Source organism: Sphingopyxis lindanitolerans (assembly GCF_002993885.1).
In the GTDB taxonomy this organism is placed as follows: domain Bacteria; phylum Pseudomonadota; class Alphaproteobacteria; order Sphingomonadales; family Sphingomonadaceae; genus Sphingopyxis; species Sphingopyxis lindanitolerans.
This window is the reverse complement of the sequence record NZ_CM009578.1, coordinates 427,559-485,229: the sequence shown is the minus strand read 5'-3', so window position 1 is coordinate 485,229 and position 57,671 is coordinate 427,559. Positions and strand designations below refer to the sequence as shown.

47 protein-coding genes and 1 riboswitch (2 of these 48 running past the window's edge) are annotated in these 57,671 nt (G+C 63.5%); of the genes, 27 read left to right on the top strand and 20 right to left on the bottom strand.

What is annotated here, in order from left to right; all coding sequences use genetic code 11:
• A protein-coding gene (locus tag CVO77_RS02320) for an MFS transporter (protein ID WP_106000581.1) crosses the window boundary here: on the bottom strand, positions 1-305 show its start. 1,015 nt of this gene lie to the left of the window's left edge; the window shows 305 of its 1,320 coding nt (coding positions 1-305); it begins with the start codon at positions 303-305; the stop codon falls past the left edge of the window.
• Between the two features lie 129 nt (positions 306-434).
• Here CVO77_RS02320 and CVO77_RS02315 point away from each other — a divergent pair, with 129 nt between their 5' ends.
• Positions 435-1,070, top strand: coding sequence for a class I SAM-dependent methyltransferase (locus tag CVO77_RS02315; protein ID WP_106000580.1), 636 nt, complete (start codon positions 435-437; stop codon positions 1,068-1,070).
• A gap of 140 nt (positions 1,071-1,210) precedes the next feature.
• Here CVO77_RS02315 and CVO77_RS02310 read toward each other — a convergent pair whose 3' ends face one another.
• Positions 1,211-2,407 carry a phospholipase D-like domain-containing protein gene (locus CVO77_RS02310; protein ID WP_105997712.1) on the bottom strand — a complete coding sequence of 399 codons (1,197 nt, stop codon included), beginning with the start codon at positions 2,405-2,407 and terminating at the stop codon, positions 1,211-1,213.
• Between the two features lie 478 nt (positions 2,408-2,885).
• Between CVO77_RS02310 and rpoZ the strand changes: the two genes are divergently transcribed.
• Positions 2,886-3,230 carry a DNA-directed RNA polymerase subunit omega gene (gene rpoZ / locus CVO77_RS02305; RefSeq protein ID WP_105997711.1) on the top strand — a complete coding sequence of 115 codons (345 nt, stop codon included), beginning with the start codon at positions 2,886-2,888 and terminating at the stop codon, positions 3,228-3,230.
• A 57-nt stretch (positions 3,231-3,287) separates the two neighbouring features.
• Here the strand turns inward: rpoZ and CVO77_RS02300 are convergent, their stop codons facing one another.
• The 12 genes from CVO77_RS02300 to wecB (CVO77_RS02245) form a co-directional block, all read right to left on the bottom strand.
• A complete protein-coding gene (locus CVO77_RS02300) occupies positions 3,288-3,893 on the bottom strand; it encodes a DUF3800 domain-containing protein (protein ID WP_105997710.1) in 606 nt (201 codons plus the stop codon).
• Positions 3,894-3,923: 30 nt separating this feature from the next.
• Positions 3,924-4,316: a hypothetical protein gene (locus tag CVO77_RS02295; protein ID WP_105997709.1), complete on the bottom strand. Its 393-nt coding sequence runs from the start codon at positions 4,314-4,316 to the stop codon at positions 3,924-3,926.
• Between the two features lie 41 nt (positions 4,317-4,357).
• Positions 4,358-6,301, bottom strand: coding sequence for an ATP-dependent zinc metalloprotease FtsH (gene ftsH, locus CVO77_RS02290; RefSeq protein ID WP_105997708.1), 1,944 nt, complete (start codon positions 6,299-6,301; stop codon positions 4,358-4,360).
• An 86-nt stretch (positions 6,302-6,387) separates the two neighbouring features.
• A complete protein-coding gene (tilS, locus tag CVO77_RS02285; RefSeq protein WP_105997707.1) occupies positions 6,388-7,389 on the bottom strand; it encodes a tRNA lysidine(34) synthetase TilS in 1,002 nt (333 codons plus the stop codon).
• The gene (locus CVO77_RS02280) at positions 7,343-8,278 is read right to left on the bottom strand and encodes a tetratricopeptide repeat protein (protein WP_420822525.1); all 936 of its coding nucleotides are present in this window, start codon (positions 8,276-8,278) and stop codon (positions 7,343-7,345) included. Before CVO77_RS02280 ends, tilS begins: the two co-directional genes overlap by 47 nt.
• Before the next feature lie 118 nt (positions 8,279-8,396).
• Entirely contained in the window at positions 8,397-9,257 is an 861-nt protein-coding gene (locus CVO77_RS02275) for a helix-turn-helix domain-containing protein (protein ID WP_105997706.1), read from the bottom strand.
• Between the two features lie 339 nt (positions 9,258-9,596).
• Positions 9,597-10,898: an ATP-dependent protease ATPase subunit HslU gene (gene hslU / locus CVO77_RS02270; RefSeq protein WP_105997705.1), complete on the bottom strand. Its 1,302-nt coding sequence runs from the start codon at positions 10,896-10,898 to the stop codon at positions 9,597-9,599.
• Positions 10,899-10,900: 2 nt separating this feature from the next.
• The gene (gene hslV, locus CVO77_RS02265; RefSeq protein ID WP_105997704.1) at positions 10,901-11,467 is read right to left on the bottom strand and encodes an ATP-dependent protease subunit HslV; all 567 of its coding nucleotides are present in this window, start codon (positions 11,465-11,467) and stop codon (positions 10,901-10,903) included.
• A 51-nt stretch (positions 11,468-11,518) separates the two neighbouring features.
• Positions 11,519-12,592, bottom strand: a complete 1,074-nt coding sequence (locus tag CVO77_RS02260; protein ID WP_105997703.1) for a mannose-1-phosphate guanylyltransferase/mannose-6-phosphate isomerase — start codon at positions 12,590-12,592, stop codon at positions 11,519-11,521.
• Between the two features lie 22 nt (positions 12,593-12,614).
• Positions 12,615-13,427: a class I mannose-6-phosphate isomerase gene (locus CVO77_RS02255; protein WP_105997702.1), complete on the bottom strand. Its 813-nt coding sequence runs from the start codon at positions 13,425-13,427 to the stop codon at positions 12,615-12,617.
• Positions 13,428-13,526: 99 nt separating this feature from the next.
• Complete coding sequence (gene wecC / locus CVO77_RS02250; protein WP_106000578.1) at positions 13,527-14,822, bottom strand: UDP-N-acetyl-D-mannosamine dehydrogenase; 1,296 nt, start codon at positions 14,820-14,822, stop codon at positions 13,527-13,529.
• Positions 14,809-15,927 (bottom strand): non-hydrolyzing UDP-N-acetylglucosamine 2-epimerase, encoded by a 1,119-nt coding sequence (wecB, locus tag CVO77_RS02245; protein WP_105997701.1) that lies wholly within the window; start codon positions 15,925-15,927, stop codon positions 14,809-14,811. The genes wecC and wecB (CVO77_RS02245) overlap by 14 nt, the downstream gene beginning before the upstream one ends.
• Positions 15,928-16,188: 261 nt before the next feature.
• On the opposite strand from wecB (CVO77_RS02245), the gene CVO77_RS02240 reads away from it, so the two are divergent.
• From CVO77_RS02240 to CVO77_RS02190, 11 genes are all read left to right on the top strand, one after another.
• Positions 16,189-16,986 carry a metallophosphoesterase gene (locus CVO77_RS02240; protein ID WP_105997700.1) on the top strand — a complete coding sequence of 266 codons (798 nt, stop codon included), beginning with the start codon at positions 16,189-16,191 and terminating at the stop codon, positions 16,984-16,986.
• 300 nt (positions 16,987-17,286) lie between these two features.
• Positions 17,287-18,522 carry an O-antigen ligase family protein gene (locus CVO77_RS02235; protein WP_158257975.1) on the top strand — a complete coding sequence of 412 codons (1,236 nt, stop codon included), beginning with the start codon at positions 17,287-17,289 and terminating at the stop codon, positions 18,520-18,522.
• A gap of 146 nt (positions 18,523-18,668) precedes the next feature.
• Positions 18,669-19,331, top strand: coding sequence for a polysaccharide biosynthesis/export family protein (locus CVO77_RS02230; protein WP_105997698.1), 663 nt, complete (start codon positions 18,669-18,671; stop codon positions 19,329-19,331).
• Between the two features lie 17 nt (positions 19,332-19,348).
• Positions 19,349-21,532 (top strand): GumC family protein, encoded by a 2,184-nt coding sequence (locus tag CVO77_RS02225; RefSeq protein WP_158257974.1) that lies wholly within the window; start codon positions 19,349-19,351, stop codon positions 21,530-21,532.
• A 223-nt stretch (positions 21,533-21,755) separates the two neighbouring features.
• Positions 21,756-22,778: a hypothetical protein gene (locus CVO77_RS02220; protein WP_146130805.1), complete on the top strand. Its 1,023-nt coding sequence runs from the start codon at positions 21,756-21,758 to the stop codon at positions 22,776-22,778.
• Between the two features lie 37 nt (positions 22,779-22,815).
• Positions 22,816-23,856, top strand: coding sequence for an SDR family NAD(P)-dependent oxidoreductase (locus CVO77_RS02215; RefSeq protein WP_105997695.1), 1,041 nt, complete (start codon positions 22,816-22,818; stop codon positions 23,854-23,856).
• 56 nt (positions 23,857-23,912) lie between these two features.
• Entirely contained in the window at positions 23,913-24,956 is a 1,044-nt protein-coding gene (locus CVO77_RS02210) for an SDR family NAD(P)-dependent oxidoreductase (RefSeq protein ID WP_275541963.1), read from the top strand.
• Positions 24,953-26,068, top strand: a complete 1,116-nt coding sequence (locus CVO77_RS02205) for a polysaccharide biosynthesis C-terminal domain-containing protein (protein ID WP_105997694.1) — start codon at positions 24,953-24,955, stop codon at positions 26,066-26,068. The genes CVO77_RS02210 and CVO77_RS02205 overlap by 4 nt, the downstream gene beginning before the upstream one ends.
• A gap of 30 nt (positions 26,069-26,098) precedes the next feature.
• Complete coding sequence (wecB, locus tag CVO77_RS02200) at positions 26,099-27,253, top strand: non-hydrolyzing UDP-N-acetylglucosamine 2-epimerase (RefSeq protein WP_105997693.1); 1,155 nt, start codon at positions 26,099-26,101, stop codon at positions 27,251-27,253.
• A 253-nt stretch (positions 27,254-27,506) separates the two neighbouring features.
• Positions 27,507-28,448 carry a glycosyltransferase family protein gene (locus CVO77_RS02195; protein WP_146130804.1) on the top strand — a complete coding sequence of 314 codons (942 nt, stop codon included), beginning with the start codon at positions 27,507-27,509 and terminating at the stop codon, positions 28,446-28,448.
• 24 nt (positions 28,449-28,472) lie between these two features.
• Positions 28,473-29,747 (top strand): flippase, encoded by a 1,275-nt coding sequence (locus tag CVO77_RS02190; protein WP_275541968.1) that lies wholly within the window; start codon positions 28,473-28,475, stop codon positions 29,745-29,747.
• Between the two features lie 251 nt (positions 29,748-29,998).
• On the opposite strand, the gene CVO77_RS02185 is transcribed toward CVO77_RS02190, so the two are convergent.
• The gene (locus tag CVO77_RS02185) at positions 29,999-31,165 is read right to left on the bottom strand and encodes a hypothetical protein (RefSeq protein ID WP_158257972.1); all 1,167 of its coding nucleotides are present in this window, start codon (positions 31,163-31,165) and stop codon (positions 29,999-30,001) included.
• A 671-nt stretch (positions 31,166-31,836) separates the two neighbouring features.
• Here CVO77_RS02185 and CVO77_RS02180 point away from each other — a divergent pair.
• The 5 genes from CVO77_RS02180 to CVO77_RS02160 are packed head-to-tail and all read left to right on the top strand — an operon-like array spanning position 31,837 to position 36,580.
• The gene (locus CVO77_RS02180; protein ID WP_105997689.1) at positions 31,837-33,096 is read left to right on the top strand and encodes a glycosyltransferase family 4 protein; all 1,260 of its coding nucleotides are present in this window, start codon (positions 31,837-31,839) and stop codon (positions 33,094-33,096) included.
• Positions 33,093-33,689: a sugar transferase gene (locus tag CVO77_RS02175; protein WP_105997688.1), complete on the top strand. Its 597-nt coding sequence runs from the start codon at positions 33,093-33,095 to the stop codon at positions 33,687-33,689. The genes CVO77_RS02180 and CVO77_RS02175 overlap by 4 nt, the downstream gene beginning before the upstream one ends.
• Positions 33,686-34,669: an ATP-grasp domain-containing protein gene (locus CVO77_RS02170; RefSeq protein ID WP_242446070.1), complete on the top strand. Its 984-nt coding sequence runs from the start codon at positions 33,686-33,688 to the stop codon at positions 34,667-34,669. Before CVO77_RS02175 ends, CVO77_RS02170 begins: the two co-directional genes overlap by 4 nt.
• 17 nt (positions 34,670-34,686) lie before the next feature.
• Complete coding sequence (locus CVO77_RS02165) at positions 34,687-35,340, top strand: class I SAM-dependent methyltransferase (RefSeq protein WP_105997687.1); 654 nt, start codon at positions 34,687-34,689, stop codon at positions 35,338-35,340.
• Positions 35,341-35,368: 28 nt separating this feature from the next.
• Positions 35,369-36,580 (top strand): DegT/DnrJ/EryC1/StrS family aminotransferase, encoded by a 1,212-nt coding sequence (locus tag CVO77_RS02160; protein WP_105997686.1) that lies wholly within the window; start codon positions 35,369-35,371, stop codon positions 36,578-36,580.
• 27 nt (positions 36,581-36,607) lie between these two features.
• Here CVO77_RS02160 and CVO77_RS02155 read toward each other — a convergent pair whose 3' ends face one another.
• Positions 36,608-38,548 (bottom strand): polysaccharide biosynthesis protein, encoded by a 1,941-nt coding sequence (locus CVO77_RS02155; RefSeq protein WP_242446068.1) that lies wholly within the window; start codon positions 38,546-38,548, stop codon positions 36,608-36,610.
• Between the two features lie 466 nt (positions 38,549-39,014).
• Positions 39,015-40,022 carry a UDP-glucose 4-epimerase GalE gene (gene galE / locus CVO77_RS02150; RefSeq protein ID WP_106000575.1) on the bottom strand — a complete coding sequence of 336 codons (1,008 nt, stop codon included), beginning with the start codon at positions 40,020-40,022 and terminating at the stop codon, positions 39,015-39,017.
• A 172-nt stretch (positions 40,023-40,194) separates the two neighbouring features.
• Between galE and CVO77_RS02145 the strand changes: the two genes are divergently transcribed.
• The 6 genes from CVO77_RS02145 to CVO77_RS02120 all read left to right on the top strand — a co-directional run bounded on the left by CVO77_RS02145 (position 40,195) and on the right by CVO77_RS02120 (position 50,638).
• The gene (locus CVO77_RS02145) at positions 40,195-41,658 is read left to right on the top strand and encodes a protein adenylyltransferase SelO (RefSeq protein WP_105997684.1); all 1,464 of its coding nucleotides are present in this window, start codon (positions 40,195-40,197) and stop codon (positions 41,656-41,658) included.
• A 72-nt stretch (positions 41,659-41,730) separates the two neighbouring features.
• Complete coding sequence (locus CVO77_RS02140) at positions 41,731-42,933, top strand: nucleotide sugar dehydrogenase (RefSeq protein WP_105997683.1); 1,203 nt, start codon at positions 41,731-41,733, stop codon at positions 42,931-42,933.
• Positions 42,934-43,060: 127 nt separating this feature from the next.
• Positions 43,061-45,427 (top strand): BamA/TamA family outer membrane protein, encoded by a 2,367-nt coding sequence (locus CVO77_RS02135; RefSeq protein ID WP_106000574.1) that lies wholly within the window; start codon positions 43,061-43,063, stop codon positions 45,425-45,427.
• Positions 45,427-49,659, top strand: a complete 4,233-nt coding sequence (locus CVO77_RS02130) for a translocation/assembly module TamB domain-containing protein (protein ID WP_105997682.1) — start codon at positions 45,427-45,429, stop codon at positions 49,657-49,659. The genes CVO77_RS02135 and CVO77_RS02130 overlap by 1 nt, the downstream gene beginning before the upstream one ends.
• Positions 49,659-49,889: a hypothetical protein gene (locus CVO77_RS02125; protein ID WP_105997681.1), complete on the top strand. Its 231-nt coding sequence runs from the start codon at positions 49,659-49,661 to the stop codon at positions 49,887-49,889. Before CVO77_RS02130 ends, CVO77_RS02125 begins: the two co-directional genes overlap by 1 nt.
• A riboswitch (yybP-ykoY riboswitch) is annotated at positions 49,868-50,047 on the top strand. It overlaps the preceding gene by 22 nt.
• Positions 50,048-50,065: 18 nt before the next feature.
• A complete protein-coding gene (locus CVO77_RS02120; protein WP_105997680.1) occupies positions 50,066-50,638 on the top strand; it encodes a TMEM165/GDT1 family protein in 573 nt (190 codons plus the stop codon).
• A 7-nt stretch (positions 50,639-50,645) separates the two neighbouring features.
• Here CVO77_RS02120 and CVO77_RS02115 read toward each other — a convergent pair whose 3' ends face one another.
• Entirely contained in the window at positions 50,646-52,109 is a 1,464-nt protein-coding gene (locus CVO77_RS02115; RefSeq protein WP_105997679.1) for a helicase HerA domain-containing protein, read from the bottom strand.
• An 82-nt stretch (positions 52,110-52,191) separates the two neighbouring features.
• Between CVO77_RS02115 and CVO77_RS02110 the strand changes: the two genes are divergently transcribed.
• Positions 52,192-53,133: an ROK family protein gene (locus CVO77_RS02110; protein WP_105997678.1), complete on the top strand. Its 942-nt coding sequence runs from the start codon at positions 52,192-52,194 to the stop codon at positions 53,131-53,133.
• Here the strand turns inward: CVO77_RS02110 and mobA are convergent.
• Complete coding sequence (mobA, locus tag CVO77_RS02105; protein WP_158257971.1) at positions 53,093-53,635, bottom strand: molybdenum cofactor guanylyltransferase; 543 nt, start codon at positions 53,633-53,635, stop codon at positions 53,093-53,095. The two genes, CVO77_RS02110 and mobA, sit on opposite strands and share 41 nt — an antisense overlap.
• The gene (locus CVO77_RS02100) at positions 53,632-54,960 is read right to left on the bottom strand and encodes an MFS transporter (protein ID WP_105997676.1); all 1,329 of its coding nucleotides are present in this window, start codon (positions 54,958-54,960) and stop codon (positions 53,632-53,634) included. Before CVO77_RS02100 ends, mobA begins: the two co-directional genes overlap by 4 nt.
• Positions 54,961-55,126: 166 nt before the next feature.
• Here CVO77_RS02100 and cyoA point away from each other — a divergent pair, with 166 nt between their 5' ends.
• Complete coding sequence (cyoA, locus tag CVO77_RS02095; RefSeq protein ID WP_105997675.1) at positions 55,127-56,308, top strand: ubiquinol oxidase subunit II; 1,182 nt, start codon at positions 55,127-55,129, stop codon at positions 56,306-56,308.
• Between the two features lie 15 nt (positions 56,309-56,323).
• On the top strand, positions 56,324-57,671 hold the 5' portion of the coding sequence (gene cyoB, locus CVO77_RS02090; protein WP_105997674.1) for a cytochrome o ubiquinol oxidase subunit I. Its footprint extends 659 nt past the window's final position; 1,348 of the gene's 2,007 nt are visible here — the first part of the coding sequence; its start codon is at positions 56,324-56,326; its stop codon lies off the right edge, out of view.

The following is a 57,671-nucleotide window of genomic DNA, read 5'->3' as shown; positions in this document are numbered from 1 at the left end:
ATGCCGCATAGCGCCATCGACAGGAAGAAACCGATGATTCCGCGCGCCATCAGCACCTTGCGTCCGCGCTTGTCCGACTGGCGCGCCCAATAAGGTGCGGTGAGCACCCAAAGCAGCGCCGACCAGCTGAACGCCAGGCTGACCCAGACGTCCGGAATGCGAAGCTTGGCGCCGATCGCCGGAAGAATCGACTGCATCGCGGTATTTCCCGCGGCGGCGACAAGCATGACGGCGAACAGCACCGCCATGCGGTCGGCGGGAATCGAACGCGAATTGGCCGACACCTCATTCCCCTTTTCGGTCATCCTGCGCCGCAGCACAGGTCTCCCTACACGCGAAAGGGGGGCTGTCCAGAGTCAAGACCGACTCTTTCCTTGCGCCATCGCGCCGATTTTGCCACGCACTTGTCCAGCCGCAACAATGCGAAAGCCATCATGACCAATCCTCGGGCGCAGGCCCAATCGAACGTCGCGCCGATCCGCAAGCTTCGCGAGAAGCTGAAACGCTTTTTCGGCCCGTGGGGCATGTTCGTGAAGGGCTTCGTCAAGCATCCGGTCATGGTGGGGTCGATCGTTCCGTCGTCGCCGACGCTGATCCGCCACATGCTGCGCCCGGTCGACTGGCAGAATACGAAATTGTTCGTCGAATATGGCCCCGGCGTCGGCACCTTCTGCCGCCCGGTGCTCGAACGCATGGCGGGCGACGCGACATTGATCGCGATCGACACCAACCCCGATTTCATCGACTATCTGCGAAAGGACATCCGCGACAGCCGCTTCATCGCGGTTCATGGCTCGGCCGCCGATGTCGAGCAGATCGTTCGCGCGCACGGCTTCGAGCAGGCCGACTATGTGCTGTCGGGCTTGCCCTTCTCAACCTTGCCCGCGGGCATTGGCCCAGCGATCGCCGCGGCGACGCACCGCGTGCTGCGCCCGGGCGGCGCTTTCCTCGTCTATCAATTCCGCGCCCGCGCCCGCGATTTCCTTGCCGAACATTTCCGGCGCATCGACAATGCGTTCGAGTGGGTGAACGTCCCGCCTTGCTTCCTGTTCTGGGGCTGGAAAGACTAGGGCCGATCGACATTCAGCTCTGGCGGCCTGCAAATGGCGGCTTTCCGCGCTTCCGGTGCTCACGTGCAGACAGCACGCTGCGCTCCGGGTCGCGAAAAACCACCATTTTCGACGCGCCATCTTCTGAATGTCGATCGGCCCTAGATTTCCGTCTCGGGATCGATCTCGCCGAGTCCGAAATTCAGTCGCCGCGTCACCGTATAATCGGCGACGCCGACGACGAACCAGGCGAGCGTCCAGCGCAGCCGCGTCAGCCAGCTTGCGCGTGCCTTGTGGCTTGCCGCGGTGACGATCTCGCAATCGCCCTCCAGTCCGTCCAGAAACGCGCGCATCTGCTGCGCGAAGTCCGCGTCGGCGATGCGCAGCATCCCCTCGACGTTCAGGAACAGGCTGCGCATGTCGAAATTGGCGGTGCCGACATGGACGACATCGTCGATAATGATCAGCTTCATATGCAACCGACACGGCTGATATTCCCAGATCGTCGCTTTCTGGCGGAGCAGATAGCCGTATAGCAGCCGCGATGCGCCGATCGTGGCGGGATTGTCCGACTTTGCCGCCATCATGAAGCGCGCCTGTCCCGTCCGCGCAACCCGGCCGAGCCGTCGCAACATGCCCTGGCCGGGCGAGAAATAGGCCATCGCCATGTCGAGCCGCCTCGCCCCCACCAGGTCGCCGCGCACCATCCGCGCCCAGGGCGACAGGCGCTGCGTCGGCCCGCCGACCAGCCAGGACAGCGGCTTGCCATTGACAGGCCATTCGCGGATCAGCCGGCGCAGCATCAGCAGTTTGCCGTCGTCATGAACCGTATATTGGTGAAGCGCCTCGAACCATCGGACCATGTCCGCGACCACGGGCCCGCGAACGACGACGCCAAGATCGAACCAGCAATGCGCTTGGTTGCGGCTGAGATAGGGGTCGGCGATGTTGAAGCCGCCGGTCACGCCAACTTCGCCGTCGATCAGCAGCAGCTTCTGGTGATTGCGGACGAGATAGCTCGACCGCCAGCGCCGCGAGAAGAAGATGACGCTGCCGCCGGCGGCGCGGAGCGGCGCGAAGAAATGGTCGGATATGTCGCCCGACCCGAAGCTGTCGATGATCGCGCGCACGCGCACGCCGCGCTGCGCCGCCGCGGTCATCGCGCCGAGAATTTGTTTCCCGGCGCTGTCGTCCTCGAAGATATATATGGTCAGGTCGATGCTGCGGATCGCGCCGCCGATCAGCGCGAGCAGTCGTTCGAGTCGCCGTTGGCCGTCGAAGATGACCTCCAGCCGATGGCCCGCGACGTCCGCCTTCAACATATCGAGGGTGCCGGCGGCTGCATCGGGCTCGGTCATGCTCTGCTCATAGGCGTGGGGGCGTGGAGCCCGCAAGGGCAGGGTGGGGGACGCCCGGGCGCATCTCATGGATTTGCGCGGAGATCGCGAAGATCGCAGAGAAGGACTTTCGTGAATGCACGGAAAACTGCGCAACTTCACTCTGGAATCGCGTTGCGGATCGTTCCTCGCTGGATTTACGGCCGCGCTTAAGGGCACAAAAGCCCCGCATGAACGGCATGAGATTGTGTCCTTTGTGGCTTTAAGCGGCAGTTCCCGCGCAAGCCCCGTGGCAGGCGCGGCTTTGGAGACGAAGGCAGCATGAAACATATGTCGAAGCTACCGCGGCCCGATTTTGTAGGACAGCGGTTTTATCACGGAATGGCTCCGGTTCGGGGCGGCGGCGCAGCGGTTTGATTGACATGGACGGCGTCCGCTGCTAGCGCGCAGCGCTTGCCGCCATACCTCTGGCTGGCCTCTCCTCTTCTAAGGAAATACAATGGCCCGCGTTACTGTCGAAGATTGCGTCGACAAGGTTCCCAACCGCTTTGATCTGGTGCTGCTCTCCGCGCATCGCGCCCGCGAAATCTCGGGCGGTTCCGAACTGACGATCGATCGCGACCGCGACAAGAATCCCGTCGTCGCGCTGCGCGAAATCGCCGAGCAGACGGTTCGTCCGGTCGATCTCGGCGACGCGCTCGTCGGCTCGCTTCAGAAGGTTGTCGTCGACGACGACGATACGCCCGATGAAATCAGCTCGATCGCGCGTTCGGCCGAAGCGCTGCGCCTGACCGCCGCGGCGCCGCCGCGCAGCCCGGCCGGCGGTGGCGGCGACTTCGAGTAAGCGTCGGCTTCGATCTACACCCAAGGGGGCCGCGGGAAACCGCGGCCCTTTTTGCATTTATAGAAGCGTCGTCAGTTCCGCGATGCGAAGCGCGCGCGATGTACGCAACGGTTCGAGGATGACGCTGATGCGGTGCGCGCGTGGCGACCCGATTTCGACGTTGAACAGGCTGTTCGCGATCACGTCGGCGATCTGCACGCCGTCCGAGCGCCGGCTGTCGGCAAGCGAGGCCTGGCCCCAACCGGCGAGACCGTCCTGGATCGTCGCGCGCACCCCGGCCAGGATCACCGGGTCGTAGCGGCCGTCGTCGATCACGACGTCGGTGCAGACGCCGCCCGTTTCGGGAAGCCAACTGCTTACCGCGAGATCGAGCAGAGCGGTATAGAGCGCAAGGTCGGTCGCGAGCCTGCCATCGGCAGGCGGCGCGAGGCGGTCGCGTTTCGCCACCGCGACCCACGCCCGCCCGCCCGCGCGGTCGAAGAGTTCGAGCAGATAGGCGCGCTCGGTCAGGCTGATCCGGCTGCCCTTGAGCTCGCCGCGCAGTCCGGTGACGGCGCGGAAGCGGGCATGGATCGCCGCGGCGGTGTCGGGCGTGAGCATCACGGCCGCGAAGGTCATGACTCCTGTGTTGAGCCCGCCCGATTCGTCACAATAGATCGTCATCGCGCATCCTTCTTCGACCCATGCTCCGTATCAGGCGGGGCAGGGATAGCGTTTCCGCATCAAGCCGTCGAATGCCGAATAGATCGAAATCGATTTGCGCGATTGCGGCGGATAGCTGCGCAGATGGGCGAGCCACTGGTCGGGGGTGAGTGAGCCGCTTTCGGGCGGGCAACTCGTGGTCTTGCGTCCAGCCTTGCGATCGGCGTCGATCCGCGCCTTGTAACGCTTGCCCGCGGCGATCACCTCGCCCTTCAGATAATGAGCTTCGGGTGTCGCTATCGCCAGCGGCCCCAGTCGTTCAAGCAAGCTGGCGCGCGACAGGAAGGTCGCGACGCTCATGTCGCCCGGCGCCATGGCGCACAGCATCGCGCCCGCGCCGAGCGCGGCGAGAGCCGCTCCGATCCGCATTCCCCCTTTGGTCATGCGGGCCGAAATCGTGCCGAATCCATGAACGAGGTCTGAATTCAGACGCCTTGCGGGTTGGCGCCGCCGAACGGGCGCGGCTTGCGCTTGATCTGCGGCAGGCCGCCGGCATGGCCCTGAACCGGGTTGCCGTGCTTGTCCTGATCATTTTCGCGGCCGATATCCTCGCCCTTGATCGCGCGCTTCGACTCCTCGCCCGACAGCGTCTCATATTCGAGGAGCGCGCCGGCGAGCAGGTGAAGCTGGTCGAGATTGTCGGTCAGCACCTTGCGCGCGACATTCTCGCCTTCCTCGACGAGGCGGCGAACCTCGGCGTCGATCAGCTTGGCGGTCTCTTCCGACATATTCTGAGCGCGCGACACGCTGTGGCCGAGGAACACCTCGTCCTGATTGTCGCGATAGCGCAGCCAGCCGAGCTTGTCGGACATGCCATATTCCATGACCATCGAGCGCGCCATGTCGGTCGCCTGCTGGATATCGTTCGAGGCGCCGGTGTTGAGCTCGTCCTTGCCGTAGATGAGCTGTTCGGCGATGCGGCCGCCGAAGCAGAGCGCGAGGCGCGCCTTCATCTGCTTCATATTGGTCGAATAACGGTCGCGTTCGGGCAGATTCCACGTCACTCCCAGCGCGCGGCCGCGCGGAATGATCGTGACCTTATGCAGCGGGTCGTTACCCTCGACGTGGAGCGAGACGAGCGCGTGGCCGGCCTCGTGATAGGCGGTCGCCTTCTTCTCGTCCTCGGTCATGACCATCGAACGGCGCTCGGCGCCCATCATGACCTTGTCCTTCGCTTCCTCGAACTCGTCCGACGCGATCAGGCGCTTGCCCTTGCGCGCCGCGAGCAGCGCGGCTTCGTTGCAAAGATTGGCGAGGTCGGCGCCCGAGAAGCCGGGGGTGCCGCGGGCGACACGGCGCAGGTCGACGTCGGGCGCGAGCGGCTTTTTGCGCGTGTGGACCTCGAGGATCTTCTGGCGACCCTCGATATCGGGGCGCGGCACGACGACCTGGCGATCGAAGCGGCCCGGACGCAGCAGCGCGGGGTCGAGGACGTCGGGGCGGTTGGTCGCGGCAACGATGATGATGCCTTCGTTCGCCTCGAAGCCGTCCATCTCGACGAGCAGCTGGTTCAGTGTCTGCTCGCGCTCGTCATTGCCATTGCCGAGCCCGGCGCCGCGATGGCGGCCGACCGCGTCGATCTCGTCGATGAAGACGATGCACGGCGCGTTGCGCTTGGCCTGTTCGAACATGTCGCGGACGCGGCTGGCGCCGACGCCGACGAACATCTCGACGAAGTCCGAGCCCGAAATGGTGAAGAAAGGCACGCCAGCCTCGCCCGCGATCGCGCGGGCGAGCAAGGTCTTGCCGGTGCCGGGGGATCCGACGAGCAAAGCGCCCTTCGGAATCTGGCCGCCGAGCTTCGAGAATTTGGTTGGGTCTTTCAGGAATTCGACGATTTCCTCAAGTTCCTCACGCGCCTCGTCGATGCCGGCGACATCGTCGAAGGTCACGCGGCCCTGCTTTTCGGTCAGCATCTTGGCGCGCGACTTGCCAAAGCCCATCGCGCCCGAGCCGTTGTTTTTCTGCACCTGGCGAAAAACGAAGAAAGCGATGCCCAGGATCAGCAGGAAGGGCAGCGACTGGATCAGGAGATAGACCCAGATATTGCCGGTCTCGGTCGGCTTGCCGTCATATTTGACATTATTGTCGTTGAGCATTTTGAGCAGTTCGGGATCGCGTACGATATTGGCGGTGAAGCGGTCGCCATTGGTCAATTCGCCAGTGACGCGATCCTCCGACAGCACGACCTGCTTGACCGCGCCTTCCTGCACCTTCTGCCGGAATTCGGAATAGGCGAGCGTATTGCCGGTCGGCTGTGCCGCGCCCCCGAAAATCGAGGCGACGAGGAGCATGGCAAGCAGAATGCCGCTCCAGATCATCACGCTCTTCATCCAGGGGTTGCCCTGCGGCTCCTTGTCGTCCTGCATCGGAATCTTTCCAAAATTTGCGCACGCCGCGCATCACTCCCGATAATGTAGGATAATCGGGTTAAATGACAATGAGCCAGATTGACCTATTTTCGGGCTTTCCGTCGTGGCGCCGCGGAAATGCGCCAGATGGTGCGCGCGAGACCGGGAACCGCGTCGATCAACAGCGCGCCGACCATCGCGCGCCGACCCTCTTTCATCGCGGCGATCACGCCGTCGAGCGAGGCGCCGCGCAGCGCGAGTCCGGGGTCGTTGGCGCGCAGCCGCTGGGTGACGACGCGGCGGAGCATCTCGGGCGGATAGCCTTCGTCGCGGATCACCGCGATATCGGAGGCATCGGGCCAGGAGGCGATCAGCCGTTCGACGGCCCAGTCGATCGCTTCGTCGGCTTCGGCAAGCCAGCGCGCCGAACGCGCCGCCGCCTCGACGTCGAGCGTGGTCTGGGCGCGCAGCGCATGGCGCAGCCGCGCGCGGTCGAACCGGTCGTCGGCGTTCGACGGATCATCGACAAAGGGAATGTCGTTATCGAACGCGATCCGCATCAGATCGTCGCGGCGCCAGTGCAGCAGCGGGCGCAGAATGGAGCCGTTGCGCGCGCGGATCGCCGCAAGTCCGCCGACCCCGCTGGCGCGATTGAGCCGCATGACGATCGTTTCGAGCTGGTCGTCGGCATGATGCGCGGTCAGGATATGCGCGATATCATGCGCCTGGCGCCATGTTTCGAGCAGGCGATAGCGCTCGGCGCGCGCCGCCGCCTGTTGCGATCCCCGGATCGGCGTCGGCGGACGCAGCGTGTCATGCGGAATATGCTCGCGCGCGCAGAAGCCCGCAACCATGCGGGCTTCCTCGTCCGACCCCTTGCGCAGCCCATGATCGACCGTCGCCGCCCGAACCTGACCGGGCAGCAGCGTCGCCATCAGCCAGAGCAGCGCCATGCTGTCGGGGCCGCCCGAGACCGCGACGCCATAATGCAGTCGCTGCCAGTCCGCCCCGGCGAGCGCGGCGAGGTCGCGCGCGAGCCGTTCGACGGCCTCGCTGCTGTCAGCAGCCTGCTTTTGCTTTTGCGGCGGCTGCATCGGTGCGGACATCCTGGGGCGCTTTGTCGCCGTAAACATCTTCAAGTTCGCGGAACGCCTTGCAGGCGTCGGCCTTGCGGCCGAGCTTTTCGAGCGCGACGCCCATATACATCAGGCTGTGCGGCGCGCGGGCCCCGCTCGGCCGATCCTTGTAATTATTGTAAAAGGCTACCGCGGCAAGGCTGGGCTTGCCCTCGTCGAGATAGGCGCGGCCGAGCAGATTCTGGGCGAAGCTTGCCTGGTTGCTCTTCGGCCATTTGGTCACGACGGTCTTGAGCTGGGTTTCCGCTTCGGGATAGAGTTTCGCGTCCCACAGGCGAAAGCCATAATTATAGGCATCCTGCGGCTCGTTGCCCGTCGAGGGGATTTCGACCTTCTTGACGAGGGCGAGGCGCGCGGCGTCGGGTGACGCGGGCTTGACGGCCGGCTTTTTTGCTGGGGCTGTGCTGGTGGTTGAGGCGAGCGTCGTCGCTGGCCGCGTTGTCGGCGTGATGGGAAGGCTCGCGGGCGTCGCATCTGCGGCGGGAGCGCCGGGCGCGAAGCGCTGCTCCATCTCGGCCTTATAGGCGGTGAATTGTTTTTCGAGTTCGCGCAGGTGATAGGCGTTCTGCTCGGTCTGGCCGGTCAGCGTCTGAAGCTGCGATTCCAGCGCATCGACCCGTGCGGTCAAGTCCGCGACCGGGGTCGCGGCCTTGGCGCGCTCGCCTGGCGTGTTATCGGGTGCGATCTCGCCCTCGAAGAAGGTCGGGGCGCCGCCGGGAAAGACCTGACGCTGGACCGCGCGCATTTCCTTTTCGAGCCGATCGACGCGCTTGGTGACATTGGTGTCTTGCGCCTGTGCCGGCGCGGCCGCCGCAATCGCGACCGCCGCCACGCCCATGAGAGTGACATGCTTCATCATTTGCCGATAGGCCCCCGCAGATTAACCAATTTTGTACCGGCCTTCATAACGCCCGAAACGGCGGCGGCGCAAACCCATTTCAGCGCGCCGCCGTTTCGCTTCGTCTAGATGGCGGCGATCAGCGCCCGGTTTTGGGCGCAGCCGTCGATGCCGGGGCGCTCGTTCCGGCGCTGCCGCCGCCGCGCGCGACGAGGTCGGCGGGTTTCAGCGAGATGCCCTTGACCAGCGTGTCGGCGGGGCCGATCGGGCCGACATCGCGGCCGCCCACGGTGACTTTCAGCGCCTGCGGGATGCTGGTGCGAAGCGTGAACTGTTCGATATAGGCGGCCGGCACCTCATAGGTTTCGCCCGGATCGAGCGTCCGCCAATTCTCGGTCTTGCCCTGCGCATCGTCGAAGCCGATCCACACTTCCGACACGCCGGTCAGCACGACCGGCGCGTTGGCCGCGATCGGGGTCCCGGCCTTCGCCGGTGCCGCCACCGGCGCGGCGGTGGTGGCCGGGGCTTCGGACTCCTCGGCCGCCTGGTTCTGCGCCGCGATCAGCGCTTCGTCGGGTTCGACCGACAGGAAACGCCAGACGCCATAGGCCGAGACGAGCAGCAGCGCGACGATGACGAGCGTCCAGGTCAGCCGCGCGGTGGGCAGACGCGCCGGATCGGTCGGCTCATAAGCTTCATAGGCCGGACGTGCGCCATATTGATCCTCTTCGAGCTCGCGGCGGATCGACGCCCCAACCTCCGCCTCGGGAAGGTCGATCGCGCGGGCATAAGCGCGCGCGAAGCCGGTCACATAGGTCCGGCCCGGAAGCTCCGAGAAATCGGACTTTTCAATGGCCTCAAGATGCCTTTGGGTAATTCGCGTGCGCGCCGCCACGTCGGCGAGCGACAGGCCAGCGGCCTCGCGCGCCAACCTCAGCTTGTCGCCGGTGCGCGTGATCGCCAACTCGCCCTGCTCGGGGGCGGTTTCGTCGTCTGCCATCGCTGTCTCCTTGCCGGTCGGTTGCAACCCGGTTCGACCGTGCGGGGCCGTTCATCGCATTGACGGCGCGCGAAAGTCAAATGAAGTTCGGTAAACGACCGGCTGAAAAGAAGCGGTTTCAGGGTTGGCGGAAAGGGAAATGGATTGGGGCGAGGCCGGGCGAAAGAATGACGGTTTTGGGGGGTGGGAAGCGGCCATTCCCCAATCTTCGTCATTCCCGCGAAAGCGGGAACCCAGAGCATGCGTCGGCTGACTCCGCACTGGGTTCCCGCTTTCGCGGGAATGACGAAGGTAGGAGATACCAAGCGCTGCGTTCTGGTCGGAAGCGGGTATCAACCGCTAGAGCACATATTTGCTGAGGTCGGTATCGCCGACGATATCGGCGAGTTGGGTATCGACATAGGCTGCGTCGATGTCGAGCGTGGTGCCGCCGACATCTTCGGCGGTGAAGCTGATTTCCTCGACCAGCCGCTCCATGATCGTCTGGAGGCGGCGCGCGCCGATATTCTCGACCTTCTCGTTGACCTCGGCCGCGAGCTTCGCGACGCGCGCGATGGCGTCGCCGGTGAAGGTCAGCGTCACCCCCTCGGTGCCGAGCAGCGCGACATATTGTTCGGGCAGCCCCGCCTTGGTTTCACTCAGGATACGGACAAAATCCTCTTCGGTCAGCGCGCCCAGCTCGACGCGGATCGGGAGGCGTCCCTGAAGCTCGGGAAGCAGGTCACTCGGCTTGGCGACATGGAAGGCGCCGCTGGCGATGAACAGGATGTGGTCGGTCTTCATTGGGCCATATTTGGTCGCGACGGTCGTGCCTTCGATCAGCGGCAACAGGTCGCGCTGCACGCCCTCGCGGCTCACCGAGCCGCCGCGCACGTCGCTGACCGCGATCTTGTCGATCTCGTCGAGGAAGACGATGCCGTTCGCCTCGGCATCGGCGAGCGCGACGCGCGCGACATCGTCCTGGTCGAGGCGCTTGTCCTGCTCCTCCTCGATCAGCCGCGTCGCGGCCTCGATCACTTTGAGCTTGCGGCGCTTTTTAGGGGCGCCGCCCATCGCCTTGCCGAGCATGTCGGAGAGGTTGATCATGCTCATCTGCCCCGGTTGGCCGGGCAGGTCGAACGCCATGCTCGGCGCATCGGCCACCTCGATCTCGACATCGCTATCGTCGAGATGCCCTTCGCGGATGCGCTGGCGAAAACTCTGGCGGGTCGCCTCGCTCGCTCCCTTGCCGGTGAGCGCGTCGAGCAACCGCTCCATCGCGGCCTCTTCGGCGGCGGCGCGCACCGCATTGCGGCGGCGGTCGCGTTCCAGCCGCACCGCTTCCTCGACGAGATCGCGCGCGATCTGCTCGACGTCGCGGCCGACATAGCCGACCTCGGTGAACTTGGTCGCCTCGACCTTGATGAAGGGCGCATCGACGAGTTTCGCCAAGCGGCGCGATATTTCGGTCTTGCCGCAACCCGTCGGGCCGATCATCAGGATATTCTTGGGGCTCACCTCGTCGCGCAGGTCGGGGGAAAGTTGCTGGCGGCGCCAGCGGTTGCGCAGCGCGACGGCGACCGCGCGCTTTGCGGCGCTCTGGCCGATGATATGCGCGTCCAATGCGGCGACGATCGCCTTTGGAGTCAGATCCTTGTTCATGTTTATTTCCGGATTTCGATGGTTTCGGAGGTGAACTGGTCGTTGGTGTAGACGCAGATCTCGGCTGCGACCTCCATCGCCTTCCTCGCCAGCACCTCGGGATCCTTTTCATAATCGGTGAGCGCCCGCGCCGCCGAGAGCGCGAAATTGCCGCCCGATCCGATCGCGGCGATGCCGCCCTTGGGCTCGAGCACGTCGCCGTTGCCGGTAATGACGAACGTCACTTCCTTGTCGGCGACGATCATCATCGCCTCCAGGTTGCGAAGATATTTGTCGGTGCGCCAGTCCTTCGCCAGCTCGACCGCGGCGCGGAGGAGCTGCCCATTATGGCGTTCGAGCTTGGCCTCGAGCCGTTCGAACAGAGTGAAGGCGTCGGCGGTCGCGCCCGCGAAGCCGCCAATGACGCTGCCGTCGTGGAGACGGCGCACCTTTTTCGCGTTCGGCTTCATCACCGTCTGGCCCATCGAGACCTGGCCGTCGCCGATGACGACGACCTTGTCGGGGCTGCGGGCGGAAAGGATGGTGGTTCCGTGCCAGGGCGCGGCACTATGCGCATGGGGATTGGTCATGGGCCGGGATATGGGCAATGGCCCCGCTGCCCGCAAGGGGAGGGGGGGCGGTCAGCGCGGCGGATTTGCCTTCAGATATTCGACGATCGCCTTGACCTCCTGCGCGCGTTCGCGCGGAATGACCAATATGTCGTCGCCGTGCGTAACCACGATCAGGTCGGAGACGCCGACGACGGCGACGCGCTTGCCGTCGCAAGCGCGAAGATAATTGCCCGTCGCGTCGATCGCGATGACATCGCCGATGCAGACATTGCCGGCCGCGTCCTTGTCGCCGAGTTCGTGCAGCGCCGCCCAGCCGCCGACGTCGGACCAGCCGGGATCGACGGGAGTGACGACGACCCGCTCGGCGCCCTCCATCACGGCATAGTCGATCGAGTCCGATGGGCTGGCAAGGAAAGCGTCGGGGTCGGGATGAATGCGCGTGCCGTCGCGCCGCGCCTTTGCGACCGCCGCCGCGCAGGTCAGGGCCATCGCGGACTGTTGCCGCTCAAGCTCGGCGAGGAAGCGGTCGGCGCGCATCAGGAAGATGCCGGCGTTCCAATAATGGCGGCCCTCCGCGAGCATCGCTTCCGCCCTGTCGCGCGCGGGCTTTTCGACGAAGCGCCGGACCGTGTGAACGCCCGGGACATCGGCGAGCGGATCGCCCGCGGCGATATAGCCATAGCCGGTTTCGGGATGCGAGGGCGCGATGCCGAAGGTAGCGAGCGCGCCGGCCTCGACCGCGGGACGTGCGGCCTCGATCGCGCCCAGGAACGCCGGGACATCGGTCATCACATGGTCGGCGGGCATGACGAGAATCGTCGCGGCGGGATGCTCGGCAGCGGCGGCGAACGCGGCGAGCGCGATCGCCGGCGCCGTGTTGCGCGCGGCGGGTTCGACGATGATCCGTGCGTCGGCGATGCCCGCCGCGGCGAGATCGGCCTCGACATGCGCGACATGCGCTGGGCCACAGACGATCAGCGGTGCGGCGAAGCGGGTGCGGTCGGCCGCGCGGCCGAGCGTTTGCAGGAACATGCTGTCGCCGCCGGTCAGTGGCTGGAACTGCTTGGGCGCAGCGCCGGTCGATACCGGCCACAGGCGTGTGCCCGAGCCGCCGGAGAGGATCACGGGGACGATTTTGTTCATCTTGACCCTTCAGGGGAGGAAATCAGGCAGGCCAACTCAGCAGCGCACGAGCTCCGGGCGCCAGCATGATCGTGTCGGCACGGTCGGTCGCAACACATTCGCCGAGCCTCACCGCTTCGCCGCCTATGCTGCATCCCTGTGATAGCGGAACGAAGGTGAAATCGCCAGCTTCGCGTGGCAGCATCGGCGCCGCGTCCGGGCCCGACAGATGGAGCAGCCGGAAATGCGGTCCATCGACGAGCAGACGATTGTCGGTTGCGGCAACGCGGCCATCGCGCGGATCGGGGCGCGGGGCGAGTTGGGCAACCGCGAGCCCGGCATCGAGATGCAACTCGCGCGGGCGGCCGTAGTCATAAAGGCGATAGGTGCAGTCGATATTCTGTTGCACCTCGACGACGGTCAGGCCGGCGCCGATCGCGTGGATTGTGCCAGCCTGGTTATAGACGAAGTCGTCGGCCTCGGCTGGGCGCCAGTCGATCATATCGACGATCGAGCCGTCGAGCGCGGCGTCATGCAGCGCCTCGTGTGTCGTCGCGGCGGTGAGGCCGACCCCGAGCCTGGCATCGGGCTCGGCGTTCAACACCAGCCAGCATTCCTCCTTGCCGCGCGGGTAGCCGGCGGCGCGAGCAGCCAGGTCGCCGGGGTGGACCTGAATCGACAGTCGCTCCGAGGTGAAGAGGAATTTGACCATGATCGGCGCATCGTCGCCGGCCGGATGCGCGAACCATATCTCGCCGATGCGGCGGCCACCGAAATCGCCGAACGCCGCGGGGATGTCGGTGCGTCCCCACGGCTTCTCGACGATGATGGTTTCGAGGCGGGTCAGCGCGGACATGCAGGTTAAGGACCTATCGCTCTTTTCGTCACGATGACGATTTGGGGAGATCAACCTATAACCCGATAGCATCCGGTTCGTTGCGTAAAATCAGGAGCGTCAGGCCGCGCGGTGCAGGCGGTTGCCGGTCGTGCCACCCGGTTGGTCGAGCCACAGGCCGCGCGTGTCATAGACAATCTTGTCGCCGCGCTCTTCGAGCGGGATCGACTTGAAGAGATCATGATCGACGAGGACGATCAGCAGGTCGCAGGTGGCGAGCGCGCTGTCGAGATCGATCAGGTCGGCGCCCGTTCCCGCGAATTCCCTCGGCAGGCTGCGGGCATGGGGCTCGACGATCTGGATCTGCTGGCCGAACCGGCGCGCGAGCGCGGCGGCGACCTCGACCGCGGGGCTTTCGCGGAAATCGTCGATATTGGGCTTGAAAGCCAGGCCGAGGCAGGCGACGCGCGCCTTGGGATGCTGCGAAACGAGCATTTCGGCGCCGCCGATGACATGCGCGGTCTTGGCGAGATTGACCTCGCGCGCAGTGCGGATCAGGCGGCTGTGGTCGGGAGCGCCGTGGACGAGGAACCAGGGGTCAACGGCAATGCAATGGCCGCCGACGCCGGGGCCGGGCTGGAGGATGTTGACGCGCGGGTGGCGGTTGGCGAGGCGGATCACCTCCCATATATCGACGCCCAGATGCTCGGCCATCATCGACAGCTCGTTGGCAAAGGCGATGTTGACGTCGCGGTAGCTGTTCTCGACCAGCTTCACCATTTCGGCGGCGCGCGCCGAGGTGGTGACGCAGGCGCCGCGCACGAACTGGCGGTAAAAGGTCATCGCGCGGCGTGCGCATCGCGGGGTGATGCCGCCGATGCAGCGGTCGTTATCGACAAGCTCTACGAGGATGCGGCCGGGCAATACGCGCTCGGGGCAATGCGCGACGAAGACATCGGCGGCGCCGGTGCAGGCACCTGGAACCTTGAGGTCGGGGCGAAGCTCGGCGAGCAAGGCGGCGACTTTTTCGGTCGTGCCGATGGGCGAGGTCGATTCGAGGATGACGAGATTGCCGACTTTAAGCTTCGGCGCGATCGCGCGCGCGGCGACAAGGACGTGGGAGATGTCGGGGCGATGCTCCTCGTCGTGCGGGGTCGGCACCGCGATGACGAAGACGTCGGCGGGGGCGACGTCGGTCGAGGCAACGAGCGTGCCGCGCGATACGACGCCCTGGACGAGGCCGTCGAGATCGACTTCCTCGATGTGAACCTTGCCGTTGTTGACCGTGTCGACGACGTGCTGGCTGACGTCGACGCCGGTGACGCGGCTGCCCGAACGCGCGATCAGCGCGGCGGTCGGCAGGCCGATATAGCCCAAACCGAGGACGGTGACATTCTGATCGCTATCGATGGGCACGCGCAATAATCTCCGCTATTCTTTCCGCCGCGCGGCCGTCCCCGAAAGGATTATGCGCGCGCGCCATGGCATCATAGGCGCCTTCATCGTCCAAAAGGCTGAAAATTTCAGAAACGATACGATTCTTGTCGGTGCCGACGAGCCGGGCGGTGCCCGCCTCGATTCCTTCGGGGCGTTCGGTCGTCTCGCGCATCACGAGGACGGGCTTGCCGAGCGCGGGCGCTTCCTCCTGCACGCCGCCGCTGTCGGTGAGGACAAGCGTCGAGGCGCCGAGCAGGCGGACGAAGTGCGGATAGTCGAGCGGATCGATCAGCGCGACGTTCGAGAGGTTGCCAAGGATCGGCTCCATGCAACTGCGCACATGCGGGTTGGGATGGACGGGAAAGATCACCGCGACATCGGGACGCGCGGCGATGGCGGCGATGGCATCTGCGATCGCCCGCATCCCGTCGCCGAAATTCTCGCGGCGGTGCGAGGTGACGGCGACGATGCGCTGCCCCGCGAAACGGGCGAGGAGCGGGTCGAGACCCGCCGCCAGCGCGGGCTCTTCATCGATGCGCGCCCTGGTCGCGAGCAAGGCGTCGATCACCGTGTTGCCGGTGACGTGAATCCGGTCGGCAGGCACATTCTCGGCGCGCAGCGCGGCGGCGGCGGTTTCGGTCGGCGCAAAATGCAGGTCGGCGACGGCGCCCGCGATCTTGCGGTTCACCTCTTCGGGCCAGGGGTGATAGATATTGCCGCTGCGCAAGCCCGCTTCGACATGCCCGACCGGAATCTTGCGGAAATAGGCGGCGAGTGTCGCCGCCATCGTCGTCAGCGTATCGCCATGGACGAGGACGCGATCGGGCTTCTCGGCATCGAAGCTGTCGCCGAGGCCCGTGACGAGCCGGGCGAGCAGCGCATCGAGCGTCTGGTTCGGCGTCATGACGTCGAGGTCGATGTCGGGCGTGATGCGGGCGATCTCGAGCACCTGGTCGAGCATTTCGCGGTGCTGGGCGGTGACGCAAACGCGGGCCTCGATGCTCGGCTGGCCGCGGAGGGCCTGGACGACGGGAAACATCTTGATCGCTTCCGGCCGGGTGCCGAAAACCGTCACTATCTTCATCTGCAAATTCTCCGAACCGCGCGATCCGATTTTCGCGCCCGGATATCATGAGTCTTCATCGGTTTAGCCTGTAAATGCTTTCGGCACTCTTAAGCACGACGATTGGCATGTTGGGAAATTATCGAGTGAGGGCGCAACCTTTCGCGAGCAACCGTGTATGTTGTCATCCACCGGGCAGGTGGCTAGGGGGACATGGATACGGCTATTGCGCCGCTTAAGCACAGTCATTCGATAATTTGAGGTTGGATCGGTTCAATAGTCATGTTCTGGAAGCGCAGGAAAAATCCGGCTCCGTCCGCGCCGCGGGGACATGAAATACCCGCCGGGAGGCGGGTCTACGCGATTGGCGATATCCACGGACGCGACGATCTGTTCGCGGAGATGATCGACCTGATCCGCGCCGACCATGCGGCGCGGGAGGCGGCCGACCTGACCCTGGTGCTGCTGGGGGACCTTGTCGATCGCGGCCCGGAATCGGCGCAGGTCGTAGAGCGCGCTATGCATCTCCGCGACGAATTTCCCGACACCCGCCTGCTGATCGGTAATCATGAGGAATGTTTTCTCGCGGCGTTGACGGGTGACGTGCGCCGCGTCCGCTATTTCATGCGGATCGGCGGCGACGCCACGATCCGCAGCTATTGGGGCGATGATGAGGATTTCGAAAAGGTGAGTTTCGAGGAAGTCGCCGAGCGGTTGCCCGCGCTGGTGCCGACGAGCCACGTCGATTTCCTCGGCGGCGGCGAGGATCTGGTCGAGATCGGCGACTATGCCTTCGTCCATGCCGGCGTGCGTCCCGGCGTCCCACTCGAAAAGCAGGCGCTTTCCGACCTGCGCTGGATCCGCGACGAATTTCTCGACGATCTGGGCGACCATGGCAAGATCATCGTCCATGGGCACAGCATCACCAACGAACCCGACGAGCAGGCCAATCGTATCGGCATCGACGTCGGCGCGTTCCGTAGCGGCATTCTGGCAGGAATGGGACTGGAAGCGAACCATCGCTGGTTCCTTTTTGCGCGCGAGAACGACGAGAATGAGGCGAGGGCGGATGCGGCCTGACGCGGCGGCGGTCAGCCGAACCTTGCCAGTTCCCCACGGGCCGGTCTATTCGCCCGCGCGGATAGCGGGCTGTGGCCCCGTTCCCCGTACATCCGATGCCAGAATAGTGGAAAAATGAGCAGAAGAACGACGAGGGCCACACGCCCGAAGGGCTTTGGCCCGCCCGATATGCGGAGCTGGGCGCCCCTCCTGTTTCTGCTGTTCGTGTTCCTGACCGGCGGCGGATCGCGGAGCGACATAGCTTCGCTGCCGGTCCTGCGCGGGGTATCGGTGTTGTTCGCCTGTTGGGCGATCACCGGCATGGCGCGGGAGGACTGGCGTCGTATCCGCGCGCCGCTGGCGATCCTGCTCGCCCTGACTCTATGGATCGCCGTCCAACTTATTCCCCTGGCACCCTCGATCTGGCACGCCCTGCCTGGCCGCGAGTTGATCGTCGCGATCGATCGGCTCCTTGGGCAGCCGGACCTTTGGCGGCCGATTTCGTTGACGCCCTCCGATACGTGGAACAGTCTCCTCGCGATGACCGTGCCTTTGGCGGCGCTCCTGGTCGCCGGCCGCCTCGGCGCCGAAGACATGGCGCGGGTGATGCAGGCATTGGTGATCATCGCCGTCGTGAGCGGCCTGCTCGGGCTGCTCCAGATCGTTTCGGGCGGTGGAAGCCCCGCCTATCTTTACCGGATCACCAACAATGGTGCGATGGTCGGCCTGTTCGCCAACCGCAACCATCACGCTGTTTTTCAGGCCTGTGCCGTCGTTTTTGCCGCGACGCTCCTGCGCGACGAACTGATGCGGCGGCAGCAAAACCCGATGATTCAGCTTGGCTATGCGGCTGCGGCCATTCTGTGCACCACGATGACGATGCTGATCGGCTCGCGGGCGGGGCTGGTTGCAGGGGGGGTAGCGTTCGCAATCGGTTATGCCATGATCCTGCCGGCATGGCGCGGTCGGCCCGCGGTCACGCGGCATCGTGCGGCGGCGGCCGGGAAGGGCGCGCAGTGGCTCGTCTACACACCGCCGGTGCTGATCGCTGCGCTTCTGGCGACCATCCTTTTCCTGGCTGGCCGCGCGACGTCGCTGAGCCGGGTCGCGGACAACCGGGTCGCGGAGGATCTTCGGGTTCTTGCCTGGCCCAGCGTCCAGCAGATGGCCGAAACCTATTGGGTTGCCGGCGCGGGATTCGGCTCTTTCCCGAGCGTGTACAGGATATTCGAGGCCGATGCCTTGCTGCAGCCCACCTATTTCAACCACGCGCATAATGATTGGGTGGAAGCCCTTATTACCGGAGGCTTACCGTTCGCGCTGATCGTCGCGGCCGCGTTGATATGGTTCGGCCGCGCCGCCGCCCGCGCCGGTTTCACGCGGCTCATCAAGGGGCATCGCGGTGACTATCGATTGCCGGTGCTGGCGGTGGTGGGCTTGCTCGCGGCAGCCAGCGCGGTCGATTATCCGCTGCGCACGCCCTCGCTACAGGTGATGGCGATCATGCTTCTGGTGCTTTTCGTATGTCCCACGCCCGCCACGGCCCGGCGGGAATAGGCTTGCGAGCAAAAGCCGATCCATTATAGCCTTCTCCGCCGTCGATTACGGGGTTTGACAGTTTTCCTATGAAAAATATTCTCTTGTGTGCCGCTACGGCCGCGCTCCTTGCGGGATGCGCGAAAAGTGCGCCTCCGGTCGCCAGCATGCCTGGGACGCCGGTCACCGCCCTGTCGATCCTGCCGCCGCCCGAAGCGTCGGATGTGATCCGCTCGACCCGATTGGCGTTTGTCGGTCCGTTCACGGAATTGCGCATCGAGGTGTTTGGCGTGCCGGACCTGCAGCGCGACATCATGACGGATGGGGAAGGGAATTTCTCGTTTCCGCTCATCGGGACCGTGGCGGCGGCCGGCAAGACTCCCTTGGCGCTGGCCGATCAGATTCGGTCGCAGCTTGCCGGAAAATATATCCGTGATCCCCAGGTCACGGTGAATTTCAAGGCGCCCACCAGCGCGAGCGCGCTGGCTTTCCAGTCCATGGCGGTGTCGGTCGATGGCGAGGTCAAGCGGTCGGGCGCCTATCCGGTTGCGGGCCGCATGACGCTGATGCGCGCGGTCGCGCTTGCGGGTGGCCTCACCGAATTTGCAAAGCTCGACGATGTGGTGGTGTTCCGGAATGTCGGAACGAAGCAATATGTCGGTATTTATAATCTGGGGGCCATCCGCCGCGGTAATTATGCTGATCCGGAGATATTCCCCAACGACGTGGTCGTCGTCGGCGATTCGCCGCAGCGCCGCATGTTCAAGGATATTCTTGCGGCAACACCGGCACTGCTGTCGCCGCTGATCCTCCTCTCCAGAGAATTTTGATAGGGATGGCCCGCAAAATGAACGAGATTGTCCGCGGACCTATCGTGCCTGCCGACCCTATGCTGTCGCCCTACGGAGAAGATGGCGAAGGGGGATATTCCACATCGCTTCCCGAAATCGAGCGCATATTGTCGGCGATCTTGAACCATCGCAATTGGGTGATGTCGGCGATCGTCGGCGCGCTGCTGCTCGGCCTGCTCGCGACGTTCCTCGCGACCCCCGAATATACCTCGACCGCGCGGATTGAAGTCTTGCCCGATTCGCCGATCGATACGTCGGTTGACCAACAGCGCGACCGTGGGGTGGTCAACGAGATTGCCTTCTACAACACGCAATATTCGTTGCTTAAATCGGAATCGCTCGCTGAACGGGTCGTTCGGGCGGGAAGCCTGACCACGGACAAGGATTTCATCGCAGCGTTCGATCTCGAGGTTTCGGATGCGGGAATGACGAGTGCCGAGCGGCGTAGTTTGACGGACAAAGCCGTCGATATCCTGCTCGATCAACTCGAAGTTTCGCCGGTGCGGACCTCAAGCCTTATCGATATCAGCTTTTCGACGCCTTCCCCGAAATTATCTGCAAGACTGGCCGATTTATGGGTGACCCAATTCGTCCAGGCCACGATCGACCGTCGGTTTGCGGCAACGTCCGACGCGCGCAAATATCTTGAGGCGCGACTTGAAACGCTGCGGCAAAATCTGGAAACGTCCGAGCGTTCGCTGATCAACTATTCCGTTTCCAAGGGCATCGTCACCGTCGCATCCGAAACGGACAGCAATGGCAGGACGAGGACGCAGACGCTGGTGGGAGCGGATATCCTCCAGATCAGTGAGGCGCTGGCGAAGGCGCGTGAAGCCCGTATCTCCGCCGAAGCGGAGCTGCCCAATACGATGACGGGGGTCGCGCAGGTCAACGCCCCGACAATCAGCGCGCTGCGTCAGAAGCGCGCAGTGGCCGAGGCTGAGCTCGCGCAGATGCGCACGACCTTTGCCGACGATTATCCGACCGTTGTGGCGCTGCGATCGGAAATCGCGAATCTCGACAAGAGCCTCCGCGACGAAGTGGGTCGCTCGTCGCAAGGGAATCGCGAAGCCTATAACGCCGCATTGAAGCGCGAGCGCGATCTGGAGGCCGAGCTTAATGGGCTGACCAATCGCTATAACAATCAGCAGCGCGAATCGATCGAGATGGCGATCCTGCAACGCGAGGTGGATTCCAATCGCCAGCTTTATGAAGGGCTGCTTCAGCGCTACAAGGAAATCGGCGTTGCGGGCGTGGGAACGAACAATGTATCGCTTGTCGATCGCGCAAAGCCCGCGGAACGCCCGTCGAGCCCGAGCCTGCTGATCAATCTGGCCGTCGCGCTTCTCGCGGGCATGGCCTTGGCCGCCGGCCTGGTGTTCCTGCTCGAAAAGATGGACAGTTCGGTGCGCGATCCGCAGGATGTCCTGCCGCGCTTCGGATTGCCGTTGCTCGGTGCGATTCCCGAAGTGCTCAACAGGCCGGTCGCGGACGCCATCACCGACAAGAAATCGGCGATTTACGAAGCCTATTTTTCGATGATGACGAACCTGACCTTCCTCACCGAACATGGCGCGCCGCGCGCGATCATGCTCACCTCCTCGCGGCCGAAGGAAGGCAAGAGCAATTCGTCGCTTTGTCTTGCGACGGTGCTCGCCGCGACCGGAAAGTCGGTTATCCTCGTCGATGCCGACGTGCGGAACCCGTCGCTCAATCGCTATCTCGACATCCCAAACCAGCGCGGCCTCAGCCATTATCTTTCGGGTGACGAAGATCTGAACGGGATGATCTCCGAACTGCCCAAATTCGGTTTCTCGATCATCACCGCGGGCAAGATGCCGCCCAACGCCGCGGAACTGCTGGGTAGCGAAAGGCTCGGCACACTGATTGCCAAGTTGCTTGAGCGCTATGACCATGTTCTCATCGACTCGCCGCCGCTGCTGGGCCTTGCCGATGCGCCGCTGATCGCGCGCCGGGTCGAAGGCGTGCTGTTCACGATCGAGGCCAATGCGACCAAGAACCGCGCGATCGCGACGGCATTGAACCGGCTGCGGATGTCGGGAGCAAAGCTGTTCGGCGCGATCGTCACCAAGGTGGGTGCCCGGAATCAGGTCTATGGCTACGGCTACGGCTATGGCTATGGCTTCAGCTATGGTGCCGAAAAAAGCGACGACGAATGACCTGGTCTGGTCGACATGAGAATTTGGTGAAGCGGTGATTGTCGCGCGAATATTGCTTTGGCTGACGGCGGGCGTTCTGACTGTGCTGGTCGGTGCATCGAGCGCGGTGATCGCCAGCCAGGTCAAATATCCGAGCAGGTCGGTCATCATCGGCGTCGGCCCAATGGGGCAGGCGAAGGCCAATCTGGCCTTTGCTTCCTATGCCGCGCGGCAAAAGCAGGATGTGAAGGCCGTCATTTCCCCGCGCGAGCGCAAACTGGCTTCGGTCGCTTACCGGAGCGAGCCCTTGTCCTCCGCGGCGCTGGGGATATTGATCGCGTCGATGGACCGAGCCGAAGGCGCCAGGAGGCAGGCTCTGCTCGATCTCGGCGGCAAGCTTACGCGCCGGAGTTCGCTGATCACTTCGGCTTCGATAGAGGCCGCGGCGCTGCGCGGTGACGAACCCTCGTTCTTTTTGTGGATGTCGCGCGCCATTCTGACCAACGAAAGTTTGCGGTCACTCTATCTCAAGGCGATGGCCCAGGCGACCGCAAGGCCTGGAGCCGCCACGACGCTCGCGCCGTTCATCGGGCCGAAGCCGAGTTGGTCGGATCGCTACTGGAACGCCGTGGTGTCCGTGCCCGCAAGCTTGGAAAATGCGGCCAAGCTGCGCGTTCTCGTCGCCGGGGCGCCTTGGCGGCAGACCGAAATCAGTGACGCCGACCGCATCCTTGCCCGACGCCTGGCCGACTATGGGCATTTCGATGCCTTGCAGCAGATGGTTGCCGCCCTGGATCGGACGCCTTCGTCGCGGCTAGCCGAGGGGGCCGTCTTCAACGGGGATTTCTCAAGGCCGTCCGCGCTGCCGCCGATCGACTGGGCCTTGGCGTCATCGGGCAATCTGGGCGCGACGATCGACCCGGAGCACAAGCTGTTGGCGATTTCCGCGATTGCCGGTGCGCGCGGCTATGCCGCCCGTCGGCTGGTCGAGCTTGCACCCGGCGCCTATGAGATGGAATGGGATATTGTCGGGGACGCGGCTCTCGAAAAAAATGTGCTGACGGCGCGCGTCGCTTGCGCGGAGACGGGCAGCAACCCCGATACCGCGCAGGTCATCAATCTTGGCGTCGGGCATCAGCGCGCCAGCCTGACCATCGCGAGCGATACCTGTCGTTGGTACTGGCTTTCGGTCAACGTGAATGTCCCGGACATGTCGGCGGGGATCGATGCGCAATTCCGCCGCCTGAACCTCAGGCGCATCGATTAGGTCTTCCCGGCGGTTTCGGACGGACTTTGAAAGAATAATGGCTGTGACCCCTATATCTTCTTCGCCTGCGCGCCGGGTTCTGATCACGGGCACCGCCGGCTTTATCGGCTTTCATCTTGCGAAGCTGCTGCTTGCCGAGGGGTTCCGCGTTTGCGGCTATGACGGGATGACCGATTATTATGACGTGCGGCTCAAGCAGCGCCGGCACGCCATGCTGCTCCAGGCGGCGGACTTCACCGCCATCGAGGGAATGCTGGAGGATCAGGCGCTGTTCGACCGCGTGGCCGACGATTTCCGGCCGGACGTCATCGTCCACCTCGCCGCCCAGGCGGGCGTGCGCTACAGCCTCGAAAATCCGCGCGCCTATATCGACAGCAATATCGTGGGCAGTTTCAACGTGATGGAAGCGGCGCGACGGTTGGAGGTGGCGCACCTGCTGATGGCCTCCACTTCCTCGGTCTACGGCGCCAATGAGGAGATGCCGTTCATCGAGACGGAAAAGGCGGACGCGCAGCTCACCATCTACGCGGCGACCAAGAAGGCCAATGAGAGCATGGCGCACAGCTATGCGCACCTCTGGAGCCTGCCGACCACCATGTTCCGCTTTTTCACCGTCTATGGCCCGTGGGGACGCCCCGATATGGCGCTCTACAAGTTCGTTGACGCGATTTTCGGCGGCCGCCCGATCGACATTTACAATCAGGGCGAGATGTACCGCGACTTTACCTATGTGGACGATTTGGTCCGCGGCATTCGCCTGCTGATCGACGCGGTGCCCGAGCGTCCGTCGCATAGGCCCGCGGCGGGGGACAGCCTCTCGCGCGTCGCACCGTTCCGGATCGTCAATATCGGCAACGGGCAGAAGGTCAAATTGCTCGATTTTGTCGAAGCGATCGAAAAGGCGGTCGGGATTCCGGCGAAGCGGCATATGATGGAGATGCAAAAAGGCGATGTGCCCGCAACTTGGGCGGACAGCGCTTTGCTCCAGTCGCTGACCGGATATCGGCCCGAAACCGATATAGAAGAGGGCGTTGCCAAATTCGTTGAATGGTATCGCGACTATTATCGAAATGACTGACGTGTGTGGTTGGGCGCGTGCCGCCGCCATGCCGTGAGTTGAGAATCCAGAGGTGAATGGAAAAAATGGCTTCGATTAAATCAGTTCTCATCACGGGCGGAACCGGAAGCTTCGGCAAGACCATGCTGCGCGAATTGCTGCACGGGGATATCGAAGAGGTTCGTGTTTTCAGCCGGGATGAGGAGAAGCAGGACGCGCTTCGTAATCAGCTCCACGATGGCCGCGTGCGCTATTATATTGGCGACGTTCGCGACCGCAGCAGCGTCGACCGGGCCGTGGCGGGAGTCGACGCCATCTTTCACGCCGCAGCCTTGAAGCAAGTCCCGAGCTGCGAGTTCTTCCCGCTCGAAGCCGTGCGCACGAATATTCTCGGTTCCGAAAATATCATCCGGGCCGCGCTCGCGAGCAAGGTCCAGAGCGTCGTGTGCCTGTCGACGGACAAGGCGGTGATGCCGATCAACGCGATGGGCATATCGAAAGCCCTGATGGAAAAGCTGGCGCAATCGGCGGCGCGCGAAATCGGCAGCAAGGCCGATACGACGATCAGTTGCGTGCGATACGGCAACGTCATGTATTCGCGTGGCTCGGTCATTCCGCTGTTCATCAAGCAGATCAAGGCCGGCCAGCCCATCACGGTGACCGAGCCTGAAATGACGCGCTTCCTGATGCCGCTGCGTGACAGCGTCGCGCTTGTGCGCTTCGCTTTCGATCATGCGCGGCAGGGCGATCTGTTCATCAAGAAGGCGCCGGCATCGACGATTGGCGATCTGGTCACGGCCCTGAAGGAGATTTTCGGCGTTCCCGATCATGAGGTCAATGTCATCGGCTGGCGGCATGCCGAAAAATTGTTCGAGACGCTCGCCAGCGCCCAGGAACTATCAAGCTCGGAGGATATGGGCGAATATTACAGGCTCCGCCTCGACGAGCGCGACCTGAACTACAGCGCCTACGTCAGCGAGGGCGAAGCGGAAACGCACAGCTATCAGGATTTTCATTCGCACAATGCCCAGCGCCTCGAGGTCGCGGAAGTGAAAGATTTGCTGATGTCGCTCCCCGAAGTGCAGGCCGAAGTGGCGTCCTGGCAGGCGAAGCGACCGTGAAGATAGCCGTTACGGGGGCGGGGGGCTTGATCGGCTGGCACGCGGCCGGCCGCATCCATGCCGCGATATGCGCCGCGCGCTTTCGCGGCGCGCCGCCGCCGTATGACTTGATCCAGATCGATCACGCGACCTTCGCCGACGCCGCGCGCCTTTCCGCCGCGCTGGAGGGGGTCGATGCGGTGCTTCATTTCGCCGGCGTCAACCGCGGAGAAGAGGCCGTCGTCGAACGCGCCAACCCCGACATCGCCCGCGCGCTTGTGCGCGGCCTCGAGACCGCGGGTGTGACGCCGCATATCGTCTATGCCAATTCGACCCATGCCGCGAGCGACACGCCCTATGGGCGCTCGAAGCGCATCGCCGGGGAGATATTGGCGGCCTTTGCGCCCAGCTATACCGATCTGGTGCTGCCGCATATTTTTGGCGAATGCGCGCGGCCCAATTATAATAATGTGACCGCGACGCTGATCGACACGCTCTGGCGCGGCGAAACGCCAAGCATCAACGCCGATGGCCGCGTGCAATTGCTGCATGCCGGCGCCGCGGCGCAGATGGCGATCGACGCGGTTCTGGACGGACGGACCGGGCGGCTTGCGCCAAAGGGGCGGGACATGACGGTGGCCGATCTTGATGCGAAGCTGCGGCACTTTCACGCGCTCTACACCGCGAACATCTTTCCCGACCTTTCGGATCCCTTCGATCTCGCGCTGTTCAACACCTATCGCACCGGCGGCTATCCGACGCATTATCCGCGCCCGCTCAAGGTCAACGCCGACCCACGCGGCATATTGTTCGAGAGCGCAAAGGGGGGCAATGCGGCGCAGAGCTTTCTGTCGACGACGCTGCCGGGCCAGAAGCGCGGCGACCATTTCCACCTCGATCTGGTCGAACGCTTTCTGGTGGTGAAAGGCGAGGCGCTGATCCGCATTCGCCGCGTTCTGACCGATGACGTGCAGGAGTTCGCCGTTTCGGGCGACCGGCCCGTTGCCATCGACATGCCGCCGCTCCACACGCACAATATCGAGAATCGCGGCGAGGGGGAGGTCATCACCTTCTTCTGGTCGCACCATCTGTTCGACCCGGCCAATCCCGACACCTATGCCGATCCGGTCTAGGGTCGCGCGCGAAAAGAGAATCTTCTTCGAATGTCCAAGTTAAAAGTCACCACGGTCCTGGGAACCCGCCCTGAAATCATCCGCCTTTCGCGGGTGATGGCGGTGCTCGACGATTATTGCGATCACCGCATCGTCCACACCGGACAGAATTGGGATTATGAGCTGAATGAGGTGTTTTTTTCCGATCTTGGCGTGCGCAAGCCCGACAATTTCCTGGGAGTGGATACCAGCAGCCTTGGCGCCGTGCTCGGCGGCATCCTGATCGAAACCGAAAAGGAACTGCGGGCGAACCGGCCCGACGCCCTGCTCGTCCTGGGGGATACGAACAGCGCCATCGCCGCCATCATGGCGCGGCGGATGAAAATCCCGGTCTATCACATGGAGGCGGGCAACCGCAGCTTCGACCGCAACGTGCCCGAAGAAACCAATCGCCGGCTCGTCGATCACATCAGCGATTTCAACCTCGTCTACACCGAACATGCGCGGCGCCATCTGTTGAGCGAAGGCATGGCGCACCGCCGCATCTATCTGACGGGATCGCCGATGCGCGAGGTGCTCGATCATTATCGCGGCGCGATCGAGGGTTCGGACGTTTTGGGGCGGCTCGGGCTCGAGGCCGGGAAATATTTCATCGTCTCGCTCCACCGCGAGGAGAATGTCGACAGCAAGGAGCGGCTGGGGCAACTCGTCGCCGCGCTCAACCTGCTGGCGGAGACATATGATGTCCCCGTGATCGTCTCCACCCACCCGCGCACGCGCAAGCGGCTCGACGCATTGGACGGCGTCACGCTCGACCCCCGCGTCCGCGACCTGAAGCCGTTCGGCTTCCACGATTATAACCATCTCCAGATGAACGCCTTCTGCGCCATCAGCGACAGCGGCACGATCGCCGAGGAATCGAGCCTTCTCGACTTTGCGGCGATTACGCCGCGCGACGCGATCGAACGCCCCGAAGCGCTCGATACGGGAAATATCGTCGTCACGGGCCTGCACAGCGATACGATATTGGAAGCGGTCGAACTGGTGACGCGGATTCACGCCGACCGCCGCGCGCGCGGCGAACGCTGCCCGATCCCCGACGACTATGCGATCCGCAACACGTCCGAGCGCGTGGTCAAGTTGATCGTCGGTACCGCTCGTTTGTCGAACGGCTGGGACGGTATCCGCATGCATGATTATATATGATCTACGACGGTGATTTCGCCAATCGGCGCGGCAAACGAGGCCGGGCAAGCTTTCGGCATTGCTGTCGTCCTTTTGCCTCACCAGGCAGGGTGCGCAACTTACGCCAGAATGGAATTGAGGGACCGACTTAAAGAGCAAGGCGGGCGGTTTTCCGGCGATATGTCAAGAAGGTGGAAGTGTGACGTCAACATCTGTCCCGAGACCCCGCGTCGCAATGTTCATAGCCTCTCCCGGTGGTGCCGAGGCCCGGATCATGGACAATATTGCTAGCGGATTGAGCTTCGCCGGACTCGATCTCGAAGTCCGGCGTTCCAACAGAATTCGGGGGTTTAGGTTTGAACATCTGGGTCTGATCAAGCGGAGCGATATAGTTCTGCTTCATACGCCGCTGCTTATGTCCTGGCACTATGCGTTCTTGGCGCGATTGTTCGGAAAAACCATCGTCTCCATTGTGTGGGACAGCTACCCTGTTACGCTGGGCGGCGTGCGCTTTGATCGACGAATGCGTCGGCGGCTATTCGATCGGATCGAAAATACGGCCCTGTCAGCCAGCAACCGCCTGCTGGTGCCATCGCAGGATTTTCTGGAACAGCCGATCCTGCATCGGGCAAAGGCGGTGCGGTTGTGGTATGCAATCCATGCTCCGAACATGGATTCCGGCCCGGCATCCTATCGTCACGGCGATGATGAACCGTTGAAAGTCCTTTTTGCCGGCCAGATCAATCGGACCCGCGGCCTCGCGGCTGCCACCGAGCAACTGCATAGAGTGACGCAGGGCCGATTTCAGCTGCTGATAGCCTCCGGCGACCCACTGCCGCCCGAGTTAAGCGGCCGGCCGGATGTTCGCCATCTTGGAAAGCTTGACCGTGAAAATCTTCGGCGGGTTGCCGCTGGCTGCGATTGCGGGCTTGTGGCCCTGGCGTGCGATTTTGATGGCCCAGGATTGCCTTCTAAAACTTTCGAGTATCTTGAGGCAGGTATCCCCTGCCTTTATTATGGGAAGCGTCTTGAACATTATCTGGATGTTCTGGAATGGAGCGGCGCCGGTATCGAGATAGGGGCGCGCGCAAACCTTACGCGCGATGATGTTCTTGCCAAAAAGGCGGATATCGCCAATGCGACTATTCGTTTCAGCGACGCTTTCGCTTTGGATAGGGTCGAATTAATAGCCCATCTCGGCCCTGTTCAGGAATAAGCATTGCGGTTCATAGACAATATCGTGCCAAAGCGGCTTTCCAGGAGCACGGCCGGAGCGCTTTGGATATTCTCCGAGCGGGTGTCGAGCAGTGCTCTTAATCTGCTCTGCATTGCGGCCATGACCCGTATTCTGGGGCCTGTGGCCTATGGTCACTGGGCCTTTACCCTGTCCATCATCGGGGTCCTGCTCGTTGCCGGCGATTTGGGGCTTGAAGGTTTGCTCATCAAGAAACTGGTGGAAACGCCAGAGCGAGCCGCCCGGCTCCTGGGCACCGTCTTCACCCTCAAGATCATAGTCTATTTGCCCGCAATAGCGGCGGTGTTGTTATTCGTCGGAACGTCCGGCGCCCTCTCACCAGAAGAGCGGTCGCTATTCTACATTTTCATGATTCCGGTCATTCTGTCGCCGCTGACATCGTCGCTGCTGGCGTGGACCAATTCCGTGTCGGCGTTCCACAATGCCGCGCGCATGCGAATGATATCGAACGCGACGGGATCGGTCGCCAAGCTGTCCGCAATTTTCGCGGGGTTCGGGATCGTCCAGGTCGGCTGGCTCCACGCCGGGATGTTCGTCCTGGAGGCGGCGGGATTGCTGCTCGCCGTGCGGCTTCTCGGCGGGCCGATGCCGTGGACATGGCGACCGGAGGCCAGCGGTTTCCGGCCCCTGCTGGCGCAAAGCAGCTATTTGTTTTCGGCGACCATATTTTTCACGCTCTATCTTGGCATCGGCACGATGATGTTGCGCTTCTATCTGGGGCCTTATGAGGTGGGAACCTACGCGCTTGTTCCGCAAATCAACCAAGCGTTGCAATTTATCCCCTATGCGTTGACGTTGGCTGTTTTTCCCGACCTCGTGACGTCTTATAGTGAGGACAATGATAAATTTTATCAAAAGATATTTTTCATAGCAAAGCGGCTTCTTCTTTCATCGTTTTTAGTTGTGATATTCCTGTCTGTTTTCTCGCTGTTTATTTTCGAATATATATTCGGCCCGAAATATCATGAAACCGTATATATTCTTTTGATAAGCCTGTTTTCCATTCCCTTTTTATTCCTGAGGCAGTTGACGACGAAGCTGTATATCTGTGTCAATAACGGAAAGATGCTGGCCATGATCGAGCTATCGGGCCTTGTCCTCGCGGTTGGACTGAACATGATCCTGGTGCCGCGTTACGGTGGGATGGGCGCGATTTCCGCACTAGGCGTCGTATCGGCCTTTACCGTCATAGTTTCCTTTATATTATTTGATCGTGGCCGCTTTCTCCGGCAGCTGTCAGGCGCGCGATTGCGTCACTGAGAGTCGGATCGCAAAGAGGTTGTGTAATATCAGCGTGATGTGATTCAGCCCGCGTTGCGCGGCGCCGAGCGAGAATAGCGGGTGAGCTAACCCCCGCCCGGAGGCCGTCTGTCGGCCTATGATCGCCAGCGATGGGATTTCGGGTTCAAGCCATTAAGCCATCAACTTATAGCCCCGGCTTGATGACCAACGGTTATCGAGCCGCGGACAGTCGGCTATATTCTTTTCCGCCTAATCTTGGATTGACGCCTTCAAGTACTGCTGACGCTGCCCTCGCGGGCAGCACGCTGTTGCTGCGTGATCCGTTTCGGCGCAGGCTGTGGAGCGGCGAGTCGATGATATATGACCAGCAGAACGACCCAAATGCCAGCGAATCGATGCTCGTAGATTCCGACGTTAACGGTAAATCCAGTGAATATGATCGCTAAGAATAGATAGTGTCGCCAATCCCTGATGCGGTATACGCGGAAAAATATCGTTGCGAATGCAATGTAACACACCAAGCCGAAGCTGTAAGCCACATGTATGTGGCCATTATGCGGTTTATACTCCATTCCATTCAGGAGTATCGTTCCTCCATCTCCAACTATTAGCGAACTAAGAAATTTTGATGAATCTAGCGCAAGTTGCCAGCGCGAGAGTCTGGATTCTGAATCGGTATCTGCTACTCGCTGGCTTGCTAGCGCAAATACATCCGTATTCTTGACAATATCGTAAATGGCAATGCCGACAATGACAGAGCCGAGCAGCAGTAGAATTCTGGGTCCGGTTTTCAAGCGAGATCCAGTAATAAACGCTACTATGAGGGCTGCATAGCAGATGATGCCGGTTGATGACATGCTGGCGATGACGATCACGGCGGTCATAGCCATAGCCGCAATGTTTCGACCGACCTGCTGCGGCGCAAAGAAAACAAGGAAAGCGGTGATGGCTACTGTGGAAACAGCCAGATTGTTCGGATCGGATAACGTGCCTGTGAACCGCGTCAGGGTGTTTAGATTATCGGCAATATCAACATTGTCACCGAAGGCCCAAAATTGACGGACTAGAAAATAGTCATCGAATCTCCAGAAAAATATTATGGAAAGAAGAAAAACAAAAATGAGGTAAAGGCGTAAAATATGTATATGGAGATGGAATGTTCGGAAGTTCGTCATTGATCCCGCTACATAGGTGCCGAACATGAATATAATGATTGCTGTGTACGCAGATCTTCGAATCGAAGAATCATCAATGCCGGGAGTGGAGTTTATGCCTAAAATATAGCTAAAAATGGCGAACATAGCGCCGATAATTGCTATGACGGCGCCAGCACTTATTCGCTCGGGTCGTAGGCTGAGAAGCCAGATTGGCAGCACGGCGAAAGACAGAGGGACAGGGACCGGCAGCAGGAATGGGAGAAAGAGAAGGTCGATCATGACCAGAACGAACATCGCTCTGTCGAGAGCAAAGGGTTGTTTGACCCGCATCGCCGTTATGTTCCTCCGACTCTAGGGGTTGATGCTTGCGGAGAAAATTGCGGGAAAACCAATATCTCGTATGGTGAATATCTCGCTGTCGAGTTGGGTTTCAGAGATACGGGCACTATTCCTCTCCGCCATCCCGAATCCTAAAAAGGACAGGGCAGGAGCGGCAATGTTGGGGGGAGTGGGCCATATCTCTTCTCGCTGACAGGGCGGCACCGTTAGCGATGAAATCGGCGTTTCGCAAGGCGAGGGCGTCCGGTCTGAGGCGCGCTACGGCGCATGAGCGTGGAAACGACGAAGCGAAGGCTGCACGGGACAAACAGGCCAACCGCATGATGCTTCGCGGGATGTTGCATGGCAGGGGTTGCAGCTGATCTTTCCCCGCTTGCGCGGACAGTTGATAGGCTTTGCAAGGGGATATTGCCTGCATCCCGGATCGCCGCTAGGAACGCCGCTTTGGTGACAATGGCGCCGCGATGACGATGCAATTGCTTGTCGGTTGCGGATGTCCCTCAACCGGGTGACTTCGTCGAAGGTGTGTGTCGACAATAGGAAACCGGCTCCATGGAGCCAATGTGACTGGATTTACATGCACGCCCCCTTCCAGATACGGCTCTGACCCAATGAATCCTCTCGCCCCGAATGGCGCGCCGCCACGGCTTATCGTTCTGAAACAGGGTTTCGATCCCGAACCGACCATGAAAGGGGCGGCCTTCGCGCGGCGTCTTGGCGAGCTGGGTTTTGATGTGGAGGTTGTGACCGGCTTTCCCAATTATCCCGGCGGCAAAGTCTATGACGGTTACCGCATCCGGCCGATCAAGCGCATGGTGATGCAAGGCGTGGCGGTGACACGGCTGGCGCTCTATCCCAGCCATGACAAAAGCCGGGTCGGCCGCGTGCTGAATTATGCCAGCTTCTTCCTTTCGGCGGCGCTTTACCTGACCTTTTTCGCGCGCCGCGCCGATGTGATCTATGCCTATCACCCGCCGATGACGGTCGCCCTGGCGGCCGAGGTCGCGGGCTTTTTTCGCCGCGTGCCGGTCGTCCTCGATGTTCAGGACATGTGGCCCGACACGCTGCGCGCGACGGGCATGATCGGCAATGATCGCTTGCTTGGGGCGATAGGGCGCCTTTGCCGCTGGACGTGGCGGCGCGCCGCGCACATCGTGGTCCTGTCCAACGGCTTTCGCCGGTTGTTGATCGAGCGCGGCGTCCCGGCGGACAGGATCACCGTCATTCCCAATTGGGCCGATGAGGCCGGGGTGACCGCCGCCTCGACGTCCCGGCCCGACACCCTGACCGAGCCAGGAAAGTTCCGTGTGCTGTTCGCCGGTAATATGGGGCCGGCGCAGGCACTGGATGCGGTGCTGGATGCCGCCGCGATCCTGGCCGGGAAACGCCCGGAGGTGGAATTCTGCTTTCTCGGCTCCGGCCTTGAAACGGAGCGGTTGAAGGCACGCGCCGCCGACGAAGGGCTCGCGAATGTCCGTTTCCTGCCGCGTGTTCCGATGGCCGAGGTTGGCGCCTATCTCGCCGCGGCCGATTGTCTGCTGGTGCACCTGAAGGCCGACCCGCTGTTCGCCATTACGATTCCGTCCAAAACGCAAGCCTATATGGCGGCAGGCAAGCCGATCATCATGGCGGTCGAGGGTGATGCGGCGGAACTGGTCCACCAGTCACGGGGCGGCGTCGTCGTGCCGCCGGAGGATGCGGGGGCGCTTGCCGAGGCCATCGCGAGCCTCGCGGATATGGCCCCCGGCGATCTTGCCGAGCTCGGCGCCAACGCGCGCGACTTCTACACCGGCCACCTGTCGTTCGAGCAGGGGATCCGTAACCTGGCGGATGTGCTGCACAAGGCGACCGACCAGAGGAAAGGGGTATGAAACGCCTCTTCGATATTGCCGTCTCGGCGAGCCTGCTTGTCCTTCTTTTGCCGGTGCTGGCGGTGCTGGCGGTGGCCGTCCGGATCAAGCTCGGCGGTCCTGTGCTGTTTCGCCAGACACGGCCCGGTAAGGACGCGAAGCCGTTCGAAATGCTGAAGTTTCGTACGATGACGAATGCACGCGGGCCAGACGGCGCACTCCTTTCGAGTCAGGAGAGACTGGTGCCGTTCGGCCGCCGTCTGCGGTCCTCCAGCCTCGATGAGTTGCCCGAACTGTGGAACGTCCTCAAAGGCGACATGAGCCTCGTCGGACCCCGCCCGCTGCTGATGGACTATCTGCCGCTTTACACCATCGAGCAGGCGCGGCGGCACGATGTGCAACCGGGCCTTACCGGCTGGGCGCAGGTCAACGGGCGCAACGCGCTGAGTTGGGAGGATAAGTTCCGGCTCGATGTCTGGTATGTCGATCACCGGAGTTTCTGGCTGGATCTGACGATCCTGCTCAAGACGATCGGCGTTGCGTTCAAGCGTTCGGGGATCAACGCCAGCGACGGGAAGATCATGGGCCGCTTCAAAGGGAATAGCGCAGAGTGAGCAAAACCGTTTCAGTTTATTTTTCATCGGCGGGCCGCCGCGTCGAATTGATGCGCTGCTTTCGCGACGCGGCGCGGCAACTGGGCATCGATCTGCGGATTATCGCCGGCGACCTGATGCCCGAGTTCAGCGCCGCCTGCTGCGAGGCCGATGTCGCGATCAAGACTCCGTCCTGCTCGTCGCCGGATTTTCTGGATGTCGTGATGGATGCGTGCGTCCGGAACGAGGTCCGGCTGATCGTTCCGACGATCGATCCCGAACTGATCCTCTATAGCCGCAGGCGCGACGATTTCGCGCGCCGCGGCATGACGGTGGCGGTCTCTGCGGAAGCCGTGGTCGATCTGGCGCGGGACAAGCTGTTGACGGCGAACTGGCTGCTCCAGCGCGGTTTCGCGACCCCGGCCACCATCGGCGTTGACGCGCTGCGCCGGGCGCCCTCGTCGATCGCATGGCCTTTGATGATGAAGCCGAAGGCGGGCAGCGCTTCAAAGGGAATCTATATCGCCGAGTCGGTCGACGACCTTCGCGATCCCCAATTCGACGATGCTTATGTCGCGCAGACTCTGCTCAGCGGACGGGAATATACGACCAATATCTTTTTCGACCAGGCCGGGGTGCTGCGCGCGGCGGTCCCCCATCTTCGCTATGAGGTGCGCGGCGGCGAAGTGTCGAAGGGAGAGACGGAAAGAAACGCGGCGCTGATCGCCATCGCCGAGGAACTGGGCCGGAATCTGGTGGGGGCGCGCGGCGCGCTTTGCTTTCAATCCATCATCAGCGCCGATGGCGAAGCTTCGCTGTTCGAGATCAATGCCCGTTTCGGCGGCGGCTATCCGCTGGCCCATCATGCCGGCGCACCGTTCGCCAAATGGCTGCTTGCGGAATGCCTCGGTGCGCCCGTCGATTATCATCACGAATGGACATCGGGCTTGCGCATGCTGCGCTATGACGCGGCGCATTTCATCAAGATCGAATCCAACTGACAAAGGCAAAAGAGATTATGGAACAAGCGAAGATCCATCAGGATTACTACAAGTTCAGCGAATATGTCTCGCTCGACCGTTTCAACACCTACTGGTTCCAAATCAACGAGGTTCTGGATCTCCAGCCCAAAAGCGTTGCCGAGATCGGGGTCGGAACCGGCGTGGTGAAATATCTGGTCGAGGGGTTCGGGGTGCCGGTCACGACGATCGACATCAATGAGAATCTGAACCCCGACGTGGTGGCGCCGATCACGGCCGCAGCGTCAGCGTTGAAAGGCCAGACCTTCGACGTCGTGCTATGTTCGCGGGTTTTCCACCATATTCCGTTCGCGGACGTGGAAAGCGCGCTGGAGAATATCCAGAAGCTGTCGAGCAATTATGCGGTGCTGGTTCTCGCCGCGGAGGATTTCCGTATCTATACGGCGCTGCGCCTGACGTCGAAGCGCGAAAAATTCTTTTCTCTTCCTATCCCTTTATTCTTGAAGCGCTTGATATTGAAAGCGACAAAAGCAAGCTCAAGCTATTATTACAATATATGGAAAGTCAATTCCTCTTCCGACACGCGAAAATCGCATGTCGATGCTCTTATCGAGAAGAGATTCTCGATCATCAAATCCTATCCCGTCCCGAAAAATCACGGGCATATAATATATATTCTCAAGAAGAAGTGATGTCTCTTCATCAAAGCTGGTAAATAGCATGCTGAACACGCCTTTTGCTCCTTGGCCGAGCTTCACCCAGGAGGAGGCGGACGCTGTGTCCGCCGTCATCCTCTCAAACCGCGTCAACTATTGGACCGGCGAGCAGTGCCGCGCTTTCGAGCAGGCTTTCGCGGACTGGACGGGCAGCGCCCACGCCATTGCGCTCGCCAACGGCACGGTCGCGCTCGACCTGGCGCTCCACGGCCTTGGCATCGGCGCGGTAAACGGCGGGGCGGTGAGCGACGAGGTGATCGTCACGCCGCGCACTTTTATTGCCTCGGCAAGCTGCGTCGCCAATGCCGGTGCTGTGCCGGTCTTTGCCGACGTGGACCTGGAGAGCGGCAATCTCTCGGCCGAGACCATCGCCGCCGTGCTGACACCCCGCACGAAGGCCGTCATCATCGTCCATCTCGCCGGCTGGCCGGCCGACATGGACCCGATCATGGCGCTCGCCCGCGCGCATGGCGTCAAGGTGATCGAGGATTGCGCGCAGGCGCACGGCGGGCGTTACAAGGGCCGCAGCGTCGGCACGATCGGGGATGTCGGGGCCTGGTCCTTTTGCCAGGACAAGATCATGACGACCGGCGGCGAAGGCGGTATGGTCACATGCAATGATCGCGATCTTTGGTCGCGCATGTGGTCCTTCAAGGATCATGGAAAAAGCTGGGAAGCGGTCTATCAGCGCGACCATCCGCCGGGATTTCGCTGGTTGCACGAAAGCATCGGGACGAATTGGCGTATGCTCGAGATGCAGGCTGCGATCGGCCTCGTCCAACTGGGGCGCATGGCGGACTGGACCGCAGCACGAACGCGCAACGCGGCTGTTCTTTATGACATATTGGCGCCTTTCTCGGGCCCCGATGGCTGCCTTCGCGTGCCGCGATTGAACAGCGCGGAAGGCAGCGTTCACGCCGAATATAAATTCTATGCCTATGTGCGGCCCGACAGGCTGGCGGATGGTTGGGATCGCGACCGCATCATTGCGGAAATCAATGCGCGCGGCGTCCCTTGTTTCCAGGGCAGTTGTTCGGAAGTCTATCTCGAAAAGGCCTTCGACGGCACGGGCGCAAGGCCTGCGCAGCGGATGCCCGCCGCCCGCCAATTGGGGGACACCAGCCTGATGTGGCTCGTCCATCCGACGCTGACTGACGAACAGATGCAGGTGGCAGCAAAAGAAACCTATGCCGTCATGGCCGCTGCCAGCGCTTGATCCAAATCCTTGCGGGGCGAGTTGCGGCTATCCTTCACCGGCACTCAGCCGCTCGCCCCATCCCGCGTCGGGAAGGAATTCGGGAACCAGCCGATAGATGATCTGCACCGCGGCCGTGCTGTCGCCGTTGACGCGGATTTCCGTATCGAGAATCTGCAATTCGCGATCGAGATCCTCCCAATGCAGCATCCCTTCGCGGGCGCGCATGATCCGCGGGTGTTTGGTTTCCTGAGGATTGTCGCCGATCAGCAGCTCTTCATAAAGCTTCTCGCCGGGGCGAAGTCCTGTCTCGATAATCTGAATATCGCCCTCGGGGTTTTCGGCCGTGCGCACGCTCAGTCCCGATAGATGGATCATGCTGGTGGCGAGATCGAAAATCTTGACCGGTTCGCCCATGTCGAGCACGAACACTTCGCCCCCCTTGGCCATCGCGCTTGCCTGGATCACCAACTGCGCGGCTTCGGGGATGGTCATGAAATAACGCGTGATTTCGCGGTGCGTGACCGTGACGGGACCACCGGCCGCGATTTGCGCCTTGAAGCGCGGCACGACCGAGCCGCTCGACCCCAGAACGTTGCCGAAGCGGACCATGCTGAACACAGTGGTCGCCCCCGGCTGTGCTGCGCGTGCTTGAAGGATGAGTTCACACACGCGCTTCGAGGCACCCATGACATTCGTCGGACGGACGGCTTTGTCCGTGCTGATCAGAATGAAGTTGGAGACTTTCGCCGCTTCGGCTGCGGCGACGCTATGCAGCGTGCCCATGATGTTGTTGCGAAGACCGGAGAGAGGGTTGGCCTCGACCAGCGGCACATGCTTATAGGCAGCGGCGTGGAACACCGTGTCGGGCCTATGCTGCTTGTAGATGCGGTGCATCGATGAACGTTCCGACGCATTCGCCAACTCGAGCGCCAGTGGCACGTTGATTTCGAGTTCGTGCATCAATTCGATCAGTTCCTGCTCCATCGCGTAAAGCGCATATTCGGACTGTTCGAGCAGAACGAGGCGCGTCGGGCGGCACTGGATGATCTGGCGGCACAATTCGCTGCCTATCGAACCACCGGCGCCCGAGACCAGAACCACCTTTCCGGCCGTCGTCTTGCTCATCAGCAATTCGTTCGCTGCGACGGTTTCGCGGCCGAGAAGCTCTTCGATCTGCACTTCGCGCAGATCGTTGACGGTAACCGAGCCCTCGATGATACCGGTCAGATTGGGGAGCGAGCGGACGAAAACCACCTTGTCCTGCAATGTCTCGACGATCTCGCGCCGCCGCGCGCGCGATGCGCTCGGAATCGCAAGCAGCACCTCGTCGACGGGGTTATCCGCGAGTATCTCTGCCAAGCGATTGGCACCAAAGACCGGCACGCCGTCGAGGCGCTGGCCATCGAGCCGCAAATCATCGTCGACAAATCCGACCAGCAACACTTGCGGTTCGTGGCGAAGCGACAGCGCAAGTTGCTGCCCTGCGCGGCCGGCTCCGTAAACGAGCACGCGGCGAACATCGACCGACACGACCTTGAAGAGGTCGAGCAGCACGAACCGGATCGCGATGCGGCTCGATCCGAGCAGGAGCAGGAAGATGATGGGGTGCAGGACGCAGAGCGTTCTTGGAACCGAAGGGAGCCGAAACACCACGCAGACGACGAAGAGGGGGAGCGTCAGGACGGCGCAGGCGATCGCCAGATCAGCAATTGTCCTCGCGCCGGAAAAGCGGATCAATGAGCGATAGACGCCGACCTTCCACGCGATGGGATACCAGAGCAATAGCGTCACCACAGCGAAGGTCGCGATGGGGAACGAAAACAGATCCCACACGCCAAGGCGGAGTGAAAAAGCGATCCATACTGCCGCTATACACAGAAAGCCGTCGATAGCGCCCGCTGAGAGTTGGCGCTGGATGCGCGGACGGTCGGCCAAAAAGGACAGGATTCGCGCGCGCAAGTCGCGCCAATAATCATCGCTCGGCATTCTCATTCTATCGCCAACGCTTTCTATGGTCATCGTGCTCGGCGAGGATTGACGTGCAGATTGCAGAAAATTCCCCCGACACAACCGCGTTCATTCGGCCGAATTTTCGACGGTCGCATAAACGAAAACATAAGATTATTCAATGTTAACTGGTGCAACCGCCCCATGGCAAAAGGCCTCCCGCAGGCCAGTATAACTCGCGGCGACCGATATCGATCCCAGTCCATGTGCACAGGAAAAAATCGTGAGCCCTGGTCGCTCCGAACCGGATTAGGAACCGTCGGCACACCGCGCTGTGATCGGGATCATAGCCCGATGACCCCTTACCGTTGCCGAAGCGTTGTCCGGCTTCGCTGTCGATCGCCATCGACGGCAACTGCTTTGGCGCCAGCGCGCGGTCCGAAAGCAACGCAGCGGATGACGACGCGCCTCAACTATGGAAGATCGGAAGCCGCCAAGATCGTCGTCAAAAGCCTTCGGGATTGTTCGACTGCCATTGCCACGAACTCGCGCACATGGCGTCGATCCCGAGCTTGGCGTTCCAGCGGAGCAAATCCGCCGCTTTTGTCGTCGCTGCATAGCTGCTGGCGACGTCGCCTGCGCGGCGTGCCACGATTTCGGTGGCGAGAGAATGCCCGCACGCACGTTCATAAGCGGCGATAAGCTCTTTGACCGTGATCCCCCGGCCGGTGCCGATATTGACCGCTTCGCACCCGGCCGCGCGCACCGCATGTTCGAGCGCGGCAAGATGGGCGTCGGCAAGGTCGACGACATGGATATAATCGCGCTCGCCAGTGCCGTCGCGCGTCTCATAATCGTCGCCGAAGATCGACAGCTTGTCGCGGCGCCCCACAGCTACCTGCGCGACGAAGGGCATCAGATTGTTGGGGATGCCCTGGGGATTCTCGCCGATCCGGCCCGATTCATGCGCGCCGACCGGATTGAAATAGCGCAGCAATATGGCCGAACCGCCGGGAGTCGCGCGCACCCAGTCGGAGATCACGCCCTCGGCCATCGCCTTGGTGCGGCCATAGGGGTTGGTCGGCGCGATGGGATGGTCTTCGTCGAAGGGCAGATAATGGGCCTCGCCATACACCGTGGCGGAGGAGGAAAAGACGATGCGCCGGCATCCCGCGGCGTCCATCGCGCCGAGCAGGTTCATCGTTCCGCTGACGTTGGTCCGATAATAAAGCAGCGGAACATCGTTCGATTCCCCGACGGCCTTTAAACCGGCGAAATGGATCACGGCATCGGGCGCGAAGGCGGTCACCGCGCGCGTCAGCGCGTCGTCGTCGCAAATATCGGCTTCGACCACGGCCAGGTCGCGATTGGTGAGCTGGCGCACCCGCGCGAGCGCGATCGGCGAGCTGTTGCAATAATTGTCGAAGACGCAGACCTCGTGGCCCGCGGACAGCAACTGGACGAGCGTATGGCTGCCGATATAGCCCGCTCCGCCGGTAACGAAGACTTTCATGCCCGCTCCTGTGCCGACGCGCCGGCCGAAGATCAACCGGGTTCGTCGAGCGCTGTGTGCCATGGTTTGGAAAACAGCGCGTTAATCGATCGGTGGGCGTCTTCGCGGATGGCGGCATGCAAGAGCCCATCGGACGCTTGCAATCGTGGCGGCCGCACTCGACATAGGCGCGATGGATATTGCATTCGACAATAGTTTCCACGCCGCGATGGAAGGCTTCTACGCCCCGGCGGAAGCGGCGAAGCCGTCGATGCCGACGTTGCTCGCCTTCAACCATGCGCTCGCGGAACGGCTCGGGATCGACGTCGCGGGCGTGCGCGACGAGACGATCGCGTCCCTATTTTCGGGGCAGGAGCTTCCGGGCGGCGCGAATCCGCTCGCACTCGCCTATGCGGGGCACCAGTTCGGCCATTTTTCGCCGCAGCTTGGCGACGGACGCGCGCTGCTGCTCGGCGAAATCGTCGCGCCCGACGGCGCGCGCTTCGATCTGCAATTGAAAGGGTCGGGGCCGACGCCTTTCTCGCGCAACGGCGACGGCAAGGCGGCGATCGGCCCGGTGCTGCGCGAATTCCTTGTCTCGGAAGCGATGGCGGCGATGGGGGTGCCGACGACGCGGGCGCTCGCGGCCGTTGCGACCGGCGATCGCGTCCAGCGCGAACGCGCGCATCCCGGCGCGGTGTTGACCCGCATCGCGAGTAGCCATATCCGCGTCGGCACCTTTCAGTTCTTTGCCGCGCATTTCGGCGCCGACCATGTCGTCCAGCTCTCCGACTACAGCATCCGCCGCCATTTCCCCGATCTCGTCGAGGCGCCGAATCCGCATCTTGCATTGCTCGACCGGGTGATCGGGTTGCAATGCGACCTCGTCGCGCACTGGCTGGGCGTGGGTTTCATTCACGGCGTGATGAACACCGACAATGTCGCGATCTCGGGCGAGACGATCGATTATGGCCCGTGCGCCTTCATGGACCGCTTTGCCGCCAACACCGTCTTCAGCTCGATCGATGCCAATGGCCGCTATGCCTATGGCCGCCAGCCGCAGATCCTGCACTGGAACATGGCGCGCTTCGCCGAGGCGTTGCTTCCCGCGATCCACAAGGTAGATGCCGCCGATGTCGAGGCGGCGAAGGCGCTGGTCGCCGAGGTTCCGGGCCGTTTCGCCGCCGTCTGGGCGGCGCGGATGCGGCAAAAGCTGGGGCTGACCGAGGCGCACGACGGCGATACCGCGCTGTTCGACACGCTCTTTGCCGAACTGGAGCGTCACCAGGTCGATTTCACCCTATTCTTTCGCGGCCTGGCGAGGATGTTGCACGGCGACGGCGCCGACCTCGAAGCGCAATTGCCCGATGCCGACGCGATGGTACCGTGGATCGCCGACTGGTGGGCGCGGCTGGCGCGCGAAACCGACGCGCCGCTGAATCGCGCCGAAGCGATGGACGCGGTGAATCCGCTCTATATCCCGCGCAACCACTTGGTCGAGGCGGCGCTGGGCGCGGCCGAGGCGGGCGATCTCACCTCATGGCTCGAACTGCTCAATGTGGTGCGCAACCCCTATGTCCGACGCCCCGAATGGGCGCTGTTCGAGGGGGCGGCGCCGGCCGAATTCGGTCCATACAAGACCTTTTGCGGCACCTGACGCCGCCGTTCCGGTTGAGCCCGCGCGCCGCAGTTGCTAGGGACGCGCCGATACCCACCAGAGGACAGATCATTGCCCCCAGCCAGAGCCGAGCGGGCGTCGCCCGTCAAGATCGCCGTCGTCGGAACCGGCTATGTCGGCATATCGAACGCCGTCCTGCTCGCGCAGCACAACCGGGTGGTCGCGCTCGACATCGACGCGCGCAAGGTCGACCTGATCAACGCGAAGACCTCGCCGATCGCCGACCCCGAAATCGAGGATTATCTGGCGAACAAGCCGCTCGATCTGCTCGCGACCACTGACCGCGCGCGCGCTTATGACGGCGCCGACTTCGTTATCGTCGCGACGCCGACCGATTACGACCCCGACACCAATTATTTCAACACGAGCACGGTCGAGGCGGTGATCGCCGACGCCCTGAAAATGGCGCCGGGCGCGCTGGTGATCGTCAAATCGACGGTGCCTGTCGGCTTCACCGACCGGATGCGGGCCGAACTCGGCAGCGACGCCATCGTCTTCTCGCCCGAATTCCTGCGCGAAGGCCGCGCGCTTTATGACAATCTCCACCCCTCGCGGATCATCGTCGGCAATACTCACCCGCGCGCCGACGCCTTCGCGCGGCTCCTGCTCGATGCCTCGCTGAAGCCCGAGGCGGCGATCCTTCAGACCGGCAATACCGAGGCCGAGGCGATCAAGCTGTTCGCCAACACCTATCTCGCGATGCGCGTCGCCTTCTTCAACGAACTCGACACCTATGCCGCGACGCACGGGGTCGATTCGCGGCAGGTGATCGAGGGTGTGTGCCTCGATCCCCGGATCGGCGGATTCTATAATAATCCATCCTTCGGCTATGGCGGCTATTGCCTCCCCAAGGACACCAAGCAGATGCTGGCGAATTACAAGGAGGTGCCGCAGAATCTGATCGCGGCGATCGTTTCGTCGAACACGACGCGCAAGGATTTCATCGCGGCGGAAATCATCAAGCGGAACCCGCGCGTCGTCGGCATCCATCGGCTGGCGATGAAGGCGGGGTCCGACAATTTCCGCGCCAGCAGCATCCTGGGCGTGATGAAACGGGTCAAGGCCAAGGGGATCGAGGTGATCGTCTATGAACCGCTGATCGAGGAGGCGCGATTGTTCAATTCGCGCGTCGTCGGTGACCTTGCCGCCTTCAAGGCCGAGGCCGACATCATCATCGCCAACCGGGTGACTGACGATCTCGCCGACGTCGCGGACAAGGTCTACAGCCGCGACCTGTTCGGCGCCGATAGCTGACCCCGGCTCCGCTGGCTCGCGCTCGACGGGGAACTGTCCCATTGTCGGAGAGTTGGCTGGGGAAAGGGGAGAATCGGGTTGCACAGCGATTGTTCGCCAGCCACAAGTGCGCATCGGCCGGGAAAAGATGCGTCATATTGAAAAGCCTTGCGAATTCACTGATGCCTCGCCGACCCGGCGTCGGCGGCTGCTGATCCTGTCGGCCTCGCTGTTCGGCCTCGCCTGGACGAGCGTCGCCGCCGCCCAGCAAGCCGATCCGCTGGTGCTTGCCACGCCCCCGGACGAACCGGCGGCGCCCAAGCCCGAAAGCCTGCCCGACATTGCCGTGCCGACTCCGCCGCCGCCCGAGGTGCAACTGCCCGAGGTCGCGCCGATCATCTCCGACGAGGAGTTCAAGGCCGCGATCCCCGCGATCAGCGCCGAGGACGATCCCGAGCTCGACAAACCGCTCGAATCGATCGCCGAGTTCGAGCAGCGGCAGGCCGAAGCGGCGAAAGCCAAGGATGCCGGGACGCCGACCGCGACTCCCGCGACGGTCACCGCGGACGTCCCGCAGGTCGACGGCACGCCGGTTCCCGCGCTCGCTGACGGCGACACCGTCGAGGCGATCGGCGATGCGCCGATCCGCGATGCCGAGCTCGCCGCGCCCTTGCCGCCGCTCGACAGCTTCGACGTTACCCCGGTCGAATTTGCCGAGCCTGAAGATGCGAGCGAGGCCCGCGCCATCAGCTATGCGGTGAAGGTCAACGGGCTGGCAGCGCCCGACGACGACAGTGACGCCGATCTCGCCGACCTGTTCGGCGATCTGTCAGCGCTCTACGACGGCGACGGCAAGGCCGATAATTTTGCGATGCTGCGCGCGCGGCTCAGCGCCGATTCCGAGCTGATGTCGCGCATCCTCGCGTCCGAAGGCTATTATGACGCCGCCGTCGAAACGCGCATCGATCGCGGCGAGACGGAACCAAGCGCCAGTAGCGCGGCGGCCCGCAATCGGTCGATCACCGCGGTCATCGATGTGAAACCCGGAACGCGCTACACTTTCTCCGACATCGTCATCGACGCGAAGCCGACGGTGCCGCCGGGGTTGATCCACGACAATTTCCCGCTCGCGGTCGGCGAGCCTATCGTCGCGCAGCGGGTGCAGGGCGCTGAAGCCGCGATCGCGCTTAAACTGCCGCAGGAAGGCTATCCCTTCGCCAAGGTTGGGCAGCGCGACATCTTGCTCGATGGCGACACCGGCGAAGGGCTTTATACACTCCCCGTCGATATCGGCTCCCGCGGCCGCTTCGGCGGGATCGAGACGACCGGCAAACTGGCTTTCGATGCCGAGCATGTCGGTGTCCTCGCGCGCTTCAAGCGCGGCGAGCTTTACGACAGTCGCAAGGTCGATGACCTGCGGCAGGCGCTCGTCGCGACGGGGCTGTTCGCGACGGTCGCGGTCGAGCCGCAGCCGACGGGGCAGGATGCGGGCGACGATAGTGAATATGTGACGATGCTCGTCACCCAGCAAGCAGGGCCGCCGCGCACGATCGCGGCGAATGCGGGCTATGGCACGGGGCAGGGGATTCGCCTCGAGGGGAGTTGGACGCACCGAAACTTCTTCCCGCCCGAAGGTGCGCTGATCGGCCGCAGCGTGATCGGCACCAAGGAACAGTCGCTGGGCGTGACGATGCGCCGTTCCAACGCCGGGCAGCGCGACCGGACGTTCGAGCTGGTCACCGAGGCGACCCGGAGCCGTTACAATGCGTTCAACGCGATCACCGGCCGCGTCGCGGCGCGCATCAGCTATGATTCGACGCCGATCTGGCAGAAGAAGCTGACCTATGCCTTCGGTGCCGAACTGATTGCAACGCGCGAGGATGATTATGATTTCACGCTCGGCCAGCGCGTCAATGATTTCTATACCATCATCGGCCTGAGCGGGCAGGTTGGAATCGACCGCACCGACAGCCTGCTCGATCCGACCAAGGGATTCCGCCTGCTCGCTCGGGTCGAGCCCGAAGGCTCGCTTGCCGGCAGCTTCTCTCCCTATGGGCGGGCGCAGGTCGATGCGAGCGGCTATTATCCGGTGACCGACAGCATCGTGCTGGCGGGCCGGGTGCGCGTCGGGTCGATCGTCGGCGCGGCGCGCGAGCGGCTCGCACCGTCGCGGCGCTTCTATGCCGGCGGCGGCGGGTCGGTGCGCGGCTTCGGCTATCAGGAACTCGGCCCGAAGGATCCGAACAACGATCCGATCGGCGGGCGCAGCCTCAATGAAGCGGCGGTCGAGGCGCGCTATCGCTTTGGCAACTACGGGATCGTCGGCTTTGTCGACGCGGGGCAAGTCTATCGCGGCTCGACGCCCGATTTTTCGGGCCTGCGCTTCGGCGCGGGAATCGGCGGGCGTTTCTATACCAATTTCGGCCCGATGCGGCTCGACATCGCGACGCCGATCGACCGGCAGCCGGGTGAGGCGCGCGTCACCGTCTATGTTTCGATCGGCCAGGCCTTCTGATGGCGGAGGAAACGGCCAGCGCGACCGAAAGCAAAAAGGCGGCGGCGAGGCCGTCGCTGTCGATCCGGGTCGCCAAGGGGGTGGGCGCCGCGTTGCTCGGCCTCTTCGCGCTGATCGCGCTTTTTCTCGTCGGGCTGAACAGCGACGCCGGACGGCGCTTCGTCGCGACGCAGATCGAAAAATATGAGTTTAAGAACGGGATGAAGATCGGCATCGGCCGGCTCGACGGATCCTTGTTCAGCGAGATGGTGGTGCGCAATTTCACCCTCTCCGATCCGAAGGGCGTCTTTGTGCGCTCGCCCGAAGTGCGGATCGACTGGCGGCCGTTCGCTTATCTGAACAATCATATCGATGTCCGCTCGGCGACCGCGAAGACATTGGTGGTCGAGAAACTGCCGGCTTTCAAGCCGGTGCCCGACACTGGCGAGCCGCTGCTGCCCGATATCGACATCGACGTGCGGACGCTGCGAATCGACCGGCTGGTCTTCGAGCCCGCGATCACGGGCGAGCGACAGGTCGCGACGCTGAGCGGCAAGATCGCGATCGCCGATCGCCGCGCGCAGGTGAGCGGACACGCCGAGACGATCGGAAGCAAGACGAAGGGCGACAGGCTGGCGCTGCTGCTCGACGCGGTGCCCGACAAAAACCGGCTGGCGATGACGCTCGACCTCAACGCACCGCAGGGCGGCGTGCTCGCGGCGATGGGCGGGTATAAGCAGCCGCTGACCGCCAAGCTCAGCGGGCGCGGCGACTGGAAGCGCTGGGACGGTTCGCTGGCGGCCAACCTCGGCGCCGCGCCGCTCGCCCGGCTGGCGCTGACCGGGCGCGACGGGACGTTTGCGGTCAAGGGCACGACGCAGGCGTCGCGGCTGTTCGCCGCAGGGCCGGTCGCCTCGCTGCTGAGCCGCGAGACCGCGGTCGACGTCACCGCGCGGCTCGACAAGCGCAAGGCCGACCTCGACGGGCGGCTGTCGTCGGATGCGTTCCGCCTCGGCATCAGCGGCGGCGTCGATCTGGGTGAGAGCCGCTATAACGCGCTCAATCTCGCCTTCGTGCTGCTACGCCCCGACGCGCTCGCCCCGAACCTGCGCGGCAATGGCCTGCGCGCCACCGCGAAACTCGACGGCGCATTCGGCCTGCCGACGGTCGAGTATCAGGCGAACGCCAATGCCCTCGTCGTCAATGATATCATCGTCGAGACGCTGAGCCTCGCAGGCAGGGCGCGGGTCGATGCCGACCAGATATATATTCCCGTCGCGGGCCGCGTTGCGCGGATTCGCGGGCTCGACACCGTCGCGGGCGGGACGCTGGCGCAGGTGCGGCTCGACGGCGATCTCGCGTACAAGGATGGGCGCATCCTCAGCGACAATCTGCGCCTGCGCTCGCCGCGCATCGACGCGAAGGCGATCGTGATTGCCGACCTGAACAAGGGTTTCTACACCGGCGCGATCGACGGGCGGGTCAATGATTATCGGATCGAGAGTGTCGGCCTGTTCGACATCGACACCAACGCCGACCTGAAGACCGCGCCGCGCGGCGGGTTCGAGATCGTCGGCAAGGTGCGCGCGCGATCGACGCGACTGTTCAATTCGGGGGTGCGCGATTTCCTGGGGGGCAATGCGACCCTGAGCAGCGACGTGCGCTACGGCACCGACGGGATCACTCGCTTCGCTAATTTGCGGCTCGCCGCGCCGCGCTTGCGCGTTACCGGCGGGCAGGGGAGCTATGCACCGAACGGGCAGATTCAACTCGCGGCGCGCGCGCATTCGACCGACTATGGTCCCGTCGGCGTCCAGCTTGCGGGAACGATCAGCGATCCGCGCGCGGTGGTCACCGCCGACCGGCCGGGGCTCGGCATCGGGCTCGCCAATCTGGTCGCGAAGATCAACGGCGCGCCGAACGGCTATCGCCTCGCCGCCACCGGCGACACCGACTATGGCCCGCTCGCCGCCGACGTCGTGTTGCTGACCGCCGCCGGGCCGCTGACGATCGATATCGAGCGCGGCGACCTGTCGGGGATCGGCTTCCACGGTCGGCTGGTGAAGAGCGCCGCGGGCCCGTTCGAGGGACGGCTCGACGCATCGGGCCAGGGGCTGGGCGGGCTCGTCCGGCTGAGCGGCAAGGGGCCATATCAGGCGGCGGCGATCAATGTGCGCGCGAACCATGTCGTGCTGCCCGGCGCCGCGAAGCTCGCGGTCGGGTCGGCGATCATCGACGCCGACGTCATCCTCTATGACCAGCCGCATATCGTCGCCGACATCCAGATCGCCGACACCCAGATCCGCAGTTACGACATCGCGGTCGGCCGCGTGAAGATCGATTATGCGGGCGGACGTGGCCGGGCGCAGGCGCTTGTCGAGGGTGAGAGCGGTGTGCCCTTCCGTATCGCCGCCAACGCCGATTTGCAGCCCGACCTGTGGCGCGCGTCGGTACAGGGCCGCGCGACCGGGGTCAATTTCCGCACCACCTCGCCGGCGCGGATCATCCCGCACGGCGACAGCTATGAGTTGATGCCGACGACGATCGATCTCGGCCGCGGCAGCCGCGCGCGCATCGCGGGGCGCTTTGGCGAGGGGATCATGCTCCAGAGCCGGCTCGACCGCGCGAACATGGCCGTCGTCAATGCGATCTATCCCGGCCTCGGCCTCGGCGGGCGCGCGACCGGCAGCATCGATTTCGCGCAGGCCAACGCCGATGCCTTTCCGCGCGCCGACGCGCGGCTGACGATCACCGACTTCACGCGCACCACCGCCGCGACGGTCAGCCAGCCGGTCGATATCAATTTCGCGGGCAAGCTGTTGAGCGATGGCGGTGAGGCGCGCGCCGTGGTCCGCAAGCGCGGCAGCGTGATCGGGCGATTGCAGGCTTCGCTGCGCCCGCTCGGGCCGGGGGCGGGCGATTGGACCGAACGGTTGCGCGCCGCACCGCTCAGCGGCGGGCTGCGTTACAATGGCCCCGCCGACACGCTCTATTCCTTCGCCGGCCCCGCCAATCAGGGGATATCGGGGCCGATCGCGGTCGCCGCCGATTTCAGCTGTCAGCTCAGCGATCCGTGCCTTAACGGCGTGATCCGCGGCAATGGCATGACTTATGAGAATCAGGCCTTTGGCACGCGGCTGACGAATATGGTCGTCAACGGGCGTTTTGCGGGCAATCGGTTGGAGATCGAGAAACTCACCGCGACCGCGGGCGACGGCAGCGTGCAGGCGACGGGCTATGTCAGCCTGTCGCAGGCCGACGGCTATCCGATGAACCTCACCGCGACGCTCGACAATGCGCGGCTCGCGCGGAGCGAGAATATCGCGGCGCGCGCGACGGGCACGCTGACGCTCGAAAAGGTCGCGGGGCAGGCCGCGCTGCTGTCGGGCGACCTCAAGCTGCCCGAAACGCGCTATCGCATCGTGCGCGAAGGCGCGGCGGCGGTGCCGGTGCTGACCGGCGTGCGGCGCAAGGCGCCGACGGGACGGCGGCGGATCAGCGGCGACGGGCTCGCGGCGGTCGGCGGCAGCCTGTTCGACCTGATCCGCCTCGATATCCGCTTGCGCGCGGGCGACCAGATCCATGTCACCGGCATGGGCCTCGAGTCCGAATGGCAGGCCGACGTCCAGCTCAAGGGCACGACGCTCGATCCGCGCGTCACCGGGCAGATCGACCTCGTGCGCGGAACGCTGAGTTTTGCGGGGCGGTCGTTCGATCTGGAGGAAGGGCGGGTGACCTTCCCGACCGGCGATGCCTATGATCCGGCGCTGCAATTGCTCGCGAGCGACACTTTCGACAATGTGACGGTGTCGGTGAATGTGTCGGGCCGTGCGAGCAACCCGCAGGTCAGTTTCTCGAGCGTACCGGGTTTGCCGCAGGACGAAATCGTCTCGCGCATCCTGTTCGGCGATTCGATCACCTCGCTGTCGCCGCTCCAGGCGGTGCAGCTTGCCGCCTCGCTCAACACGCTGAGCAGCGGCGGCGGCGGTCTGAACCCGCTCGGCGCCTTGCAATCGGCGGCCGGGATCGACCGCCTGCGCGTCCTTGGTCCCGACGACACGACGGGCCGCGGCACCGCGCTGGCTGCGGGGCAATATATCACTAAGGATATCTATCTGGAGGTGATCACCGATGCGCGTGGCTATACCGCGACCCAACTCGAGATCAGCCTGACGCGCGCGCTGTCGCTGCTCAGCCAGGCGGGCGGATCGGGCCAGACCAATTTCAGCATCCGCTATCGCAAGGATTATTGATGCGGCGCGTCGCTTTCTTGCTGCTGCCGCTGCTGCTTACCGCCTGCCATCAGGAGCCCGACTTCGACGATCGCTACGACAAGGCGGCGAAGGAGATCGAGACGCGCGCCAAGGCGATGGACGCCGATGTCGCGGAAGCCGAAAAGGCCGCCGCTGCGAGCGACGCCGAACCGAAACCCTTGCCAGCATCCGCGAGGCCCGCTAACGCGCCTCCGTCATCTGGGGAGTAGCCAGCCGTCCTTCGGGACGGGCCATCGCGTCAACATACTCGGTCGAGAGGCCGTGGTGCGGTGGAAACGGGATACCGTTTGGGCGAGACCAATGGCATCGAACCTTCTGCCCGGGCCGGGCGGCAAGGCGCGATGTCCGTTGGAGTTCGCTCGCCGCCCGGCCCCGGAGTTTGTTCATGGAAGCCCTGTTTACCTCGACCGCCGTCGTTGCGCTCGCCGAGATCGGCGACAAGACGCAACTGCTCGCGATTCTGCTCGCGACACGTTTTAACCGGCCGGTGCCGATCATCCTCGGCATATTCTTCGCGACGATCGCCAATCATGCGCTCGCGGCGCTGCTCGGCGCGTCGGCAGCGGCGTTTCTCGACAGCCCGGTCTTTCGCTACGCGATCGGCCTGTCGTTCGTCGCGATGGCGGCGTGGACGCTGATCCCCGACAAGTTCGAGGATGACGACACGCCGAAGCCGCGTTTCGGGGCGTTCCTGACGACGCTGGTTGCCTTCTTCCTGGTCGAGATGGGCGACAAGACGCAGATCGCGACGATCGCGCTCGGCGCCCAATATCATAATGTCGTCGCGGTCACGACGGGGACAACGCTGGGGATGATGATTGCGAACGTCCCGGCGATCTTCCTCGGCAACGAGCTGCTGAAGCGCGTCGACCTCAAGAAGGTGCGGATGGTCGCGGCGGCACTGTTCCTCGTCATCGGCCTGTGGGTGCTCGCGCAGACTGCGGGTTGGGTCGGCTAGCGCACCTTCATTCGGCTTCGGTGCTCAGGCCAAGTTCGGGGATGCCGATCGACCGCCTGCCGCCGAAGTCCGAGCGGACGACGATCGCGCCCTGTTTTTCCATATAGTCGACGAGCCGCCGGATACGGCCCGGCGAGCGCGTGCCATAGGCGCGGCCGAGCGCGTCGTCGTCGGGGCAGGGGCTGCCCTCGATCGCGGCGCGCGCAATCTGGACGAACGGGGCGAGCATGTCGTCGGGCAGTCGGTCTGCCGCGCTGAGGAGATCGCGCCATTTGTCGTCGGCAGGGTCGAAAATGCCGCCCTTGGCGAGCGCGAAGCGTTTGCGAAACTGCGTGAGGTCGAGCGGGACGCGGCCAAGCCGCTGCATCCGGCAGCGCACCGAGAAATCCTGATAGAGAAAAGATTCGGGATGAAAGGCGCAGTCGGAATCGGCGAGCATATCGTGCAGCGCCGCGATGATCGCGGGTTCGGGGTCGGGCGCGGCGACCTCGGGCAAAAGCGCGGTTTCGGCCGCGCTTGCGTCGGTGTCGTCGGCCTCCTGCTCGGCAAAGCGCTGGATCAGTTCGTGCGCGGCGATCGGTTTGGGGGCAGGGGGCGGGGTCGGCAGAGGCTGCGTTTCAAGCTCGGCGAACAGCATTGTGCGCATATCCTGTTGCCCGGCGCTGGGCAGGGGGAGCAGGCTGTGGGTTCCGGCGCGGGTCGCGGTCTTGGTCGCGCCGATCTTGACCGCGACCGGGCGCCGAGAGATCGCGGGGCCGAGCCCGAGGAAATGGCCGCGTTCGAGGTCGCGGATGGCCTCGGCCTGCCGCCGCTCCATGCCGAGCAGGTCGGCGGCGCGCGCCATGTCGATGTCGAGGAAGGTGCGCCCCATCAGGAAATTGCTCGCCTCGGCGGCGACATTCTTGGCGAGCTTGGCGAGCCGCTGGGTCGCGATCGCACCCGCAAGGCCGCGTTTGCGGCCGCGGCACATCAGGTTGGTCATCGCCGACAGGCTGGCGCGGCGGACGGTGTCGGAGACGTCGCCCGACGCGCTAGGCGCGAACATCTGCGCCTCGTCAACGACGACGAGGGCGGGAAACCAATGTTCGCGCGGGGCGTCGAACAACGCGTTCAGGAAGATAGCGGCGCAGCTCATCTGTGCCTCGATGTCGAGCGTGTCGAGCGCGACGATTACCGACGCGCGATGTTCGCGGATGCGCGCGCCCATCGCCGCGATCTCGCGCTCGCTATAATCGCCCGCGTTGACGACGATGTGGCTGTAACGGTCGGCGAGAGTGACGAAATCGCCCTCGGGATCGATCACGATCTGCTGGACGAGACCCGCGCTTTCCTCGAGCAGGCGGCGCAGCAGGTGCGATTTTCCCGAGCCCGAATTGCCCTGGACGAGCAGGCGCGTCGCCAGCAGTTCCTGCACATTGACGTGAACGGCGCTGCCCCGGTCGTCGGTTCCGATTTCGATGCTGCTGTCCACGCCGCGTGCCCTATCGGGCGGCCGACGGCTTGACAACCGGCGTGCCCGCCCGGAGGCTCGAAATTCGAGAGGATCGACGGTGATGACGGACAGGATAGCGCTGGTCGAGGCGGGCGGGACGAAATTCATCATCGGAGTCGCGCGCGGCGATCGCGCGATCGAGGCGCGCACGCGCATCGCGACGACGGCGCCCGACGAGACCATCGGCGCCGCGATCGACTGGCTACGTGCGGTCGGCGGCGATTATGCCGCGGTCGGCATCGCCTCGTTCGGCCCACTCGACCTCGATCCGGGGTCGCCGACCTGGGGCCAAATCACGCGGACCACCAAGCCCGGCTGGAGCGGCGCGGCGATGGCGGCGCCCTTTGCGCGCGCGCTCGGCTGTCCGGTCGCGATCGATACCGACGTCAACGGCGCCGCGCTCGCCGAATATCGCTGGGGCGCGGGGCGGGGGTGCGGTTCGGCGCTCTACCTGACCGTCGGGACCGGGATCGGCGGCGGCGCGGTGACCGGAGGGCGGCTGGTTCACGGCGTCTCGCATCCCGAGATGGGGCATATCCGCATGCCGCGCCACCTGGACGATTGGAGTTTCGGCGGCATCTGCCCTTTCCACGGCGATTGCCTCGAAGGGCTGGCGAGCGGTCCGGCGATCGAGGCGCGGTGGGGAGCGTCGCTTTCCTACCTGCCCGCGGAGCATCCGGCGCACGCCATCATCGCCTGGTATCTGGCGCAGGCGATCACCAGCTTTCGGGCGATTCTCGCGCCCGAACGGATCATCCTGGGCGGTGGCGTAATGAAGACGCCCGTGCTGCTTGATCGGATACGGGACGCGGCGGTGACGGCCGCGGGCGGATATTTCACGGGCGTTGCCGAAGAGATGATCGTGACGCCCGCGCTCGGCGGCGATGCTGGACTGCTTGGCGCGCTGGCCCTGACCGAGGTTGAAGGCAATCTGCGCGCCGTGGTCCGCGAAGGGCGGGGGTCTAATTTTGAGCCAGCCGCGCGAAATCCGTCGTCCGGTTGATATTGATGATCGGGCTGTCGGTTTCAACCGCCTGCGCCCCGATTGCGTCGGCCCAGGCGCGCATCGCGCGCGGTCCGTCCTTCTCCAGCCAGTCCGCGAGCCGGTCGGCGTCGGCGCTTGGCCAGATGCCGATGACCGGGCAGGCGCGGACAAAAGCGGCGCCGTCCGATCGGCAGAGTCGTTCGAGCAATCCTTCGGGAAGATGCGGCGTGTCGCAGGGCAGCGACAGCAGCCGCGTAAATCCTCGCTCGCGCGCCGCCGTCAGCGCGCCCGCCAGCCCGCCGAGCGGCCCCAGCCCGGCGCGCGGCCGGTCGGGCACGCTTGCGCAGGCGTCATGGGCGCGGCCCGCAACATAGATCGCCGCGCAACAGGGGGTAAGCGCCGCGATCGACCAGTCGATCAGCTTGCAGCCCCGGTACATTTCCTCGGCCTTGTCGCGGCCAAAGCGCGACGAGGCGCCGCCCGCGAGGACGACGCCCGCGATGGACGGCGCAGGCGTCAATCGATCGTCCGCGCCAGCTCGTGGTTGAGCCACAGCGCGACGAGCGTCCCGATCGCGCCCGACAACAGATAGGCGCCCGCCGCGATCAGCCCGAACTGGCTCGACAGCCACAGCGCGACCATCGGCGCGAAGCCCGCGCCGAACAGCCAGGCGAGGTCGGAGGTGAGCGCCGATCCGGTGTAGCGGTGGCGCGGGTCGAAATTCGACGACAGCGCCCCCGACGACTGGCCGAAGGAGAAACCGAGGAGGATGAAGCCGAGGACCATGAACGCGGCCTCGCCCGCCTCGCCCGCGCCGAGAAGCTGCGGCGCGAAGCCGCTGTAGGCCGCGATCGCGGCGGCGGTGACGCCGAGCAATGTGCGGCGCCCGAAGCGGTCGGCGAGATAGCCCGACGCGATGATCGCGAACACGCCGAAGACCGCGGCGACGGCCTCGATCATCAGGAAGCGCACCGGGGTTTCCTCGGTGAACAGGAACACCCACGACAGCGGGAATACGGTGACCATGTGAAAGAGGGCAAAGCTGGCGAGCGGGGCGAAGGCACCCATCGCGATGATCCGCCATTCGGAACGCAGCGTCTCGGTCAGTTTCGCGGGTTCGAGGTCGCGATCCTCGAACAATGCGGCATATTCGGGGGTCACGACGATGCGCAGCCGCGCGAACAGCGCGACGACGTTGATCGCGAAGGCGACGAAGAAGGGATAGCGCCAGCCCCAGTCGAGGAAATCCTGTGCCGGCAGCGCGGCGATCAGGAACATGAAGAGCAGGCTTGCGACGATCAGGCCGAGTGGCGCGCCCAATTGCGGGATCATCGCATACCAGCCGCGCTTGCCCTCGGGCGCGTTGATCGCAAGCAGCGAGGCGAGCCCGTCCCACGAGCCGCCGAGCGCGACGCCCTGACCCATGCGGAAGAGGGCGAGGAGCAGCGCGGCGCCGATGCCCGCCGTCTCATAGCCGGGCAGGAAGGCGATCGCGGCGGTTGAGCCGCCGAGCAGGAACAACGCGATCGTCAGCTTGGCGCCGCGGCCATAGACGCGGTCGATTCCCGAGAAGATCATCGTCCCCACCGGGCGGGCGAGGAAAGCGAGCGCGAAGATCGCGAACGACCAGAGCGTGCCCGTGAGCGGATCGAACTGGGGGAAGACCAGCTTGGGGAACACCAGCACCGACGCGATCGCAAAGACGAAAAAGTCGAAAAACTCCGACGTCCGCCCTATGATCACCCCGATCGCGATCTCGGCGGGTGAAATGCGATGATCGTCTTCGTAGAGCTCGCGGGCATCGCGTTCGGCCTGGGTGGTGGACGGCGCGGTTTCGGCAGACATAATGGGCGTCCTGCTGCTGGCGCCGCGAAAAGGAAATCCGGCGGCGCGAGTCGATCATAGGGCAAAAGCGCCCTTTATGAAATTGCCCCTGCGCGATCCGCGGCGGTCGCGGGATTGGACAAAATGTCCTATGTGCAGTGCAACAAAGGAGGCCTAGGCGCGCATCATGCCAAGCAATCTCCCCCGTTTTCCCGCTCGTTTGCGGCTTTTGCCGCTGCTCGCCGTGCTGCCTTTGCTGTCGGGTTGCGGGCTGGTCGTGCTCGACCCGGCGGGTGACGTCGCGCGCCAGCAGGGCGATTTGATCATCCTCTCGACCGTGCTGATGCTGTTGATCATTGTGCCGGTGATGGCGCTGACCGTCTTTTTCGCGTGGCGCTATCGCGCGGCGAACAAGGAAGCGACCTACAAGCCCGACTGGGACCATTCGACCCAGCTCGAACTCGTCATCTGGTCGGCGCCGTTGCTGATCATCATCTGCCTTGGCGCGGTGACCTGGGTCGCGACGCACCTGCTCGACCCCTATCGCCCGCTGGCGCGGACCGGGCCGGGGCAGGCGATCGCCGCCGGGGTCCAGCCGCTCGAGGTCAATGTCGTCGCGCTCGACTGGAAATGGCTGTTCATCTATCCCGAACAGGGCATCGCGACGGTGAATGAACTCGCGGTCCCGGTGAACCGACCGATCCGTTTTCGCATTTCGGCCTCGTCGGTGATGAACAGTTTTTATATCCCGGCGCTCGCAGGGCAAATCTATGCGATGCCGGGGATGGAAACCAAGCTGCACGGCGTCTTTGACAAGACCGGCACGTTCGACGGTTTCTCGGCCAATTATTCGGGCGCGGGTTTTTCGAACATGCGCTTCGCGGCGAAGAGCCTGCCACCCGCCGACTTCGCCAAATGGGTCGCCGGGGTCAAGGCGTCGCGCGAAGGCGACCTCGACCGGAGGGCCTATCTGACGCTTGAGAAGCCGAGCGAGAAGGAGCCGGTGCGCCATTTCGCCGCGGTCGATCCTGATCTGTTCGACGCGGTGGTCAACATGTGCGTCGAGCCGGGCAAGATGTGCATGCACGACATGATGTCGATCGACGCAAGGGGCGGTGCGGGGATCGCCGGTATCCAGAACGTCCGGTCGGTCACCTATGACAAATTCGCGGCGCGCGGAACGGGCAGCCTGGCGAACTGGAGTGTTCGCTATGTCGCGGCGCTGTGCAGCCAGCAGATGAAGTCGGCCGATCGCCCTGATGCGAAGCCGGTGAATCCCGCGCCGCTGAAGGGTGAGGGGCTGACCGTGCCGTCGGCCGCGCCCGAACGCACCGCGCTCAACTCCCCATCCCGTTCTCACACGTCCTGACCCAGCCGAGATCCAATGACCCCGCACCCAGCACCCGCAACCGGACCCTTCCTCGGCAAGCTGTCGCTCGACGCGCTGCCGCTGCACGAGCCGATCCTGGTCGTCACCTTCATCGCGGTCGCGATCGGCGGCATCGCGGTGCTGGCCGCGATCACCAAATATCGCCTGTGGGGCTGGCTGTGGCGCGACTGGCTGACCACGGTCGACCACAAGCGGATCGGGATCATGTACATGATCCTCGGCCTCATCATGTTCCTGCGCGGATTTTCGGACGCGATCATGATGCGCTTGCAGCAGGCGATGGCGTTCGGCGGGTCCGATGGCTATCTGCCCGCGCACCATTATGACCAGATCTTCACCGCGCACGGCGTGATCATGATCTTCTTCGTCGCGATGCCGTTCATCACCGGGCTGATGAATTATATCGTCCCGCTCCAGATCGGCGCGCGCGACGTCAGTTTTCCCTTCCTCAACAATTTCAGCTTCTGGATGACGACGTCGGGCGCGGTGCTGACGATGATTTCGCTGTTCGTCGGCGAATATGCCCAGACCGGCTGGCTGGCCTATCCGCCCCTGTCGGGGGTCGCCTACAGCCCCAATGTCGGCGTCGACTATTATATCTGGGGGCTTCAGATAGCCGGCGTCGGCACGACCCTGTCGGGGATCAACCTGATCGTCACGATCCTGAAACTGCGCGCGCCGGGCATGGGGCTGATGAAGATGCCCGTCTTTACCTGGACGTCGCTTTGCGCGAACATCCTGATCGTCGCGAGCTTTCCGATCCTGACCGCGACGCTGGTTCTGCTCAGCCTCGACCGCTACATCGGGACGAATTTCTTCACCAACGACCTCGGCGGTTCGCCGATGATGTATGTGAACCTGATCTGGATCTGGGGGCATCCCGAGGTCTATATCCTCGTGCTGCCGCTGTTCGGCGTCTATTCGGAGGTCACCGCGACCTTCTCGGGCAAGAAGCTCTTTGGCTATACCTCGATGGTCTATGCGACGATCTGCATCACCATCCTGTCGTATCTCGTCTGGCTGCACCATTTCTTCACCATGGGGTCGGGGGCGAGCGTCAACAGCTTCTTCGGCATCACGACGATGGTGATTTCGATCCCGACCGGGGCGAAGCTCTTCAACTGGCTCTTCACCATGTATCGCGGCCGCATCCGCTTCGAACTGCCGATGATGTGGACGGTCGCCTTCATGCTGACCTTCGTCATCGGCGGGATGACCGGGGTGCTGCTCGCGGTGCCGCCCGCCGACTTCGTTCTCCACAACTCGCTGTTCCTGATCGCGCACTTCCATAATGTGATCATCGGCGGCGTGCTCTTCGGCCTGTTCGCGGCGATCAATTACT

Coding starts and splice junctions, on each gene's coding strand:
- CVO77_RS02315 (WP_106000580.1), top strand. CDS start 435: ATGACCAATCCTCGGGCGCAGGCCCAATCGAACGTCGCGCCGATCCGC.
- CVO77_RS02310 (WP_105997712.1), bottom strand. CDS start 2,407: ATGACCGAGCCCGATGCAGCCGCCGGCACCCTCGATATGTTGAAGGCG.
- rpoZ (WP_105997711.1), top strand. CDS start 2,886: ATGGCCCGCGTTACTGTCGAAGATTGCGTCGACAAGGTTCCCAACCGC.
- CVO77_RS02300 (WP_105997710.1), bottom strand. CDS start 3,893: ATGACGATCTATTGTGACGAATCGGGCGGGCTCAACACAGGAGTCATG.
- CVO77_RS02295 (WP_105997709.1), bottom strand. CDS start 4,316: ATGACCAAAGGGGGAATGCGGATCGGAGCGGCTCTCGCCGCGCTCGGC.
- ftsH (WP_105997708.1), bottom strand. CDS start 6,301: ATGCAGGACGACAAGGAGCCGCAGGGCAACCCCTGGATGAAGAGCGTG.
- tilS (WP_105997707.1), bottom strand. CDS start 7,389: ATGTCCGCACCGATGCAGCCGCCGCAAAAGCAAAAGCAGGCTGCTGAC.
- CVO77_RS02280 (WP_420822525.1), bottom strand. CDS start 8,278: ATGATGAAGCATGTCACTCTCATGGGCGTGGCGGCGGTCGCGATTGCG.
- CVO77_RS02275 (WP_105997706.1), bottom strand. CDS start 9,257: ATGGCAGACGACGAAACCGCCCCCGAGCAGGGCGAGTTGGCGATCACG.
- hslU (WP_105997705.1), bottom strand. CDS start 10,898: ATGAACAAGGATCTGACTCCAAAGGCGATCGTCGCCGCATTGGACGCG.
- hslV (WP_105997704.1), bottom strand. CDS start 11,467: ATGACCAATCCCCATGCGCATAGTGCCGCGCCCTGGCACGGAACCACC.
- CVO77_RS02260 (WP_105997703.1), bottom strand. CDS start 12,592: ATGAACAAAATCGTCCCCGTGATCCTCTCCGGCGGCTCGGGCACACGC.
- CVO77_RS02255 (WP_105997702.1), bottom strand. CDS start 13,427: ATGTCCGCGCTGACCCGCCTCGAAACCATCATCGTCGAGAAGCCGTGG.
- wecB (WP_105997701.1), bottom strand. CDS start 15,927: ATGAAGATAGTGACGGTTTTCGGCACCCGGCCGGAAGCGATCAAGATG.
- CVO77_RS02240 (WP_105997700.1), top strand. CDS start 16,189: ATGTTCTGGAAGCGCAGGAAAAATCCGGCTCCGTCCGCGCCGCGGGGA.
- CVO77_RS02235 (WP_158257975.1), top strand. CDS start 17,287: ATGGCGCGGGAGGACTGGCGTCGTATCCGCGCGCCGCTGGCGATCCTG.
- CVO77_RS02230 (WP_105997698.1), top strand. CDS start 18,669: ATGCCTGGGACGCCGGTCACCGCCCTGTCGATCCTGCCGCCGCCCGAA.
- CVO77_RS02225 (WP_158257974.1), top strand. CDS start 19,349: ATGAACGAGATTGTCCGCGGACCTATCGTGCCTGCCGACCCTATGCTG.
- CVO77_RS02215 (WP_105997695.1), top strand. CDS start 22,816: ATGGCTGTGACCCCTATATCTTCTTCGCCTGCGCGCCGGGTTCTGATC.
- CVO77_RS02210 (WP_275541963.1), top strand. CDS start 23,913: ATGGAAAAAATGGCTTCGATTAAATCAGTTCTCATCACGGGCGGAACC.
- wecB (WP_105997693.1), top strand. CDS start 26,099: ATGTCCAAGTTAAAAGTCACCACGGTCCTGGGAACCCGCCCTGAAATC.
- CVO77_RS02195 (WP_146130804.1), top strand. CDS start 27,507: ATGGACAATATTGCTAGCGGATTGAGCTTCGCCGGACTCGATCTCGAA.
- CVO77_RS02185 (WP_158257972.1), bottom strand. CDS start 31,165: ATGATCGACCTTCTCTTTCTCCCATTCCTGCTGCCGGTCCCTGTCCCT.
- CVO77_RS02180 (WP_105997689.1), top strand. CDS start 31,837: ATGAATCCTCTCGCCCCGAATGGCGCGCCGCCACGGCTTATCGTTCTG.
- CVO77_RS02175 (WP_105997688.1), top strand. CDS start 33,093: ATGAAACGCCTCTTCGATATTGCCGTCTCGGCGAGCCTGCTTGTCCTT.
- CVO77_RS02165 (WP_105997687.1), top strand. CDS start 34,687: ATGGAACAAGCGAAGATCCATCAGGATTACTACAAGTTCAGCGAATAT.
- CVO77_RS02160 (WP_105997686.1), top strand. CDS start 35,369: ATGCTGAACACGCCTTTTGCTCCTTGGCCGAGCTTCACCCAGGAGGAG.
- CVO77_RS02155 (WP_242446068.1), bottom strand. CDS start 38,548: ATGCCGAGCGATGATTATTGGCGCGACTTGCGCGCGCGAATCCTGTCC.
- galE (WP_106000575.1), bottom strand. CDS start 40,022: ATGAAAGTCTTCGTTACCGGCGGAGCGGGCTATATCGGCAGCCATACG.
- CVO77_RS02145 (WP_105997684.1), top strand. CDS start 40,195: ATGGATATTGCATTCGACAATAGTTTCCACGCCGCGATGGAAGGCTTC.
- CVO77_RS02135 (WP_106000574.1), top strand. CDS start 43,061: ATGCGTCATATTGAAAAGCCTTGCGAATTCACTGATGCCTCGCCGACC.
- CVO77_RS02130 (WP_105997682.1), top strand. CDS start 45,427: ATGGCGGAGGAAACGGCCAGCGCGACCGAAAGCAAAAAGGCGGCGGCG.
- CVO77_RS02125 (WP_105997681.1), top strand. CDS start 49,659: ATGCGGCGCGTCGCTTTCTTGCTGCTGCCGCTGCTGCTTACCGCCTGC.
- CVO77_RS02120 (WP_105997680.1), top strand. CDS start 50,066: ATGGAAGCCCTGTTTACCTCGACCGCCGTCGTTGCGCTCGCCGAGATC.
- CVO77_RS02110 (WP_105997678.1), top strand. CDS start 52,192: ATGACGGACAGGATAGCGCTGGTCGAGGCGGGCGGGACGAAATTCATC.
- CVO77_RS02100 (WP_105997676.1), bottom strand. CDS start 54,960: ATGTCTGCCGAAACCGCGCCGTCCACCACCCAGGCCGAACGCGATGCC.
- cyoA (WP_105997675.1), top strand. CDS start 55,127: ATGCCAAGCAATCTCCCCCGTTTTCCCGCTCGTTTGCGGCTTTTGCCG.